The sequence below is a fragment of the Duganella sp. SG902 genome (genome assembly GCF_013376005.1).
Taxonomy (GTDB): Bacteria; Pseudomonadota; Gammaproteobacteria; order Burkholderiales; family Burkholderiaceae_D; genus Rugamonas.
On record NZ_JABMJK010000001.1, the window covers coordinates 1 to 57671 of the forward strand.

Genomic DNA, 57671 nt, shown 5'->3' on the forward strand with positions numbered 1-57671 from the left:
TTGCAGTCCAACGTTTAACTTCCTCTTCCATAACCATGCTCACGTGATGTCCTTTCAGTATTATCACCTGAGCAGGAATTCACTGGGTCATTACAATGAAGCGAGTACTTGGCGGAGGCAATCTCAATAGCAATGCGCTCAACGCGAACGGCATTGGAATTGTCAATCAGCGCATGCCGAGCCTGAAAGCCAAGATCATGAATCGTAAAGACGATCGCATCGAAAAGAGGCTTGAACTTGGCGTCGAACGGGCAATTAAGGAAGACTCGGTCATCGTAGTCAGCCGGTTTATTCACTGAGAGGGCCATCAGATCAGCACCATCGAGGCCAAGAGCGACTTTCGCATTTCGTCGTCGAGCTTCAACTTGGTCTTGGGCGCCGGAAGGTGGTGGACCTCGGGATGTTTGCCCACGACGTTGCTCCGCGACAGTTTCAACTTCACGACCTTTCCTGGCTTCAGAGTGGTATTCGCCTCCAGTACCTTTCCAGGCGCCGATATGACAACCGTATGGCCTCCCCCCTTGGCGCGCGCGAGCGTCACTTTGTAAGTCTTGCCTACTGGAGGCTTGGACGCGGTCGCCTTCTTGGTCCTCTTCTCACCAACGACAGAACTTCCAATCTTTTTAGCCACCGCTTTCCCCTCTTCTGAAACCTTGATCCGAGCGTCGTTCGTAACCATAGGCTGATGATAGCCTCTAACAGGCAGGCTGTCATGCCGGGCGAGATCCCATGAAGGAGCCGCAACGGGCTGGGAGCCGAGGTTCAAGACTGACCAATCCCGACAATAAAAAAGGCCGCAACGTCACCGTTACGGCCTTTTCACGCAACGCGAACGTTTAAGCTGCGGTTGCGGCTTTGCCCAGCACGCTACGGATGGTGCCAGCCAGGTCCTCGGCCGAGAACTTGGCCACGTACGCGTCCGCGCCCACGCCTTTGACGTGGTCTTCGTTGGTCTTGCCCGACAGCGAGGAGTGGATCACGACAGGAATCTTGCCGAAGCGCGGGTCCTGCTTGATCAAGCGGGTCAGCGTGAAGCCATCCATCTCCGGCATCTCCAGGTCGGTCAGCACCATCGCCACGCGGTCGGTGATCGGCAATCCTTCGGCCTTGGCGCCTTCCGCGATCGACTGCAGACGGTCCCAGGCTTCCTTGCCCGACTTGGTCATGATGAAGTGCACGCCCATCGCTTCCAGACCTTTTTCGATCAGGTTGCGCGCCACCACCGAATCGTCGGCGGCCAGCACCACCGAGCCGGGTTTCAGCAACACTTTCGGGCCGATGGTTTCCGGGTCGATGTCCTCGCGCTCCGGAGGCACCAGTTCGCGCAGGATGGTTTCCACGTCCAGCACCTGCGCCAGGCGGGTGTTCTGGGTGTCGCCGTCGATGCGGGCGATGCTGGTGACCTTGCCGCCGGCCGTGCCTTCGGCGGTCAGCACCTGATTCCAGTCCAGACGCACGATTTCATCCACCGACTCGACCGCGAACGCTTGGGTGGTGCGCGCGAATTCGGTGACCAACATGATGTTCAGACCGGTTTTTGGGGTCACACCGACGATGCCTGGCAAATCCAGCACCGTGATGATTTGTCCGCGCAGGTTCACCACGCCCAGCATGTGTGGCGGGGATCCGGCCACAGCAGTCACTTCGGGCATCGCCACGATCTCGCGGATTTTGAAGACGTTAATGCCGAACAGCTCGGAATGTTCGCCCTTGGCGTCGCCGCCCAGACGGAACAGGAGGAGTTCGAATTTGTTGGAGTTGGTTAAGTTACTGCGTTCATCAACTTCCTGCTGAACTGATTTCATGGATTTCGTCTCCTTCGGTGGTCCGCTCCCAGTATAACGGTTGCGCCGGTGAAGATGTTGTGCTGGAGAACGATAAAACAACAAAAAAGGAAGCCCGTGGGCTTCCTTTTTGCTTACTACTTCTTTGCTACTGAATTCTGGAGCGGGAGAAGAGTCTCGAACTCTCGACCTCAACCTTGGCAAGGTTGCGCTCTACCAACTGAGCTACTCCCGCGGAGGCCCGTATTATGACAGAACAATTTCCTTTTCGCCAGAGCTCGCCGGCAACTTTTTACCGAACTTCCAATAGTGTAAGCTTAGCCTCGTTTCACTATCGGGAAGGAAGGGAATGGATTCAATCGAAGTCGTGCTGATCATGCTGCTGGCGGTGGTGGCCAGCGCCTATATCCGGCGTTTGCTGCCGCGCGCGATTCCGCTGCCGCTGGTGCAGATCGTCCTGGGCGCCCTGATCGCCTCCAAGTCCTCGCACGGCGTGGATCTGGAACCGGACCTGTTCTTCCTGGTTTTCCTGCCGCCGCTGCTGTTCCTCGACGGCTGGCGCATTCCCAAGAGCGGCCTGCTGCGCGACAAGGGCACCATCCTGGAACTGGCCTTCGGGCTGGTGGTGTTCACGGTGGTGGGCGCCGGCTTCCTGATCCACTGGATGATCCCCGCCATGCCGCTGCCGGTGGCGTTCGCGCTGGCGGCCATCGTCTCGCCGACCGACCCCATCGCGGTCAGCTCGATCGCTTCCAGCTCGCCGATCCCCAAGCGGCTGATGCACATTCTGGAGGGTGAGTCGCTGCTGAACGACGCCTCCGGCCTGGTGTGCTTCCGTTTTGCGGTGGCGGCGGCCATGACCGGCGCGTTTTCGCTGCAAACCGCCGCCCTCACCTTCGTCTGGCTGGTGGCCGCCGGCATCGCGGCCGGTGTCGGCCTGACGCTGGTGGTGACGTGGGGACAGCGCTGGCTGGTGCGTCACTTCGGCGAGCCGCCGGGCTCCCCGATTCTGGTCAACCTGCTGATTCCGTTCGGCGCCTATCTGGTGGCGGAACGCCTGCATGCCTCTGGCATCCTGGCGGCGGTGGCGGCCGGTGTGACCATGAGCTACGTCGAATTGAGCGGCCATGCGCACGCCAACACCCGCATTCAGCGCTCGGCGGTGTGGGACACGGTGCAATTCGCGCTTAATGGCGTGATGTTCGTGCTGCTGGGCGAACAGCTGCCAGACATCTTCCGGCTGGCGGGCGCCTCGCTGGAGGAAAGCGGCCATGTCAACCGCTGGTGGCTGGTGGCATACGCGTTCGCCATCACCGGCGGCCTGCTGGCGCTGCGCATGGCGTGGGTGTGGGCCTCGCTGCGGCTGACCATCTTCAAGCAGAAGGTGCGTCACCAGCCGCGCCACAAGATCAATCCGCGCCTGCTGCTGGCGACGACGCTGGCAGGCGCGCGCGGCACCATCACGCTGGCCGGCGTGCTGACGCTGCCGCTGGCGCTGCCCGACGGCTCGCCGTTCCCGGCGCGCGCGCTGACCATCTTCCTGGCCTGCTCGGTGATCCTGATTTCGCTGCTGGTGGCCAGCATCGCCCTGCCTCGCCTGCTGGCAGGGATGACCTTCCCGGCCGAGCCGGAGGAACAGCAGGAAGAGGATCTGGCGCGCCGCGCGGCCGCCAACGCCGCCATCACCGCCATCGAGAAAACCCAGGTCGCGTTGATGGAGTCCGACGCCTGCGTCGATCCGGAGGTCTACCCGCAGGCGGCCGCGCGCGTGATCGCCTTTTATGAGCACAAGTTGAAGGAGGTCGATCCGGAAAGCGAGCAAGCCTGGCGCAAGACCGATTCCGCCGAAAAGGAACTGCGTCTGGCCGCGCTGGAGGCCGAGCGGCGCACCGTGTGGGACCTCGCGAAGCACGATCAGATCTCCGACGAAATCTCGCGCAAGCTGGTGCGCGAGATCGATTTGATGGAAGCGCGTTACCGCTAAGCCCATGCAAAGAACCCGCGCCATCGTCGCCTACGCCTGGATTCTGTTCTGGATCCTGATGGTCTCCACCTCGGTGCAGGAGTACCTGCGCGGCCATGATCAGGGCATATGGAAGCCGATCCTGTGGGAGACCTCGTCGGCGCTGACCGGCACCACGCTGCTGATCCTGCAGCGCCGCTTCACCCGCAAGTACGACACGTTGATCGCCAACGCGCCGCTGCGCTGGTTCCTGCACCAGCTGGCATGGCTGCCTGTGTATTGGCTGGTCTTCGTGCCTGCCGCATTCGGCATGCGGCACGCGGTGTACGCCATGATGGGGGAAACCTACACGCATGAAGGCTGGGCCCAGGTGTACCTGTATGAAGACATCAAGATGACGATCTTCTTCAGCATCTTCACCGCCATCACCTTCGGCGTGCTGTCCTTCCACGCCATGCTGGAGGAGAAACTGCGGGTCGAACGCGCCAACGCCTCGCTGCGGGAGGCGCAGCTGCTGCGCCTGAGCCAGCAGATGCAACCGCACTTCCTGTTCAATGCCCTGAACACGATATCGTCGCTGATGTACAGCGACGTGCAGCGCGCGGACGCCATGCTGGTGCAGTTGTCCGACGTGCTGCGCGCCACGCTGGACGTCGGTGAGCGCCATCTGGTGCCGTTGGAGACGGAGCTGCGCATCCTGCGCGGCTATGCGGCGCTGATGAGCGAGCGCTTCGCGGATCGCGTCAGCATCTCATGGGACGTGGATGAATCACTGCACGCCTGCGAGGTGCCGGTGATGAGCATGCAGCCCTTGCTGGAGAACGTCTTCAAGCACACCGTTGAAAAGCGCCGCCAGCCGACCGCGATCAGCATCAGCGCCCGGCGCCAGGGCGACATGCTCCACCTGCGAATCGAAGACGACAGCGGCACGCTGCCACCGGCCGCCATCAACGATGGCGGCCGTAGCGGCATCGGCGTGCGCAATTTGCGCGAGCGCCTGGCGGCGCTGTACGGCGAGCGCGCTGCGTTTGGTCTGAGCGCCCTGTCGCCGGCCGGCGTGCGCGCGGAAGTGAGGCTGCCATGCGCGTCCTGATCGTCGACGACGAGCGCCCCGCGCGCGACAAACTGCGCCGCATGCTGGCCTCGGAGCCAGGCATCAGCGCCATCGAGGAAGCCCGCGACGGCGTGGAAGCGCTGGAAAAGCTCCCCTCCTTCGCGCCCGACCTGCTGCTGCTCGACATCCAGATGCCCGAGATCACCGGCCTCGATGTCGCCGCCTCGCTGCCAGCGCCGGCGCCGCTGGTGGTATTCGTCACCGCCTACGACGAATACGCCATTCGCGCTTTCGACGCCAACGCCATCGACTACCTGCTCAAGCCCTACGACCAGCCACGCCTGCAACGCGCATTGCAGCGCGCACGGGAGCGCCTGGCGGCGCGTCCGACCCCGGCGCCCCTGCCTTCGGTCACGCAACTGCTGGTGCCCGAGCGGCACGGCACGCGCGTCGTCAAGGTCGAACAAATCCAGTGGATCGAAACCGCCGACAACTACGTCATTCTGCACACCGCCGATGGCGATCCGCTGATGCGGCAAACGCTGGCCGGCCTGCTGGAGAAGCTGGGACCACGCTTCATCCGCTGCCACCGCCGCGCCGCCGTGCAGCTGGATTGGGTGGCCAGCATCGTCAATCTCGACAAAGGCGATGGCGAGCTGCTGCTGCGCGGTGGCGCCTCGGTTCCGCTCAGCCGCCAATACCGCGCCGACCTTGAAGCCCGGCTTGTATCGACTTGTAAAAAGTGACAAACCGCGCATATCTAACGCGATTGTTTTACGTACAATCACTGAGTCCTATTTCAATTCAGAGCAGTCAATCGATGAAGCTGAAGTTTATCGCGGCGCTGTGTGCAGCCGCCCTGTTTTCCACCCAAGCCTATGCGGCCGATGATGGCACCGACCGCTCGCTCAGCGTCCTGAAGAACCTGCAGCATTTTGTCGTCCAGCGTGACGGCGGCTATGTCCTGACCGAGGAATATCTGGTGCAGCTGAATGAGCAGCGCGCCGTCGGCAACGCGGCACAGCGCCAGTTTCACTTCAACCGCACGCTGGAGGACATCGACATCGTCGAGGCCTACACCGAAAAGCCCGATGGCCGCCGCATCCCGGTACAGCCGGCGCAAATCAGGCTGCAACAGGAGCCGGCGTACAACGGCGCGCCGATGTTCCAGGACATGCAGATCAAGGCCGTAATCTATCCCGATGTCGCGGTCGGCGACAAGCTGTACTCGAAGACCCGCAAAACGCGCCGCAGCGCCCTCTTCGGCGGGCAGTTCTACGACACCACCTATCCCCGCTACCATCCGACCCAACAACTGACGCTGATCTACGATCTGCCGTCCGACATGCCGCTCAAGTCGGATGAACTGGGGTTCAAGGCCAGCGCGCCGGAGCGGCATGACGGCCGCACCGTCTATCGCTGGGACTATACGCCGTCCGACAATCCGCGCCTTGAGTTCGACGCCGTCGGCTACGCCGACTTCGGTCAGCACCTGGTGGTCTCCACCTTCAAAGACTATCGCGACATCGGCCTGGCGTACGACGTTACGTCCAGGGCGGCGGCCAAGCCCACGCCCGCCATCGAGGCCAAAGCGCTTGAGCTGGTCAAGGGGCTGAGCGAGCCACGCGACAAGGCGCGCGCCATCGGCAACTGGGTGCGCACCAACATCCGCTATGTCGCGGTCTATATCGGCAATGGGGGCCGCGAACCGCACAGCGCCGAGTCGGTGCTGGAGAACCGCTACGGAGACTGCAAGGACCATGTGGTACTGATGGAGGCGATGCTCAGCGCCGTCGGCATCGACAGCACCCCGGCGCTGATCAGCGCCGGCAACGCCTACAAGCTGTCGCCCGTCGCCAGCATGGAACCGTTCAACCACGTCATCAACTACATCCCGTCGCTGGACCTGTACATCGACACCACGGCGGACAACCTCAGTGTCGGCTACCTGCCGTTCTGGGACCTGGACAAGCAGGTGATCCTCACCCGCACCGGCCAGATGGGCCACACTCCAACCACGCAGCCCGGCAAGATCAGGAACCACTACACGGTGCAAATTGGCGCGGACGGCTCGGCCCAGTTCAAATTCACGCGCGACAATCTGGGTGCCTGGGAGGAGGAAGTCCGTACCGAGCAGCGCAACTGGAACAAGAACGACCAGGAGCGCTTCGTCGAGAGCCTGCTGAAATCCTTGGGCATCAAGGGCAGCGGCGAAGTGGAACTGGGTAATCTTGACAGTGCGGCGGAGGGCAAAGGCTATAGCTACAGCCTGCGCGGCAAGGGCGAAAACTGGCTCTACCTGCCCGGCACGATCGGCGTGCCCGCGGTCAGCAGCCTGTATGCGGGTCTGGCGGACCAGGTGTTCAGGATGACCAACGAGGCGACGCGCACCCAGCCTTTCATCTGCCCCGACAACGACTACGAAGAACAGGCCGAGTACCAATTGCCGGCCAACGCCAAACTGCTGGCGGTGCCGCCCGACGTCAACATCAGCAGCCCGTATTTCCAGTATCACGCCAGGTTCCGCCAAACCGGCGGCAAACTGGTAATCGACCGCAGCTTCAGGAGCGGCAAGGCGGGCGGCAAGGTCTGCACCCCGCAAGACCACCGGGCGATGCAGGCCGATATCAAGAAAATGGTGCGCGACCTGCGCAGCCAGTTCATCCTCCAGGTGCCGGATGTGACGGGCACGCCCGAGGTGGCAAACTAGCGCCGCCGGCTTCCGGCTCGCCCCACGCGGCGCCCATTTCGCCCCAAGGCGATGGACGCTCGCGCGGGGCGCCGCTAATCTGGCTCCATCAACAAGGAGCCAACAATGAACAACAACCGTCTCTACTTCCTCGACTGGATACGCATCCTCGCGTTCTTCGTGCTGATTCTCTACCACACCGGTATGTACTACGTGACGTGGGACTGGCACGTGAAAAGCCCCTATGCCAGCGACGCCATCGAACCGCTGATGATCCTGTCCTCGCCATGGCGCCTCGGCCTGCTATTCATGATTTCCGGCGTGGCCACCGCCTTCATGCTGCAAAAAGTCCGGGGCGGCGCGCTGCTCAGGCAGCGCAGCTGGCGGCTGCTGGTGCCACTGATCTTCGGCATGTTCGTGATCGTGCCGCCGCAGGCGTATTTTGAAGTCGTGGAAAAAGTCGCCTACCAAGGCGGCTACGGGGAATTCATGCGACTGTACATGGCCCGCTACCACGGCTTCTGCCGGGGCGACGATTGCCTGATCATGCCGACCTGGAATCACCTGTGGTTCGTTGCCTACCTGTGGGTCTACACCATGATCGGCGGTTTGATCGTGTGGCTGCTGGGTGCGCGCTTCAACGCCGTTTCCGACGCGCTGGGCCGCCTGCTGAGCGGCTGGCGCATCGTCGTGCTGCCGGTGGCGGTGCTGGCCGCCGCGCGCTTCACGCTGGCCGACCACTTCCCCTCGACGCACGCCCTGGTGGACGACTGGTACAACCACGCGCAGTACTTCTTCCTGTTCGCACTGGGCGCGCTGCTGGCGACGCAACGCGGATTGTGGTCCAGGATGGAGGCCCTGCGCTTCACCAGCCTCGGCTTGTGGCTCGCCAGCTGGGCGCTGATCGTCTGCTACTGGTCGATTCCGGAGGCGCTGGCCAACACACCCGAGGTCCAGCAATGGAAGCCGGTATTCCGCACCATCTACTGCCTGTGCCAGTGGGCGCCGATCCTGACCGTGTGCGGCTTCGGCCACCGCCACCTGAACTTCGACAGCGCCAAGCGCCGCTACCTGACCGAAGCCGTGTTCCCGGTCTACATCCTGCACCAGACCCTGATCGTCTGCATGGCGCACTGGATGAAGCCACTCAAACTGGCACCCGGCATCGAGGGCGTATTCCTGATCGTGCTGACCTTCGCCATCAGCTTCGCCGGGTTTGAAGTGGTGCGCCGCATCGCCGTGCTGCGCCCACTGTTTGGACTTACTTCACAAAAGTCAGCGTATGCCGCGCAGGCCCCGGCAGCAGCGGCGTCGCCCGCCCGGTAACCCAGTCCTCGCGGCCATCGAGGAAGTAAGGCGACAGCGGATGGCCGCTCTGCCCCGCCGGCATGTTGAAGATGCCCTGCTCCTCGTGGCCGGGCGACACGGTCAGGCGCTCGGATTGGCCGAAGGTCGGGCCGGAGACACGCGGCATGTGCTGGTCGCCCGGCAGCATGTCCGGCGCCACCTTCAGGTACTTGCCCAGCACCGGAATCGCGGAGGCCATCGGATGCGCGCTGGCGGCCGTGTTGCGCTGGCCCCAGGTGGCGGCCGACAGCGGCTGGCCATCCTTGGTCAGATCCTTGATGACGCGATCCATCGCCGTCACCTGCAAGGCTTGCCAATCGGCGTACCGCGGCGGCAGCCAGGCCGCCGGCCGCTGATCCAGCAGGCGCGCCAGCACCACCGGCCAGCGCGAACTCACCGAGGCCATGCTGGCCTTGGCATCGATCTTCGCCAGTTCCGCGTTCGCGCTTTCGTACAGAATGTCGTAGACCGCGTACATGAAACCGCGCGTGATGCGGTAGCTGACGGAGTCCACATCCGCCCTGCCGCTCCAGCCATCCTTGAGCAGCTTGAGCGCCTCGCCGCGCTGCGCGTTGCCAGCAACCGCTTTGGCATCCAATGCAGCGATGGCACGCTCGCGCCACGCCGTCAGGAACACGGCGCGGTTATCGAGGCCGATGGCGTAGACCTGTTTCACATCGGTTTTCGGGCCAAGCGCGGCCAGATCGTCGCGCACCTGATGGGTGCGGGCACCGAGGTCGAAGCCGCCGTCGCCGATCAACTGCGCGCCGCTGCCCGCCAATTGACGGCTATTGGCCGTGCCGATATGGCCATGCGCCGGGTTCACCACTTTCGGATACTCCTCCGGCGCCAGCCAGCCTTGCCACACACCTGCGGCGGCGTCCGCGCTCATTGGATAAGTCGACGCCACGCCAGCCGGTGCGCGGCGCGGCAGCGGGCCCGCGATGGTCCAGCCGATATTGCCCTTGTCATCGCCGCCGACGAGGTTCTGCGCCGGGATGCCCAGCGTCGGCGCGATCGCCAGCGCCTGATCCAGCGTGTCGGCCAGTTCCAGCTTGCCGGCGTTGAAGTTGACGGCGCCCGGCAGGTGCGCGGTCCAGTGCAACGCGTAGCTGCGGCCCTGTGCTTCGCGGATCGGGCCGAGCGAGGTTTCGCGCACGGCGAACTTCACGGCCGGCGCGCCTTTAATCAGGATGGTTTCCTCATGCGCAACCGGCGTCTCCCAGCCGGCTTGCGTGCGCACCTGGCCCGGCTTGGACGCATCGCTTTCAAGCGCGATGAAGTCCATGTAATCGCCATAGCTGTTGGTGAAGCCCCAAGCCACGTGACCATTACTGCCGACCACCACGAATGGCGTGCCAGGCAGCGTTACGCCGACCATGCGGCGCTGGCCGCCCTTCCCGTCCGGGAACTGCAGCACGGCGCGATACCAGGTGTTCGGCAGTTGAATGCCGAGGTGCATATCGTCCGCGACGATGGCGGCGCCGGTGTCCGTGCGGCTGCCCGCGACCGCCCAGTTGTTGCTGCCCACGGTGTTGAGGAATTCAGCGGCGGCCACCTTGGCCGGCGCCGGCGCGTCGGCGTCCTTCGGTTTGCCCCACCAGGCAGGCGGCGCGGCCGGAATCGCCACATCGGCGGCGGCGATGGTTGGCGCGTCGAGCGGCGCATCCCATGGCGTGGACTCGGGCGCCAGGAATGCGCGCTGCTCATCGTTGGCGTTGTCCTTGAACCAGCCGCGCGCCAGTTCACGCGGTTCCTGGCTGCCCTGCAGGTCGAAGTACATGGCCCAGATCACCAGCATCGTGTCGGACGGCGACCACGCGCGTGGCGGCAGGCCCACCAGCGCGTACTCGAACGGTTTGGCGCTCAGCGCATTGAGGCCATCATTGACACCCGCCACGTAACGCTCCAGCAGCGCGCGATCGGCCGCCGGCATGGCCTTGATCGCCAGTTCGGCGCGCGCGCGGAAACGGTGCAGACGATGCGATTTATCGAGCGGCAGCGCGCGTTCGCCAAACAGCTCGGACAACTCGCCGGCCGCCACGCGGCGCAGCAGATCCATTTGGAAGAAGCGCTCCTGCGCGTGCACAAAGCCGGTGGCATACGCCACATCGCCGCGACTGCCTCCACTGATGACCGGCACGCCATGCTCGTCGCGCGCCACGCTGGCCGTGGTTTCCAGTCCGGCCGCCTGGCGCGAGCCCTCCAGCTGCGGCAAACTGCCGCGCAAATACAGCCACGCCGCGGCGATCGCCAGCACCAGTAAAGCCACCGCAGCGATCAGTATCCGCTTCGACCAGACCATCACCCCGTTTTTTTGCATACCATCCCCGTGATAAAAATCTCCAAGTTGGCCATACTGCCAGAGACGCGGGGCGCGGGCAATCCGGCAGGTACATGCGGGTCAGAGATCCAGCTCCCAGGTTTCGTTGACCATGTCCTTGCCGAAGGCGTGCACCGGCTCCTGGGCCACCAGCACATAGCCTTTGTTCTGATAGATGTGGCGCGCTTCCTTTTGCTGATCCGTGGTCCACAGCCGCATCTTGCGGTAGCCGGCGGCGCGGGCGAAGCGGTGGCATTCGTCCACCAGGCGCGTGCCAAGGCCGTAGCCGCGCGCCTGTTCCTCCACCAACAGCAGGCGCAGCTTGCCCACGCCCTCCTCGCCGCTGCGCGCCAGCGCGATCGAGCCGACCGGCTGGCCGTTCATCTCGGCGATCCAGCAATGCTCCAGCGTGGGATCGAAATCGCGCTCGAAATCGGCGCAAATCTGGCCGACCAGGGTTTCAAAGCTGCGATCCCAGCCCTGCTGCGTCGCGTAGATATCGCCGTGGCGGCGCGTGATCCACGCCATGTCGCCGGGACGATGGGCGCGCAGCACGAAAGGCTGGGCGTATTTCAGGCCGCTCTCCGTGTCGAGCAGTTGGCGGATGGTGCGCATGGCGTCCAGCATGCGCAGTTGGTCCGATTCGTCGAAGCGCGACAGCATGTCGCCGACCTCCTCGCGCGAACGGCGGTCCAGCGGTTCGTAGACGGCGCGGCCGTGCGCCGTCAGATGCAGCAGCTTGGAGCGGCCGTCGGTGGCGGATGGGACTTTGCTGACCAGGCCCGCGCTTTCAAACTTGGCGATGATGCGGCTCAGGTACCCACGGTCCAGCCCAAGGTCGCGGCACAGCGCGGCGGATGGCTGGTCGCCGTGGTGCGCCAGCTCGTACAGCACGCGCATCTCGGTCAGCGTGAACTCGCTGTGCAGCAGGCCCTCGCGCAGCACGCCAATCTGGCGCGTGAAAAAGCGGTTGAACGAGCGGACCGCGGCAATACGGTCATTGAAAACAGGGACAAGCATGGGAACTCCGGCGATCGTATGGAGCGATTTTGCGACAGATTGCTGACTGAGTCAACATTGTGCACCGTAGGGGATAGTGCTACAGTGAGGCCAACACGACTACGCGGCCGTCGCGCCGCCTCCCGCCATGTTAGCTGCGCCGATCCCCGACAACGACAAGGAGCGCCTTGCCGCCCTGCGCGCGTTACTGATCCTGGACACGCCGCCCGAGGAGCGTCTCGACAAGGTGGTGCAATTCGCGGCGCAGGAATTCGACGTGCCGGTGGCGCTGATCTCGCTGATCGACGAAAACCGGCAGTGGTTCAAGGCGCGCGTGGGCCTGGATGCGTGCGAGACCGGGCGCGATATCTCCTTCTGCGCGCACGCCATCCTGCAACCGGACATTTTCGTGATTCCCAACTCCCGCGCCGACGAACGCTTTGCCGACAACCCGCTGGTGACGGGGGCGCCGCACGTGATCTTCTACGCAGGCGCGCCGCTGCTCATGCCGTCCGGTTACGCGATCGGCACCTTGTGCCTGATCGACCACCAGCCGCGCAATCTGGACAAGACCGAACTGGCCATCCTGTCATCGCTGCGCGACCTGCTGGTGGAAGAGCTGAGCAACCCGGCGGAGGCTGCCCATGGCTGAGGCATCGCCGCGTCAACTCGACATGCTGCTGGTGGAAGAACAAAACCTGCTGCGCAAAACCGTCTCGCTGACGGCGCGCTCACTGGGGATGGGGACCGTGCACGAAGCGGCCAACCTGCAAACCGCAGAGCGCCTGCTGCGCGAGCGGGCGTTCCACGGCGCGGTGATCTCGATCGACTGCGGCGGCGTCCATAACTTCGCTCTGGTGGACAAAGTGCGCAACGGCCTGTCGGCCAGCCAGGCCGACATCCCGATCGCGGTGATGGTGGACCAGGCCACCACCGACCTGATGAAAGAACTGAAGGAACGCCGCGTCACCCGCGTCATCCTCAAACCCTTCCGCGCCAAAATCCTGCTGGAAGCGTTTGAATCGTTCAGCGGCGGCTAGTAGATTTCCCGCGCCACTTCGCGCACGGATTTGAGCAGCAGTTCCGCGCCCGGCGACAGGATATGGCCATCCACGGTGATGATGCCGAAAGCGTCCATCCGGCACGGCAGCTCGATCGGCAGGATGTTCAACACTCCCTGCGATTCGTAGTACTTGGCCACCGCGATCGGCATGACGTTCAAGGCGTCCGTCTGCTGCAGCAGCGGTTTAATCAACAGCACCGCCGTGGTGTCGACCACGTTGATCGGCACTTCCAGGCCCGCGCGGCGGAACATCAACTCGCAGCGCGCGCGCAGGATCGAGCCTTGCGGCGGCAGAATCCACGGCTGGTTGGCGATGTCGCGCAATTGCAGGCTCTTGGACTTGAGCAGTGGATGGCCGACGCGCACCACCGCGCACGCCGGCTCGTCGCCCAGTTCCTCGTAGCTCAGGCCCTCGGCGCTTTCGCGCTCCGGAATACGGCCGATCATGAAGTCCAGCCGGCCGCGCTGCAACTGCTCCAGCAGCACGTTGGACTGCTCCATCTCGACACCGATGCGCAGCTTGGGCGCGGCCTGCTTGGTGCGCGTGATCGCCTGCGGCAGCAGCGCGATCCCCGGCGTCATGATGGTGCCGATGTCCACCTGCCCGGTCAGCCCGGCCTTGATGGCGACGATATCCTCGTGCGCCAGCGAGAGGCTGGTCAGCGCCATGCGCGCGTGGCGGATCATGGTCTCGCCGTAGATGGTCGGCTCCATGCCGCGCGGCAGGCGCTCAAACAGCTGCACGCCCAGCATCTCCTCCAGATCCTTGAGCTGCTTGGACGCGGCAGGCTGCGTCATGTGCAGCTCTTCGGAGGCACGGTGGATGTTGCGTTGTTCGTCCAGCGCGATCAGCAGCAGCAGCTGGCGCGTTTTCAGGCGCGCGCGCAGGAACCAATTGGGGTTAGTATCCATAGTCTTATGATATCATGTTCGATATTGATTTATACACAATACCGCGAGTTTAGATATCACTTGCAAGCAGCACTAGGATTGGCCGCCGGGCCTTCCTTGGTCTGCTTGATGAATGGAATGGTGCCGTCGGCGTTGTAGGTGAACTCCTCCACCGCCACCGAACGGCGGAACTCGCCGCCGCCCGGCAGTTTGGCGTTGTGGTAGAAGATGTAGTTCTTTCCATTGAACTCGACGATGGTCTGGTGGATGGTCTTCACCTTGGCGTTTTTCGACATGATCACGCCCTGATACTTCCACGGGCCAGTGGCGGAAGGGCCGGTGTAGTACGCCGTCTCCTCGGGATAGTCGCGCGAGTACGACAGGTAGTAGGTGCCTTTATGCTTGTGCAGGTAAGGCGCCTCGGTGAAGCGGTCCATGCCGACGGTGTGGACCGGGCCATCCAGTTCGGTCATGTTGGCTTTCAGCTTGGCGTACTTCAGCACCGTATTGCCCCAGTAGAGATAAGCCTGGCCGTCATCGTCGATGAACACGCCCGGGTCGATGTCGTCCCACGCGATCGGCGCTTCCAGCGTCATGTTGTTGGTGACAAGCGCGGAGCCGCGCGCGTCCACGAACGGCCCTTCCGGCTTGTCCGACACCGCCACGCCGATGGCGCGGCCGGGGATCGAGGCGTGATCCACGGTGGCGTAGAAGTAGTATTTACCATCGCGCTTGGTGATGTCGCCAGCCCACGCATCGACTTTGCCGATCGCCCATTTGAAGGCGGACGGCTGGATCGGCGAACCACGATCGGTCCAGTTCTTCATGTCGCAGCTGCTGTACAGGCGCCATTCCTTCATGACGTAGTCCTTGTCGGTCGGCGAAGCCTGGTCATGGCCGACGTACAGATAGACGGTGCCGTTTTCCACGAAGGCCGCCGGATCGGCGGTGAACAGCTTGGGCAGGATCGGATTGGCCGCGTGCGAGGCGCACGCCAGCAGGCTCGCCGCGGCGAACATCATGGTTTTTTTCAAAATACTCTCCAGTGTTTTTTTGATTTATTTTTTATTGGTGCGCATGGTCATCACGCGCTGTACTACGCAGAACACGAACAACAGGCCGCCGATGACAATCTTGGTCCACCAGGAGCTCAGCGTGCCATCGAAAGCGATCAGCGTCTGGATGGAACCCAGCACCAGCACGCCGGTCAGCGCGCCGGCCACGTAGCCGTAGCCGCCGCTCAGCAGCGTGCCGCCGATAACCACCGCCGCGATCGCATCCAGCTCGGTGCCCTGCGCGTGCAGGCCGTAACCGGACAGCATGTAGAACGAGAACAGCACACCGGCCAGTGCGGCGCAGAAGCCACTGAACGCGTAGATCAGCACCTTGGTGCGCGCCACGCGCAGGCCCATCATCAGCGCCGACTGCTCGTTGCCGCCAATGGCGTAGATGGCGCGGCCGAACGGCGTGCAGTGCGCGACGTAGATGGCGCCCGCCAGCGTCACCAGCGCGATCAGCGCGCCCGGCGAGATGAAGCAGTCGCCAAGCGGCAGCTGGGTTTGCGACAGCGCGACGAAGAACGGATCCTCGATGGTGATGGAGTTAATGCTGATCAGGTAGCACAGGCCGCGCGCCAGGAACATGCCCGCCAGTGTGACGATGAACGGCTGCAGCTTGAAGTAGTGGATCATCGCGCCCATGCCGGCGCCAAACAGCGTACCGACCGCCAGCGCGACGGCGATCACCAGCAGCGGGTGCCAGTGCCAGTTCTGCAGCATGTAGGCGCAGATCATGGTGGTCAGCGCCAGCACCGAGCCGACCGACAGGTCGATGCCGCCCGAAAGAATGACGAAGCTCATGCCAACCGCGATCACCAGCAGGAAGGCGTTGTCGATCAGGAGGTTGAACAGCACCTGCAGCGACAGGAAGCCCGGATACGCGGCCCCGCCCGCGCCCAGCAGGACGACCAGCAGGAACACGGTGATCAGGGAAGTGAAGTACGGCGACGAGGTGATCGAGCGCGCCGGAAGGCTCATGGTGCTCATTATGCTTTCCCTTTGAAGCTGCGACGCCACATGGTCTTGAATTCCGAGGACTGCGACACGCAGACCAGGAACACCACCACCGATTTGACCACCATGTTCACTTCCGGCGGCAGGCCGAGGGAGTAGATGGTGTAGGTCAGCGTCTGGATAATCAGTGCGCCGATCACGCTGCCGGCCAGGCTGAATTTGCCGCCGGCCAGCGAGGTGCCGCCCAGCGTGACGGCCAGGATGGCGTCCAGCTCCAGCAGCAGGCCGGCGTTGTTGGCGTCCGCGCTCTTGATGTTGGAGGTGATCATCAGGCCGGCCACGCCGGCGCAGGCCGCGCAAAACACGTAGACGAAGAAGATCAGCGATGCCGTCTTCAGGCCTGCCAGGCGCGCCGCGACAGGATTGATACCGACCGACTGAATGAACAGGCCCAACGCGGTTTTACGCAGCAGCAGCGCGGTCACAATGAACACGGCGGCCACGATGAACAGCGAAAACGGCAAGCCAAACAGATAACCGCTGCCGATGAAGAAGAACGGCTGATAGTAGACGGTGATGATCTGGCCGTCGGTGAACAGCTGCGCCAGGCCGCGCCCCGCCACCATCAGGATCAGGGTGGCGACGATGGGCTGCAGGCCAAGGCCGGCCACCAGCGCGCCGTTCCAGGCGCCGCACAGCAACGCGGCGCCCATGGCGGCGGCCAGCGCCATCCACATCGGCGTGTTGGCCACGTATTCCGGCGTGCCGTTGTTCATGACCATGGTGCCGCCGATCAGCATCGCGGCCACGGTGCCGCTGATGGCGACGGTGGCGCCGACCGAAATGTCGATGCCGCGCGTGGCGATCACCAGCGTCATGCCGATGGCCGCCAGGATCAGCGGCGCGGCGCGGTTGGCGATGTCGATCAAGCTGCCGTAAAGGTGGCCATCCTTGATCTCAAGGTGGAAGAAGCCGGGGATCATGATCAAGTCGATCAGCAGCAGGATCGCCAGCGCGGCCGATGGCCGGAAAAGTGGGTGTTGCACGAACATGGGCAAGCCTGGTTTGGTTGATGCTCCGCCAGTGCGGGCGGTGGAGCTATGCATGCTGGTCTCCCGCCGCGATCACGTGCAGCACGGTGGTTTCGTCCAGCGCGCCGCGCGGGTATTCGCCGCCGGCTTTGCGGTCGCGCATGACGACGATGCGGTCGCTCACGCGCAGCACTTCCGGCAGCTCGGAGGAGATGAACAGGATCGACATGCCTTTCTTGCACAAGGCCGAGACGTAGTCCATGATTTCCTGCTTGGCGCGCACGTCGATGCCGCGCGTCGGCTCGTCCAGGATCAGCAGCTTGGGATCGGTGACCAGCCAGCGGGCCAGCAGCACTTTCTGCTGGTTGCCCCCGGAGAGGGAGCCGATCGGCGTTTCGATGCTGGCGGTCTTGATGCCAAGCGCCTTGACGTATTCCTCGGCCAGCTGCTGCTGGCGTTTGAGCGGGATGGCGCGCATGATGCCGCTGCGCGCCTGCATCGCCAGGATCAGGTTTTCGCGCACCGACAGGTCGAGGATGGCGCCTTCCAGCTTGCGGTCCTCGGAGCAGAAGCCGATGCCGGCGGCGACGGCGTCGCGCGGCGTGGCGAAAGTGTGTTCCTTGCCGTCGATGGTGATGGTGCCGCTGTCGGCTTTGTCGGCGCCGAACAGCAGGCGGGCGGCTTCGGTACGGCCGGAGCCCAGCAGCCCGGCAAGGCCCAGCAGCTCGCCCTGGCGGATTTCCAGGTCCATCGGCGTCAGCGCGCCCTTGCGGCCCAGGCCCACGGCGCGCAGGAAGGCCTTGAAGCGGCCCTCGCCGGCCGTGCCACTCGCATCGCCTTGCGCCGGCGATTCGGCGGTCGCCGCACCCGCGGCGGCTGGCGTTGTAACCGGCGCGCCAACCATCTTGTTGACCAGCTCCACGCGCGACAGGTCGGCGGCGAGGTACTCCCCTTCCCGCTCGCCATTGCGCATGACGGTGATGCGATCCGAAATCGCATAGGTCTGGTCGAGGAAGTGGGTCACAAACAGAATCGCCATGCCCTGCTCGCGCAGGCCGCGCAATACGCTGAACAGCAAATCCACTTCCTTCTCATCGAGCGAGGAAGTCGGTTCGTCCAGGATCAGTACCTTGGCCGACACCAGCAGCGAACGCGAAATCGCCACCATCTGCTGGATCGCCAGCGGATAGTGCGCCAGCGGCAGCGTGACGTCGATGCGGATCCGCATGCGCTCCAGCAGCTCGGTCGCCTGCTTGGCCATGCCGGCCCAGTCGATGCGTCCCAGCTTGCGCGGATAGCGGCCGATGAAAATATTCTCCGCCACGGACAGATTCGGGCAGAGGTTCACTTCCTGATAAACAGTGCTGATGCCGTGATTCTGCGCATCCAGCGTGGACTGCGGCTGGATCGACTGCCCGGCCAACACAATCTGGCCCTGATCCGGCGTATACACGCCGGTCAGCACCTTGATCAACGTCGACTTGCCGGCGCCGTTCTGGCCCATCAGCGTATGCACCTCGCCCGGATACAGGTTGAGCGACACGCCGTTCAGTGCCTGCACGCCGGTGAAGGCCTTGCTGATGCCGCGCAGCTCCAGCACAGGCGCCGGAGCGGAAGAAATAATCGTCATCGGTATCAGTATTTACGGTTCGGGAATTCCTTGGCCGCGACTTCGGCCGGGAACACACCCTCTTGCGTCACAACGCGCTTGGGTACGGGTTTGCCGGCGACGACGTCCTTGGCGATCTGCATCAGCTGAGGGCCGAGCAGCGGGTTGCACTCCACCGTCACGTTCAGCTTACCGGCGATCATAGCCTCGAACGCGCCCTTCACGCCGTCGATCGAAATCACCAGGATGTCCTTGCCCGGTTTCAGGCCGGCTTCCTCGATCGCCTGGATCGCGCCGATGGCCATGTCGTCATTGTGCGCATACAGCACATTGATTTTCTTGCCCTCTGCCTTGAGGAAGGCTTCCATCACTTCCTTGCCCTTGGCGCGGGTGAAGTCGCCGGTCTGCGAACGCAGCACCTTCAGCTTGGGATTGCCGGCGATGACTTCCTCGAAGCCCTTCTTGCGATCCAGCGCGGGCGCGGAGCCCACGGTGCCTTGCAGCTCAACGATATTCAAAACGGCATCAGGGGTTTTCTTCTGGCGTTCCACCAGCCAGCGGCCGGCGCGGCGGCCTTCTTCCACGAAGTCCGAACCCAGGAAACTCACGTACAGCGAAGGATCGCTGACATTGACCGCGCGGTCGGTCAGGATCACCGGAATGTTGGCGCGCTTGGCTTCGCGCAGCACCGTGTCCCAGCCCGATTCCACCACCGGCGAGAACGCGATCACGTCCACGCGCTGGGCGATGAAGGAGCGGATGGCCTTGACCTGGTTTTCCTGTTTTTGCTGGGCGTCCGCGAATTTGAGGGTGATGCCTTCCTTCTTGGCGGCGTCCTTGATCGATACGGTGTTCGCGGTGCGCCATTCGCTTTCGGCGCCGACCTGGGAGAAGCCGATCACCAGCGGCTTGGCGGCGAAGGCCGGCACGCTCAGGGTGACGGCGGCGGCCAGTGCGGTCGCCAGTACGGTTCTACGATTAGTCATAGCTAGGTCTCCTGATAAGTTTTTCTTCGTGTTCTTTTGGGTTTAATACTATGAGAAACACAAATATCTATCCAATGATATTTTCACATCCTGCAATATCAAATTTGATATGTCAGCGCATCAGGCGCAGGCCATACAGGCCACCCGCGATCGAACCGTCACGCGCGACAAACTTGACTACCAGCTTGCCAGCCAGCGCCGCGCCAGCGGGAATCGGGTAATCGCGGGTGTAGAACTCCTCCGCCACGCCGGCGTCCAGGCGCACTTCCGCCAGCAGGTTGTCGTTGATTAGGATATCGAAACGGCGGCCGGCGTCATGTTTCGAATATGTCAGCCGCAGCACACGCGCCTCGCCATTCTTGTCGGTCAGGTCGTAGCTGAACCAGCCGCTCGCGTGGCGCCAGTGCTTGCCCTTGTTGACGCCCGCATCCGCGCCCTCGGCCTTGAAGAAGTGGTCGGACTCCGGCTGCTGCTCGCCCGGCGCCACCTGGTCGATGGTGCGGGCATCGAGCGAGAGTCGCTCCTTCTCGTCCTCGGCGGCCTTGGCGCGGCGTTCGGCCAAATCCTCCGGCGTGGAGTACGGCCAGTAGACGACGTAGCGGGAGTCGTGCACCCGGAAGAACGGCACAAAGGTGGTTGGCCCGCTCTGCGCGGCCTGCACCAGTCCCGGCGCGGTGAAAGTCAGCGGCCGGCCAGGCACGGGACGGAAGCGGTCCGCGAACGATGCGTTCTCGCTCACCAGCACCGGCGCCTGCTCCAGCGGGCATACCGAACCGCTGGCGATGTGGCCCATGCGGCTGTCGTCCGCCAGATAGTTGAGCCGCTCGCCGGGGAATGGATTGGTCTTCGCGGCCAGCACCACGGGGCCGTGCAGCACCGCGTAGTAGGCCGATTTATCCGGCATCTGCTCCAGGCGCGTCGTCATCGGCAGGTGTACCTCCACCTTGTCGCCATCGCGCCAGGCGCGGCGCACGTTGACGTAGCGGTCGGCGCCGATGGCGGCCGCCACCTGCTTGCCGTTGACGGTGAGGCGCAAGGCGCCCCGCGCCACCCATTCCGGGTAGCGGATCTTCAGCGTGAACGTCTTGTTGCCCTTGACGGTGATGGTGGCGCGGTCTTCGTCCGGGAAGCGGTTGGCCTGGCGGATTTGCACGCCCTGCTCCCGCCAGTCCAGCGTGGACGGGATGAACAGGTTGACGTACAGGTTGTCGCCGCGATGGGCGTAGATGAATTCACCGTACTTGGCGGGGCTTTCGATGCCGGAGCCCACGCAGCACCACATGGCTTTCTGCGGTTGCGAGTAGACGCGATAATGGTTCGGCCGCATCGGCGTGAAGTAAACGAAGCCGCCGCTGTCGGGATGCTGCGACGACAGGATATGGTTGTACAGCGCACGCTCGTAGTAGTCGGCGTAGCTGCCTTTGGCATCACCGAGGAACAGCAGTTCGGTGAGCTTGAGCATATTGTAGGTGTTGCAGGTCTCCGGCCCCTCCACTTCCTCGATCATGGACGAGTAATCCTTGTCGCTGTGGAAGTGCTCCTTGACGCTGTTGCCGCCAATGGCGACGGTGCGGTGATCGTGGACGGTTTGCCAGAAAAAGGCCGCCGCCCTTTGCCAGTCCTTGCGGCTGGTGATGTCGCCGATGCGCTTGAAACCGATGACTTTCGGGATCTGCGTGTTGGCGTGCAGGCCGGTGAGCTGGTCCTTGCCTTCCTCCAGCGGCCGCAGGATGGCCTGGTGGGAGAAACGCATGGCCAGGTCCATGTACTTCTGCCGCCCCGTCATTTGGGCGACGTCGGCCAGCACTTCATTCATGCCTCCATGCTCGCTGCGCAGCATGGACTGCATTTGCTCTTCGGTGAGGTGCGAGCACAGCTCCGCGGTCCAGTCGCACAGGGCGACCAGCATGGCGCGCGACTGCTCGCTGCCGGCGTGGATATAGGCGTCGCGCAGGCCGGCGTAGGTCTTGTGCAGGTTGTACCAAGGGACCCATTTGCCGTTGACGGAAAAATTGTCGGCATGGAGTTTGCCTTGGGCGATGTCCTTCCATGCCGCCGCGCCACCGGGCACGCCGCCGATGTAGCCATTGCCGTTGGCTTGTTGGCACAGCTTGAGCTCCGCCACGAAGTAGTCCAGCCGTTGGTGGACTTCGCTGTCGCCGGTGGCCGCGTACATCAGGGCCAGCGCGGACAGATAATGGCCGCCCATGTGGCCATCGAGACCGGACGATTCCCAGTTGCCGTAGCTCGGCTGCTTGAGCGGCAGGCCGGCTTCGCGCCGGAATGGCGCCAGCAGACGGTCGGCGTCCAGCGACAGGATGTAGCGCAGGTCTGTCCGCTGGGCTTCCATGAAGGGGCTAGGCCCGAGCCGCACGGCGCTCAGGGGGAACAGCGCCACCGGTCCATCGGCGCGGGAGGCCGTGCTGGCCGCTGCCGCCGTGCCGGTGATGCCATGCGAAGCGACCGTCGCGGCGGCGCCCGCCGCCAGCTTGATCGCGTTGCGGCGGGACAGGCGCGGCGACGGGTTGGACGCGCGGCCGGCCATTATTTCGCCGGCAGCTGATTGCTGCGGTATTTGTTCAGGTCCGCCTGATCGACTGTCGGCCAGCCGGCGGCATCGAATTTCATTTCCATGATCTTCAGCTTCTGCAGGTAGTCGTCGGCAGTCTCGTAGGCATGCAGCACCAGATAATCCTTGCCGTCCATGGTGTAGGCGCTGTTGTGGCCCAGGCCTTTCCAGTCCTTGTCGCCGGCGATCACCAACGTGCCGCCGCCCTTCATCATGTCCACGCCGCTCTTGTCCACATAAGGCCCGGTGATCTCCTTCGAACGCCCGACCATCACGTGGTAGGTGCTGTCGCCCTTGCGGCAGCAAAGTCCGAACGATACAAACAGGTAGTAATAATCGCCTTTTTTGAAGATGAATGGCGCCTCGATCTCGTCCAGGCCCGCCTTGGCGCCGGCGCCGGAAGCACCACCGGTGCGGCTGGCGATCGCATGCCATTCCTGCGGCTCGGCCAGGCCGGTCCAATCCTTGTTCAGCTTGACCAGTTTCAGGCCGCTCCAGAACGAACCGAACGACATCCAGGCATTGCCCTTGCCGTCCTCGATCACATTCGGATCGATGGCGTTCCAGTCGTCGCGGTTAGGCACCGACTGGAGCACCATCCCCTTGTCCTCCCATTTGTAATCGGGCGAACGAGGATTCAGCGTTTTATTGACGGTGACGCCGATGCCGGAGGTGTTCTTGCCGAAGCCCGAAACGGAATAATACAAATAGTATTGCCCGTTATGGAACTGGATGTCCGGCGCCCAGATATGGTCGTCAAACGTCGGCGCGGCCTTCTTCGCCCACACCGGCTGACCTTTGAAAACGCGGCCCTCCGGCGCCCAGTTCTTCATATCCTTCGAGCTGTAGAAAGTAATGCCCGGCCCCGTGCTGAACACGTAGTAGGTATCGCCTTCCTTGGCCATCACCGGATCGTGCACGCTGACTTCCTTGGCGGTACAGCCCAAGACAGCCAGCGACAACGCCACCATCGATAAAACATGCTTCATTAAAAACCTCTTGTCAGTTGCCGGTGCGCGCGCCCCAGATGGACACGCCATCCACCGACTGCGCCGTCCAAGTCACCACGAACGCGCTGGCGTTGGTATTCCACTGGCGCGACAACACGCCAACGAAAGTCCCGGTCGCGCCGAGCGAGATGGTGATCTTGTTGCCGCCATCATGCTTCCACGTACCGGACGCCGAGCCGGACACCGTGCCATCCGCCGCCAGCACCACGTTCTGCGATGCCTTGATGGCGGTCGAGATGTCTTTGCCATGGTTGATCATCTTGTACGAGCCCACCGCATCGGCCGCCGTCACCTCGGCCGACAATGGCGTCGCGTTCTTGCTGAGCGGCGCGTAGCGGAATGGCGCCACCACCGGCCAGCCATCGGCATTGATGAACATCTCGTGCACACGTACCTGGTGCTGCTCGCCCAATCCCGGGAAGCGGGTATGGAAGATCAGGAAGTACTGGCCGGTCGAGGCCTCGTAGTAAGCCGAATTGTGTCCGGGCGATACGTAGCCCAGTGGCGTGCCGGTCTCGCCGGCGGCCAGCGCGAACTGGTAATTGCCCATGATCTTCTGGCCATACGGCGCGATGCTGGCGTCGTCAAACAGCGGCAGCGCGGGATTCGACTTGACGTTGGCCATGTCGTTGCCCTTCGCGTCCAGGTACGGACCGTTCGGATTCAACGAGCGCGATACGCGCATGTTGTATGCGCCGTTCGCATCCAGGCCGCCGAAGGACGTGAACATGTAGTAGTACTTGGACTGCGGGCTGTACATCACATACGCGCCCTCGATGCGGCTGTGGTTACCGCCCATCAGGTGCTTGCCGTAGCCCTGCCCCGGCTTCTGCAAGCCGGTGGTGGTGTCCATCTCCAGAATGAAGATGCCGCCCGAGTACGAACCATAGATCATCCACAGCCTGCCCTGCTGGTCGAAGAAGGTGTTCGGGTCCACCACGTTCGGCATGGTCAGTGCGTCGTAGATGGTGACGCCATCTTCGCCCGGCTGGCCCCACATGCCCGACTTGAGCAGGATCTGCTTGTTGACGTACGGCCCTTCCACCTTGTCCGCCACCGCGAGACCCAGTGCCGAGCGCGGGGAATCGCCCTTGCAGGCGCAGTAGTAGTGATAGAACTTGCCGTCGGCAAGCTTCACCACGTCCGGCGCCCACAGGTCGGTGACCTGTGCCCAGGCAAAGGTATCAGCGAGCGACGTCACCACGTTGTTGAACAACGGGTTGGTGGCGTTGACGCCGTCGGCGATCTTGGTCCAGTTCATCAGGTCCGTCGACTTGGCTGCGGCCAGGTGCGAGCCGAACACGTAGAACGTGCCATCCACCTTGATGACGGATGGATCGTGCACCGAAACGTCCGCGAAAGTGACGCTGGTTGGCGTAGGCGTCGGTGTTGGCGTCGGTGTTGGCGTCGGCGTTGGTGTCGGCGTAGGGGTTGGGGTTGGCGTCGGCGTCGGAGTTGGCGTCGTCCCACCGCCGCCGCCACCGCAACCTGCCAGCATCAGTGCCACACCGCCGGCGGTAATCACCTTGCGGCGCTTCATCTTGATCTCTTCCATGTCCTTACTCCACAGCGACCACGATCACGGCCTTGGCTGGCACTTTCACCGACAGCTTGCCATCGGCGCCGGCCACGGCGCTGAACGGCGCTGGCTTGATCGCTTGCGGCGCGGCGAAGGTGTTATGCGCATCCATCGCGGCGGCGGTCAGCACTTTCCCCTTTACCGCCTTCACGGTCTGGCCTGGAATATTCAGCGCCACGTCGGTCGATTTGTTCGGATTGGTGTTCACCAGCGCCACGTACAACTTGCCATCGGTGCCGCGTGCGGCCGATGCGCTCACCTCCGGCACCTTCACTCCGCCAACGCTGTAATCGGCGTTATCCTTGAGCGTGACCGGCAGCGAGGTCGCGCCTTGGAACGGCACGTACATCTGGTAAGCGTAGTAGGTCGGCGTCAGGATCATCTTGTCCTTGTCGGTGATGATCATCGCCTGCAGCACGTTGACCATCTGCGCGATATTGGTCATGCGCACGCGGTCCGCATGGGCGTGGAAGATATTGAAATTGAGCGCCGCGACCACCGCGTCGCGCAGGGTGTTCTGCTGGAACAGGAAGCCAGGATTGGTGCCCTTCTCAACGTCGTACCAGGTGCCCCATTCATCCACGAACAGGCCCAGTTTCTTCTCAGGGTCATGCTTGTCCATGGCGGCGGTGTTCTTGCGGATGTGGTCTTCCATGCGCAAGGTGTTGGACACCGTGGAAATCCATTCGTTTTCCTGGAAGCCGGTGGAAGCGCCCTTCACTTCCCATTTGCCGGTCGGCAGGGTGTAGTAGTGGAAGCTGATGCCGCTGGTTTGTTTTTTCAGCTCCTTGCTCAGCACATCGGTCCAGCTCACGTCGTTGTCGTTACCGCCGCTGGCGATGATCTTCGGACGATACTGCTGCGGCGCGCGCAGGAAGGTCTCGACCTGCTTGTACAGGTCCGAATAGTACTGCGGGCTCATATTGCCGCCGCAGCCCCATGCCTCGTTACCGACAGCGAAGTAAGCCACCTTGAATGGCTTGTCGCGGCCATTCTTGCGGCGCAGGTTGGCCAGCGTGGACTTGCTGTCGGAGGTCATGTACTCGACCCACTCCGACATCTCTTGCGCGCTGCCGGTGCCCAGGTTGCCGTTGACGTAGGCGTCCGCGCCCAGCAGGTCGACCAGATCGAAGAATTCATGCGTGCCGACGGCGTTGGATTCATCCACGCCGCCCCAGTTGGTGTTGACCTTGACCGGACGCTTCTCGCGCGGGCCAATGCCGTCGCGCCAGTGGTATTCGTCGGCGAAGCAGCCGCCCGGCCAACGCACCAGAGGAACCTTGATGTCCTTCAGCGCACCGACCACGTCGTTGCGCCAGCCCTTGGTGTTAGGGATCTTGGATTTAGGCCCGACCCAGATGCCTTCGTAGATGCCGGTGCCAAGGTGCTCGGCAAACTGGCCGTACACGTCCTTGTTGATGACGGCGCCGGGTTTGGCGGCATCGATGGTCAGTTCGGCCGCGAATACGCCGCCGGAAGCCAGCATGCACAGCGCGAGTACACCACGTTTGATTGGATTCATCTCTCAGGTCTCCTGTTATAGTTGGATGACAAAGCCGCCATGCGGCTTGATGGTTACCGCTACTTTTTTGCTGGCAGCGAGGCTGCGCTGGCTAAAGCTGCGGGGCTGGTCGCCGTCGGTGAAGATGACGCCCTGTTTTTTGCCGACGAAGGACAGATCCAGCGTCAGCGTTTTTTCCTTGTCCGTGCCGTTGATGCCGGCGATGTACCAGGTGTCGCCGGCGCGGCGCGCGATCACCGCGTACTTGCCGGGATAACCGTCCACCAGGCGGCTGTCGTCCCAGCCGCGCGGCAGCTTTTGCAGGAACTGCTTGACGTACGCCGGCGCGGTGGCCATGCCTTCCGGCGTGTCGGCAAAGTGCTGGATGCCCGACAGGTACAGCACCGAGGTGGCCAGTTCAAAGCCATTGGTGCTGGCGCGCTTGATGTTCGGGATGTCGCCAAACACCATCGGCGTGAAGTCCATCGGATCGAACAGGTTGCGCGCGAACGGCAGCATGGCGGCGTGGCTCGGCATCAGGTCCTGGTCCTTCTGTTCGAAGGTGGTGAACTCGAAGCCGCGAATGGCTTCCATGGTCATCAGGTTGGGCCAGGTGCGCGCCCAGCCGCGCGGCAGCGTGGAGCCATGGAAGTTGACCAACAGGCCGGCATCGGCGGCGTCGCGCAGGATGTCGTTGTAGTAGGCGATCATCGACTGGCCATCGCCGGCGAAGAAGTCGATCTTCAGGCCTTTGACACCCAGGTCGCGCACACGCTTGAATTCCTTGACACGCTGTTCGCGGGTCAGCAGTTGGTTCTTGGGCGAATACTCGGTTTTGTTCCAGTCGCCGGACGAGTTGTACCAGAGGATCAGGCCAACGTTTTTGGTGGCGGCGTAGTCGGCCAGTTCCTTGATCTTGTCGTAGCCGATGTTGCGGTCCCAGTTCACGTCGATCAGGGTGTAATCCCAATGCATGTCGGCGGCATAGTCGATGAACTTTTTCTGCACGTCGTAGACGATGGAGTCATCTTTCAGGATGGCCCAGCTCCACGACGCGTGGCCAGGTTTCACCAGCGACGCGTCGAAGGCGACGGCCGGCGCGGCGAGGTCGGTGCCAAGGGTGGAGTTGGTCACGGTTTGCAGCGAACCCAGTGCGATCAGGCGCCATGGCGACGTGAGAGTGCCCTCCACTTCCGCCATCAAGCCGCCGTTGGTGTAGACCTCCGCAGCCATCGGATTGCCGATGCTGTATTTGCCGCCGGTGGAATCGGCCGCCAGACGGGAGGCTTGCCAGCTGCCGTCCATATTGGCTTCCGAGATGGCGAGCCAGTTGGCGCCGGTCTTGAACAGCGCGGGGAACACCCAGCCGGCCTCGGTCGGGGCTTTGGTGCCGGCCGGGATCTCCATCTGGTAGTGCTCTTCGTAGGAAGGATTGGTGTTGCTCCAGCCGGTTTGCGCGACGGCCATCGGCTGCAGCCAGGCTTTGGCGCCGGCTGGCAGCGCGAAGGTGGTGCGCTCCTGCACCAGTTTCTTCAGCGGCAGCGAAGGCTCGGCCACGATGTAGCGGAAGGCGACGCCGTCGTTCGAGACGCGGAACTCGACGTCGATCTTCTGCTGCCTGGCGTTTTGCAGCGACCAGGTTTGCTCGTTGGCGCGGTAGGTGATATCGCGCTTTTTACCGACTGCCATCTGATAGTGATCTTCCACCTCGCGCGGCGCGGAGGTGGCGAGCAGCGTGAGGTCGCTGCTCAGGTCAGCGCCGGCAAGCTGCAGGCCCAGCTCGGAGGCCAGCAGCACCGGCTTGCCATCGCGCGCGATGGCATAGGTTAGTTTGCCGCCGTCCTCGCGCACGGTGACGGCGATGTGTTTGTCCGGACTGCGCAGCGACGCCGGCGCCGCGGCCTGCGCGGCGGGCGCTGTTGCGATGATTGCGGCGGCGCTGGTCAGCGCGGCGGCGATGGTTGTTCTCACCATGTCCCTGCCATTTTCTATGGTTGCTATACCCCGCCGCGTCGATGCGCGGTGTCTCCGGGGGTGAACGGTGCTGCTACCGCGGGCGGTTTATACCCAGCCCGCGTCGACGATGAATTCCTGCGCGGTGCACATGGCGCCGTCATCGGCGGCCAGGAACAGTACCATCGATGCCACGTGCTGCGGCATCAGTTTGTTTTGCAGGCACTGGTTGCGCTTGATGTCCTGCTCGCCGGCGTCGTCCAGCCACAGGTCGATCTGGCGCTGGGTCATCACCCAGCCCGGCGTGACGGTGTTAACGCGGATGCCGTGTGCGCCGAATTCGCGCGCCAGGCCACGGGTCAGGCCATGCACGGCGGCCTTGGTGGTGGCATATGCCGGATAGCCGGCGTTCTTGACGTGCCAGGAGATCGAGCCGACGTTGATGATGGAGCCGGCGCCTTTTTTCTTCATGCCTTCCAGGACGGCCTGGCAGGTGAAGAACATCGGGCGCTGGTTGACGGCGATGCACTTGTCCCAGTATTCGGGCGTGACTTCGGAGGTTTCGTGGCGCTGGTCGTTGGCGGCGTTGTTGACGAGGATGTCGAAGTCGCCCACCAGGCCGGCCAGTTCGTTGATGGTGGCCTGCAGGGCCGGGATGTCTGTGATGTCGCACTGGCGGAACAGCGGCTCGGGATAACCGGCTTCCTTCACGCGCCGGGTCAGCGCCAGGCTGGCGTCGCGGGCGATGTCGACGAAGGCGACTTGGGCGCCTTGCTCGGCGAAGGAGATCACCATCGCCTCGCCGATGCCGGTGCCGCCGCCGGTGATGAATACGCGCTTGCCGCGCAGGCTGCCAAATTTGGCCAGTTGTGTCATACAGTCTCCATTGTTATCCGCGTCGCACCGGCGAAAGCCGGTGTCCATGCTGTGCATGCGTTCTATAGGCTCCGGCTTTCGCCGGAGCGACGACGTTTTAGTTGCGGGTCAATTCACCTTCGCGGCGCAGCCATTTGGCCGAGCCGTTGTCGCGCAGGACTTCAGGCAGCAAGGCCTGCGACAGGTTCTGGTAGCACACCGGACGCAGGAATCGCGTGATCGCGCCCGTGCCCACCGAGGTGGTGCGGCCATCCGAGGTCGATGGGAACGGACCACCGTGCACCATGGCGCTGCACACTTCCACGCCGGTTGGATAGCCATTGGCCAGGATACGGCCAACCTTGCGCTCCAACACCGGCAGCAACGCTTGCGCGGCTTCCAGGTCGCCATCGTCCATTTGCAGCGTGGCGGTCAGTTGGCCTTCCAGCTTGTCCGCGACCTGGCGCAGTTCCGCCACGTCCTTGCACGCCACCACCAGCGATGCCGGGCCAAAGATCTCCTCTTGCAGCGCGTGCTGCGAAAGGAAGGCCGATGCCGAAGACACGAACAGCGCCGGAGCGCCCTTGCCTTCCGCCTGCGGCGCCAGCGCCAGGGTCTTCACGTCCGAGTGCTCGGCCAACTGGCTGACACCGCGCGCGAAGTTGCCGGCGATCCCCGGCGACAGCATGGAGCAAGCCGCGCCGCCCACCAGCGCCTGCGCGGCGGCCGCCGTAAAGCGATCCAGGTCGGGACCGGCGATCGCCAGCACCAGGCCCGGATTGGTGCACATCTGACCCACGCCCAGCGTCAGCGAGGCGGCGAAACCAGCGGCGATATCTTCCGCGCGGTTCTTCAGCGCCTGCGGCAGCAGGAACACAGGGTTGATCGAACTCATTTCGGCATACACGGGAATCGGCACCGGACGTGCGGCCGCCGCGGCCATCAACGCCATGCCGCCACCGCGCGAACCGGTGAAGCCCACCGCCTTGATGGCGGGATGGCGCACCAGCTCAATACCCAGTTCATTGCCCACGCCGGTCAGCAGCGAGAACACGCCGGCCGGCAGGCCGCAGATCTCCACCGCCTTCACCACCGCGCGGCCGACCAGTTCCGAGGTGCCGGGATGCGCGAAGTGCGCCTTCAGCACCACCGGACAACCGGCTGCCAGCGCCGACGCGGTATCGCCGCCTGCCACGGAAAACGCCAGTGGGAAGTTACTGGCGGCGAAAACCGCCACCGGGCCAAGGCCGATCATGCGCATGCGCAGGTCTGGACGCGGAGGCGTCCGATCCGGCAGCGCTTTATCGAAACGCACATCGTGCCACGAACCTTCGCGCAGCAAGTTGGCGAACAGTTTCAGCTGGCCGACGGTGCGGGCACGCTCGCCTTCCACGCGCGGGCGCGGCAGGCTGGTTTCGGCCATCACACGCTCCACCAGCACATCGCCCAGCTCCATGATCTGGTCTGCGATGGTTTCGAGGAACACGGCACGCTTCTCGTCGCTCAGCGAACGGAAGGTGTCGAACGCTTCATCGGCCAAGCGGCAGGCCTGGTCGATCTGCGCCGCGTCCACGGTACGGAATTCGGGTTCGATGGCCTGGCCCAACGCCGGGTTGTACGCGCGGACGCCCGCGCCGGTGCCCTTGACGGATTGGCCGCCGATCAGTGCATCGCCGGTGATGATCATAATGCCTTCACCTTGGCGACTTCGGTTTTGTACACGGCCAGCTTGTTGCGCAGGGCCGGGCCGAATTGCGGCGAATGAATCTCAAACGTTTCGCCCGGCTGCACCGAGATGTTGTCGGCCACGCTCAGGGTCGCGGTGCCGAAGAAGTGCACGTGCACGTCGCCCGGACGCTTGAACAGCGCATACTTGAAGTGGTGGTGCTCCAGGTTGGCGATGGTGTGCGACATATTCTGTTCGCCGCTGAAGAATGGCTTCTCCCAGCGTACCTTGCCTTCCTTGTCGTAGATGCGCGAGGTGCCTTCGATGCTGGCCGGGGCTTCGCCCACCAGCAGCGCCGGACCGAGGCCGCACACGCGCAGCTTGGAGTGCGCGAGGTACAGGTAGTTCTGGCGTTCGGTCACGTGGTCCGAGAATTCGTTGCCGATGGCGAAACCGACGCGGTATGGCTGGCCATCGTCGCCGATGATGTACAGGCCCGCCACTTCCGGTTCCTCGCCGCCGTCCAGCGCGAAGTCCGGCATGTTCAGGTCCTGGCCGCTGGCGGCCACGATCGAGCCGTCGCCCTTGTAGAACCATTCAGGCTGCACGCCCGCTTCGCCGGCGGCTGGCTTGCCGCCTTCCACGCCCATGCGGAACATCTTCATCGAGTCGCTCAGCGATTCGACGTCGCCGCCGATTTTCTTGTGCATGGCGTCGCGGGTGTCGGCGGAACCCAGGTGGGTCAGGCCGGTGCCGGTGACGTAGGTGTGGGCGTCGTCCGAATGATCCAGCGGCGACAGCAGGCGACCGGCGGCGGCGACGGCTTCAAACGAGGTGGTTTGCGCGCCGATGGCTTTTTCAGCCAGCGTGGCCAGCGGGGTGGCCTTGCGGATCGCGTCCTGGGCCAGCGCGTAGGTGGTGCTGTAGCCGTCGATGATGCGGATGGTTTTATCTTCCAGCACGCCGATCTTGCGCGCACCTTGTTCGTTTTTGAATTGTACGAGTAGCATTGAAATCTCCTAAGCGCCGTCGTTCCGGCGGAGGCCGGAACCTATAGAACGCATGCTCAGTATGGGTCCCGGCTTTCGCCGGGACGACGATGGTTAGTGCGAGTGGCGTGGAACGGCCGAGCCGCGTTTGCCGACCAGGAAGTCGAAGTCGCAGCCTTCGTCCGCCTGCAGCACGTGCTCGATGTACAGCTGCTGGTAGCCGGTCTTCGGACCTGGCGCGCTGCCTGCCTCGCGAACGGCCTGGCGTGCCGCGATCTCTTCATCCGACACTTCCAGGTTCAGCTGACCGCCCGCGCAATCCAGCGTGATCCAGTCGCCGTCCTTGACGATGCCCAGCGGGCCGCCGGCCATCGCTTCCGGCGCCACGTGCAGCACCACGGTGCCGTATGCCGTGCCACTCATGCGCGCATCCGAGATACGCACCATGTCTTTCACGCCGGCCGCCAGCAGTTTCGGCGGCAGGCCCATATTGCCCACTTCCGCCATGCCCGGATAACCTTTCGGGCCGCAGTTCTTCATCACCAGCACCGAGTCCTTGTCGACTTCCAGGTCCGGATCCATGATGCGGGCTTTGTAGTGCTCAAAGTCCTCAAACACCACCGCCTTGCCGCGATGCTGCATCAATTCAGGAGTGGCGGCCGATGGCTTCAGCACCGCGCCGCGCGGCGCCAGGTTGCCGCGCAGGATGCAGATGCCGCCGTCCTTGCGGATCGGATTGTCCAGCGTGCGGATCACTTCCTCGTCGTAGATCGGCGCGTCGTTGCAGTTTTCCCAGATGGTCTTGCCGTTGACGGTCAGCGCGTTCGGGTGCGGCAGGATGTTACCGTCGCCCATGCGGCGGATCACGCCCGGCAGGCCGCCGGCGTAATAGAACTCTTCCATCAGGAAGCGGCCCGACGGCAGCAGGTCGACGATGGTCGGGGTGCCGCGGCCCACGCGGGTCCAGTCTTCCAGTTCCAGATCGACACCAATACGGCCGGCGATGGCTTTCAAGTGGATCACGGCGTTGGTCGAGCCGCCGATGGCGGCGTTGACGCGGATGGCGTTCTCGAAATTCTCTTTGGTCAGGATCTTCGACAGCTTCAGGTCTTCCTTCACCATCTCGACGATGCGGATGCCCGACATATGCGCCAGCACATAGCGGCGTGCGTCCACGGCCGGAATGGCGGCGTTGTGCGGCAGCGAGGTGCCCAGCGATTCGGCCATGCAGGCCATGGTCGATGCGGTGCCCATGGTGTTGCAGGTACCGGCGGAACGGGAGTGGCCCGCTTCCGCCGCGATGAAATCGTGCATCGAGATCTCACCGGCCTTGACTTGCTCGTGCAGCTGCCAGACGGCGGTGCCGGAGCCGATATTCTTGCCGTTCAGTTTACCGTTCAGCATCGGGCCGCCGGTAACGACGATGGTCGGGATGTCGACCGAGGCGGCGCCCATCAGCAGCGCCGGGGTGGTTTTGTCGCAGCCGACCAGCAGCACGACGCCGTCCATCGGATTGCCGCGGATCGATTCTTCCACGTCCATGGAAGCCAGGTTACGGGTCAGCATGGCGGTCGGGCGCAGATTGGATTCGCCGTTGGAGAACACCGGGAATTCAACCGGGAAGCCGCCTGCTTCGAGGATGCCGCGCTTGACGTGTTCCGCCAGTTTGCGGAAGTGCGCGTTGCATGGGGTCAGTTCGGACCAGGTGTTGCAGATGCCGATGATCGGTTTGCCCTGGAATTCATGATCAGGAATGCCCTGATTCTTCATCCAGCTGCGATACATGAAACCGTTTTTGTCTTGCGTACCAAACCACTCGGCGGAGCGCAGCTTCACCTTTTTGTCATTCTCAGACATGCATTTCTCCTCAGTATTTTCCTGTGCGGAGGCCTGAAAATCACGCCCCCGCATCGATAAGGCATACTAAGATGTACTGAGATAACTTTCCAATAAATTGTTTATCAATATCGATACCAAAATCGATATAGCTAGACCACCGAGAAGCGGTAAGCCATCACCGTGGCGTATTCCTCGCCCGGGCGCAGGATGGTCGAAGGGAAGTCAGGCCGATTTGGTGAGTCCGGGAAGTGCTGCGGTTCGAGACAGAAGCCGCTGCGATAACTGTAGATGCGCCCTTTTCCACTGATCGAGTCGTTCAGGAAATTGCCGCTGTAGAACTGGATGCCCGGCTCCTGCGACAGCACCTCCAGCACGCGGCCGGACACCGGTTCCACCACGCGCGCCGCCACTTCCAGCGCTTTTTCCGCCGTTTTTTTCAACACGAAGTTGTGGTCATAGCCGGAACCCAGCGCCAACTGATCATCTTTTTGATCGATGCGCGCGCCGATCGGGTGCGGCGTGCGGAAATCGAATGGCGTGCCGGCCACCGGAGCTGGCGGGCCGACCGGAATCAGGCCGGCGCCGACCGGCGTGTAGGCGTCGGCATGGATGGTCAGTTCGTGGCCGAGGATATCGCCCTTGCCGGCCAGGTTGAAATACGCATGGTTGGTCAGGTTCATCGGCGTGGCCTTGTCGGTCACGGCGTGGAAGGCGATGCGCAATTCATTATTCTCGCGCAGCTCGTAGATCACCGTGACTTCGGCGGTGCCGGGATAGCCCTGGTCGCCGTCTATGCTCAGGTAAGTCAGGATCAGGCCCACCGATGCCGGCGTCTCGAAGGTTTCGGCCTCCCACAGCTGGCGATGGAAGCCGTCGGCGCCGCCGTGCAGGTGGTTGACGCCGTCGTTCACGTCCAGTTGGTGGGTGACGCCGTCCAGCGTGAAGCGGCCGTTGGCGATGCGGTTGCCGTAACGGCCGATCAGCGCGCCGAAATAATGCGATTCGCCCAGGTAGGCGTCGACATTGTCGTAACCGTGGCAGACATCGGCCAGCACGCCATCGCGGTCCGGCACCTGCAACGCGACGATCACGCCGCCCAGGTTACTGATCCTGGCGGTCATGCCATTGGCATTGGTCAGGGTGTAGAGGGTGGCTTCGCGGCCGTCCGGCAGTTTGCCAAAGGGTGATTCAGTAATCGTTGCTTGCATGTTGACTCTCTAATGACAAGGCGGCCGAGAGGTTCCCCTGCTCGGCCGCCGGAAGTGGTGCGTTCGCTTGGTTACGCGATCGACGGCTTTCCGAATACGGGCATCCCCTGCTCGTCCCACTTCAACGGTTTTACGTAGGTGTGACGGTCCGGATTCCACAGCGGGTCGCCGATAATCTCGGTGTAGGTGCGTGCATGATAAACCAACATGACAGTTTCACCATCATCCGCTACGGTAAAACTGTTATGGCCGGGGCCATACACCTTGTGCTCGAAGCAGGTTTGCAGCACCGGCTCCTTCGACTTGGTCCACGATTTCGGGTCCAGCACGTCGGCGTTTTCGTCGGCCCACAGCAGGCCCATGGCGTAGTTCTCATCGGTGGCGCTGGCCGAGTAGCTGATGAAGATCTTGCCGTTCTTCTTGAGAACGGACGGGCCTTCGTTGACCCAGAAGCCGCGAATCTCCCAGTCGAACTCCGGTTTGCTCAGCATGACCGGCGCGCCGCCCAGCTGCCACGGCGTCTTCATGGGCGCGATGTAGATGTTGGAATTGCCCTCGATGGCGTTGTCCTTCTGCGCCCATACATAGTACAGCTGTCCCTTGTGGGTGAAGGTGGTGGCGTCCAGGCAGAAGGTGTCGATGCCGGTGTCGATCTGGCCTTTGAACTCCCATTCGCCTTCCAGCGGATTGGCGGCGGCGGTGCTGATCGCGTACATGCGGTGCTGGAACAGCTTGTCCTTGATCTCGCGGCTCGGCGCGGCGGCGAAGTAGACGTACCAGGCGCCTTCATTGAAGTGCAGCTCCGGTGCCCAAACCAGTTCGCTGTACGGGCCGGTGTCCGGCTTGCGCCAGACGGTGACCTTCTCCGCGTCCGCCAGGCCGGCGATCGTTTTCGCACGACGCAGCTCGATGCGGTCGTATTCCGGCACCGAGGCGACGAAGTAGTAATAGCCGTCGGTGTGACGGTAGATATGTGGATCGGCGCGCTGCTCGATCAGCGGAGTGAGTACGTTTTCCATTTCAATTTCCATAAAATTAGACTGCCACATAGCCTTTCGCTCCCAATTCCTGTTTCACCTGCGCGTAGTAGCCGTCATTGATACGGTATTTGAACATCAGCAGACCCATGACGGTATGGAAGAAACCTGGAATCAGCGTCATCATCAGGACGATGCCGTGCAATGCGAAGTCAGTTTGTTCGACGTTGGGCACGTAGGCGAAATACGCCAGCAGCTTGCCGACCACGATGCCGGCGATGCCCATGCCGGCCTTCTGGCACACCGAAATCCCGCCGAAGGCGAAGCCGGACACGCGCTTGCCGGTCTTGACCACGCCGTAGTCGATGGTCTCGGCGATCGCCGACCAGAATACCGGCGCGTGCAGGTCCACCACGAACGACAGCAGGAAGTACAGCACGAAGGCCAGCGCCACGTCGCCCGGCTTGACCAGGAAGTAGATGGCGGCGCTGATCACGCCGACGCCGATCTGGGTCCAGCGGAACAGCTTGATCTTGCAATAGAACTTGGTGATCCAGGTCGACGCCACCATCGACAGGATGGCCGCCGCCACGCCGGTGGACAGGAAAGCCGAGATCACGGCGGCATCGGCGTGCAGGTAGTATTTGGCGTAATAGATGGCCACCGAGCCGCGCAGCACATAGCCGACGGTGCCGGTGATGCACACGCCACACAGGATCAGCCACTGGTCGTTGCGCACCAGGACCTTGATCTGCTCCCACAGCGGCTGGCGCTTGATCTCGTGCTGCACACGCTCCTTGGTGGTGAAGAAGCAGAACAGGAACAGCACTACACCCATCGCCGCCATTACCGCCATCGCCAACTCGTAGCCGGCGGCGGCGTTGCCGTTGCCGAGACGCTCCGACAGCAGCGGCACGATCACCGTCACCATGAAGGCGCCGATCTTGGCGAAGAACAGGCGGTAGCCGTTCGCTGACAAGGTCTCCTGCGGATCCTTGGACAGCACGCTGGGCAGCGAGATGTATGGAATGCCCACGCCCGCCGTCATGATGGTCATGATGATGTAGGTGGAATAGGCCCATACCAGCTTGGCGCTGTAATCCCAGTCCGGCGTGAGGAAGACGAAGAACACGCTGACGCCATAAGGTACGGCCAGCAACAGCAGCCACGGACGATAACGCCCCCAGCGCATGGTGACGCGGTCGGTGATCTGGCCCATCACCAGGTCAGCCATGGCGCCGACGAATTTGACGACGCCGAACATCAACGCAAGGTCCGTGGTCTTCAGGCCGTAGATATCGGTGTAGAAGAAGGTGATGATCAACATCATCGACGAGATCACCACATTCAGCGCCATGTCGCCCGCGCCAAAACCGATTTTCTCCAGCACCGACATTTTTTGATTCGACATCGTGATTACCTCAAAGTGCGAGGCCGCGCCCTCGCTCAGGCGGGGACGCGGCCAGATGACATCAGCTTACTCAGATCTTCCAGTTCAGGAACAGGCCAACCGAACGATCATACTTGCGCGTATCGCGCGGATACAGGTTCTTGTTGGTCCAGTAGTCCGTGTACTTGAAGTTCAGCAGATTGGTGCCGGTCAGGGTGATCGAGGTATTCTCGTTGATCTTGTAGCCCAGCGAACCATCCAGCGAGGACATGGCCGATGCGATCAGATCCAGGCCCGGGCCGCCGTCATTGTAGACCTGCGTGAACTTCGAGCGCCAGTTGTACGCCAGGCGGGCCGACACGCCATACTTCTCATACAGGCCCACCACGTTGTACGACCATTTCGACATGCCGGCGAACGGTTTGCCGTTCAGGTCCGGGTTGCTCGACGAGCTGGTTTCGCCCTGGGTGTAGGTGGCATTCGTCTCCACACCGAAGCCGCCCAGCCAACCTGGCAGCTTGTCGAAGAAGGTACGGTAAGTCACCTCCGCGCCTTGCAGGTAGCCATCGTCCGTGTTGAACGGACGGGTGGTGTCGTAGGCGATGCCGTTGAAGTTCTCCTTCACCACCTTGTTCATGATGTAGCCCTTGAACTCGTGGCGGAACAGCGCCAGGCTGGCGATGCCGGTCGACGAGAAGTACCACTCCAGCGAAGCGTCGTAGTTACGCGCGGTGAACGGCTTCAGGTCCGGGTTGCCGCCCGATGCGGTGGCCTGCACGGTGGTGCCGTTGGCGTTGACGTAGGCGGTGCCAGGGTTCAGCTGGGCGAAGTCCGGACGGGTCAGGGTCTTCGATACCGAGAAGCGGGCCAGCAGGTCGTCGCGCAGCGTGGCCTTGAAGTTTGCGCTTGGCAGATACGAGGTATCGCTCGACTTCTTCGAGGTTGGCACGATGGTGGTCCCGACCAGCGAGTTGCCCAGCAGGTCCGAATCGGTCTTGGTCACACGCATGCCCAGCACGCCGTCGAACGGAATGCCGGCGGTTTCCCAGCCCACGTGGGCCTTGCCATAGAAGGCGTAGTTCTTCTCTTCGTCGGCGAAGTAGGAGCCAGGATCGAGCGCCTTGGCGGCGCTGTTGCCGGTGACGGCCTTGCGCACATCGGCGGTGTTCGAGATCAGGTAGCTCGCGCATGGGGTGTACCACGAGGTGGTGCCCCAGTTGTTCTGCATCTGCGTGGTGCAGGTCATGCCCGGCAGCGTGGTCACGGCGACGCCGGCCGGCGCCGGGGTCGAACCCTCGTACGACTTGATCGACGAGGCGGTACGCTTGGCGGCGCGCACGCCGAAGCCGAAGTCCTTGAAGAAGCCTTCGTCCTGCATGGTGTAGGTGCCGTCGGCGCGCCAGTCGGTCGAGGAACCGTGATCGTGGCCATAGCGGTCGAACAGCTGCGACAGCGTGTATTTCGACGGGTCGTTCAGGTCCATGCCGCCGTAGGCGACGTTGGAGCTGCCGCCGACGTTGGTGTTCACCGTGGCGTTAGGCACGTTGGTGATGGTGTCCAGGATCGGGTTCTGCCAGTCGTAGTCCGACAGGGTGCGGGCGATCTCGGTGGTCAGGCGCAGGCCCGGCGCGGCGTTCCAGCGGCCGCCGATGGCGTGCTGCTGGGTGACGTTGCTGGCGCGGTTGGCCTGGGTCGACATGATGGTGTTGACGTTGTGCGAATTCAGCGTCTGCAGCTGATTCGAGCCAGGGATCTTGGTGGCGCTCATTTGATCGCCAGGGCCCCACCACGGCAGGCCGACGAAGAAGTCGGTCTCGAAGTTGTTCAGGTAGTGCGTGCCCAGGCCTTCGGCGTACAGCTCGACGTCCTTGTTCGGTTTCCACTGCAGCGCGTAGTTGGCGGCGGCGCGGCGGCGGTTGCCCAAAATGTTTTCCAGGCCCACCAGGTCAGGACCGGTCAGGTTGGGCAGCAGCCAGCTCTTGTCGATTGGCTTGGTGTTGAATACGCGCTCTTCCGAGTAGTGGTTGCGCAGGTACGACACGCCGAACAGCGCGCCGAATTCACCGAGGTCGGTCTTCCAGCGGTTGGAGATCATGCCGCTGACGTTAGGGTCGGTGCGGTCGGCCTGCGAGTTGTTGGTGGCGCCGCCATTGACCACGGCGGTGAAGCCTTTGAAGTCGAACGGACGATTGGTGCGCACGTCGATCACGCCGGCGATGCCGCCCTCGTTCAGGTCCGCGCTCTGCGATTTGTACACGTCCACGCGTTGCAGCATGGTCGACGGGATGTCGGCCAGCTGGATGTAACGGCCGGTGGTGGTGAACAGCTCGCGGCCGTTCAGCAGCGTGGCGATGCCGGGCAAGCCGCGGATCAGCACCGTGTTGGCCTCGCCGCCATCGCGACGCACCTGCACGCCGGTGACGCGCGCCAGAGTCTCGGCCACGTTGGTGTCCGGGAACTTGCCGATGTCGTCCGCGACGATGGAATCGATAACGTTATCGGCATCCTTCTTGATTTTCTGGGCGCTTTGCGCCGCGCGGCGCACGCCGGTCACGACCACGGTCGCTTCGGCGCCGGCGGATTCAGTTGCCGGGGCTTCCTGCGCCATGACTGGGAAGGTGCTCAACAAGCCTGCGGCGGCCAGGACGGCGACGCCGGATTTCAGGACGAGGCGATGCTTCGCCTGGGACGCAACGGCCCCGGATACTGTGTGTTTCATACGTCTCCAATGTTTGGTCTGTTGTCGGAGAGCTGATTGATATTCAGCCTTCTGAATTAATCTTATGGGCTGGAAGGAAAACAAACCAATCAATTTTTGGCGGTTTTCGATATCGAAAAAGGTATCAAGGAGCCGTCGGCGCAGCTTGATATGCCGCTGTTACTAGCAAAAGTGAAGTTTAAGAGCGCGTGGCCCCTGTCGTCGGCGCGCAACACCGCCGTATGGTTCAACTGGGCAACTATGGCTTCCTTGAGGGAATCACTTCAAACAATAGCAATTGCGTCACCTCGTCCCGGCTGAAGTTGTCGTCCGAGATGAACACCAGGGTGTCATGACCGTTTGCCAACGGCGGCCCCCAGGCCATGCCTTCGATGTTGTCGAGCTTGGGCAGGCGCAGGCTGTCCAGATCGAGCACCAGGCGTTTGCGCGCCGCCACATAGCCGGCGTTTTGCAAGGCAGGCAGCCGCGCCACGTCGGTGGCCGCCGTCACATCCATTTCGTACAAGCGAATGTGAAAACTGAACTCGCCGCCTGCGTTCTGGGCACCCGAGCGCTCGATGGCATACAGATGCCCTCCATCGATCGCCAGGATTTCCGACAGCCCGTTGTCAGCCAGCCGGCCTGGCGCCGGCGCGTGCGGGATCGGGTTCAGCGGATACGCATACTGTGCCAGCAAGGCGCCGTCGCGGTCGAAGCGGCTGATGCGGGCATGGGCGCCGGCCGTGATGGTGGGCGCCGCGCCGTCCTGGTACAGCGGTCCCTCCATCGCCAGCCAGAGCGAGCGGCCATCCGGGGCGAAGCTGAGTCCCTCGAACGCCAGGTTGTTGCGCACGCCGTATTCGCGCCGCGGCCATACGCGGAACATGTCTGGCGCCGGCAGCGTCCCGAGGTGGCGGCCATCGGCAGACGCGTGCCGCACAAAGGGCTGGAATCCAAGCTTCCGGTCGCCCTCACTGCCGTACCAGATGCTGTCGTCCAGCGGGTCGTAGCGTATGGTTTCGATATCGGGCACCTCACCGCCGGCGGCGGCCACCGTGGCCAGGCCGGGATAGCGGCTGCCATCGGGCTGGCGGAAGAAGTGCACGCCGGTCAGCCGCACGCCGCGAAAGGCGTTTTCGTCGTAATCCAGCGCCGCCGTGTAAAACCGCGCCGGACTCAATTCGGAGCGATCATCGCTCTCCATGATCCACTGGCCGCTGCGCGGGCTGTAATCGATGCCGGACAGGCCGCCAACTACGGTGCCCTGGAATGGCAGGCGCCATGCCAGGCGCTGCTCGCCGATGAAGCGCAGGCTGGCCCCTACGGCATGCGGCCGCGCCGGCAGGTCTGCGCAACCGGCCAGCGCGATCGCGATCGCCGGCGCCAGCAGCCAGCGCCATCCCTTCAAGGCAGGCTCCCGATCGCGCTCCGCACCAGCTCCAGCAAGGCGTCGTTGCGCACGGCCGTCATGGCCAGCGCGTTGGCCGCATGGGCATCGTCGATCTGCTCGCCGAACCAGGCCAGCGTGTGGCCGGCGGTGACGCCCGGCCGCCAGTCAACCTCGAGATGGCAAGGCTCGCCGGTGAACAGGGTCTCGTCCAGCAGATAAGCCACCGGGCAGGCGTCGTGCAGCAACGGGTCGAGTTCCGCATAGGCTTGCAGCATGCCTGCGGCGGCACGGCCGCATACGCTGCCCAGCTGATTGAAGGACTCGATCCACGCCGGGGTCATGATGGCGGAACTGGTGACGTCCAGCGGGAACAGCACGGTGTTTGCGCCGGCCGCCAGCACCATCTCGGCCGCCACCGGATCGGCGTAGAAATTGAATTCCGCCGCCGGGGTGATATTGCCCGGGAAGCGCAGCGCGCCGCCCATGACCAACAACCGGCGGGCGCGCCGCAGGATGCCCGGCGACAGGCTCTCGGCCAGCGCCAGATTGGTCAGCGGCGCCGTCGCCACCAGTTCGATGCTGTGCGGCGGATGGGACAGCAGCAGTTCGATCAGGCGGTTGGCCGCGTGCCCTTCCTGCACCAGCGCGGCGTCGCCGACATCGACCCCGCCCAGGCCATCCTCGCCGTGCACCAGGTTGCAGCGCGCCTCGGCATAGCCCAGCGGCCGCGCCGCGCCGGCGTACACCGGCACCTCGCGCCGCCCGGCCAGGTCCATGATCTTGCGGCCGTTGACGGCGGTGGTGGCCACCGGGCGGTTGCCGGCCACGGTGGTCACCGCCAGTATCCGCAGCGACGGACTACCGGCCGCCAGCAGCAGCGCCAGCGCGTCGTCGATGCCCGGATCGCAGTCGATAATGATTTGCTTCATGCAGACTCCCCTTGCTGTGTTGATTGATGCGTGGCGTGCGCCTGCGACGCCATCAGCTGTTCGATTTGCTGGCGGTCCGGCTGGGCGGCCTGGGCGCCGCGCCGCGTGCACGCCAGCGCCGCCGCCGCGCTGGCGTAGAGCATGGCCCGCTCGCGCGGCTCTCCTTCTGCAATCGCGGCCGCGAACACGCCGGCAAAGGTGTCGCCGGCGCCGGTGGTGTCCACCACCTCCACGGCAAACGCGGGCGCCGTCAGCACCTTGCCGCCGGCGTCCGCCAGCAGCGCGCCTTTGGCGCCTAGCGTGACCAGCACCTCGTTGGCGTATCGCCCGGCCAGCGCGGCGGCCAGCGCCGCCGGTGTGGCGTCGGCCACGCCGGCACCCGAGGCCAGTTGCCGCAATTCGTCCTCGTTGACGATCAGGATATCGACTGCCTGCGGGTCCAGCCGCAGGCCCTGGTCCAGCGGCGACGCATTCATGATCACTTTGCAGCCTTGCGCACGTGCGCGCCGCGCCAGCGCCATGCTGGCGGCGACGTCGGTTTCCAGCTGCAGCAGCAAGGCGCCGCTGTCGCGCAGTTGCTGGTCCGAGAGCTGCGCCGCGCTGGCCGCCAGATTGGCGCCCGGCGCCACCACGATGGTGTTCTCGCCGTGCGCGTCGAGCACAATCAACGCCACGCCGGTGCTTTGCCCGGCTACGCTGGCAACGCCGCCGATATCGACGCCGGCGGCCACCAGTTGTTCCAACGCCGGCGCGGCGAAGGCATCGTCGCCCACCGCGCCCGCCATGCAGACCCCGGCGCCGAAACGGCGCGCGGCGTGGGCCTGGTTGGCGCCCTTGCCGCCGGGCGACAGCAACGACTCGCCGCCCAGCACCGTTTCGCCCGGCGCCGGCAGGCGCGGCGCGGCCACGCTGATATCAACGTTGATGGAGCCAAATACCGTAATCACTCGTCCCTCCCTTGATGGCGCGCCAGCACGCTTTCGACGGTGGCGCGATCCGGCAGCGCGGTGCGCGCGCCCATCGCCGCCACGGTGCAGCTGGCGGCGGCGCAGGCGAAGGCCAGCGCCGCGCGCAATCGCGCTCCCTCCAGCCAGGCCGCTAGGAACGCGGCGTTGAAGCTGTCGCCGGCGCCGGCGGTGTCCAGCACCCGGGCCGGAAAGACCGCTTGCGCCGCCTGCTCGGCATCGGTCACCGCCATCGCGCCGGCCGCCCCCAGGCTGACCACCACCACCTTGGGACCCAACGCCAGCAAGGCGCGCATGGCGTCGAACGACGGCGCGCAGCCGGCGCCGGCCTCAAAGCCGGACTGGTTGAAAAACACGATGTCGGAGCGCGACACTCGCTCGCGCATCGCCTCGCCATCGGGCGCCACCGCCCTTTCGAGGTCAATCGCCACCAGCGTCCCCTGCGCGCGGGCGGTGGCGCTCAGCGTGTCAAACTGTTCCAGGTCATACGGCATGGCATATACCACGCGCGTCTCGGCCAGCGCCGCCTTCAGCTGGAGCGAGTCAAGCGGCGCGCTGTCCATCGGCTGATAGATGATGGATTTCTCGCCGCTGGGCGTCACGATCACGATGGCGGACGCCGACGCCGCGCCCTGTGTGCGCCGCAGATGGCTGGTGTCCACGCCGAACGCGGCGAACGAGTCCTGCAGCAACTGGCCCGGCGCATCGTCGCCGATGCCGCCGAAAACGCCGCTGGACAACCCCAGGCGCGCCACCGCGCACGCGACGTTGGCGGTGGTGCCGCCGGCCAGCATGCCCAGCGGCCGCCCCACGACTTTCTCACCGAGGGCGGGCGGCTCGCTGGCGGCAATGACGATATCGGCCACCGGATCGCCAAACGACAGCAATTGCCAGCGCCGCGCGCGTGCTTGCGAAATCGGTGTGCTCATCCTGCTTCCTCCTCGGTGGTGGCGTGCAGCGTCAACGCGGCCAGCCCGGCCGCCATCGCGTCCAGATCGAATTCCGCCGCGTTGACGCGCTTAAACTCGGACAACATCGGCTGCGGCAACGCCGCCGTGCCGCGCAGGGCGCCAACGATGGCGCCGGCCATGGTGGCGATCGAATCGGTGTCGTTGCCGATCGAGGCGCTCAGGGCGATGGTGCGCAGCGGGTCGCCTTTGGCATACGCTACCACGCCCAGCGCCGCCGGCACCGATTCCGCCGCCAGCACCGAGTTGCCGACCTCCCGCTCCATGCGCCGCAGGAAGGCGTCGTCGCTGTGCGACTCGCGGGCGATGCGCAAGGCCATTTCCAACCGCGCCAGATAACTGGGCCCGGCCACCAGCCGCGCGTGACGGCGCGCCAGTTGCTCGCCCGTCCGCGCACCCTGCAGCGCCGCCGCCAGCACCGGTTCCAGATCGTCCGCCACCAGCGCCTGCGCGGTCGCCGCCGCCACCGAACAGGCGGCCGAGATGGCGACGTCGGTATCGTGCGACGGCAGGCAGGTGACCAGCGCGCAGCGGCAAGCCGCGTCGACCTGGCCGGGGTACAACAGGCCAGCCGGCGCCACCCGCATGGCCGCGCCATTGGTGGTGCCCACCGTGGTCATCTTGCGGCGCGACTGGCCGATCACGCCCACCAGCGCGGTGTCGCTGCCTTCGCGCAGCGCCTTGACGATGCCGGCGGTGCTCGGCCCCATGAAACCGGCCTTGGGGCTGTGGGCGACCCAGTCCAGCAGGCAGCGCACCCACTGCTCCTGGTTCAATGCGCCGCCGGCGGCCAGCATGGCGCGCGCCAGGTAATACATCTGGCTGGCGTCGTCCGTGACTTCGCCGCGCCGGCCCTGGTTGGCGCCGGCGAAGGTGTCGTCCGGCGGATCGTCGAAGGCGGTCACCAGGCCGCCGTACTTGGCCGCGATTTCATCGATCGACCATTGTTCGGTAGGCGCGCCGAGGGCGTCGCCCATGCCGGCCAATGCCAGCGAGGCGTGGATGCGGTCTTGCAGTTGATCGCGATTGAGCGTGTCGAAATTCACTTGTATCCTTTGTTCAGAAAGAGGTGGACTTGCGGCGCCGCCGGCCTGCCAGCATCAGCGCCAGTATCGTCACCAGCGGCGGCAACATGTAGATAATCTGGGTCGGCCAGTTCAACGCGCCGAGCCGGGTGGCCAGCACGCTGGCGGCGCCGAACAGCAGCGCGGCCGCCAGCACGCCGCGCGGCCGGCGCGCGCCAAGGAACACGGCGGCCAGCGCCAGGAAACCGCGGCCGGCGGTCATGTCGGCCTGGAACAGGGACAGGTAGCCCATGCTCAGGTAGATGCCGCCCAGCCCCGCCAGCGCGCCGCTCAGCAGCAGGGCCGCGTACTGCACGCGGCGCACCGGGATGCCGGCCGCCAGCGCGGCGGCGCGGTTCTCGCCCACCGCGCGCAGCCAGGCGCCGTGGCGGGTGCGCGTCAGCCAGAACGACAGCAGCGGCACCAGCGCGAAGGCGGCGATCAGCAGCACATGGTGGCCCTGGCCGCCCTCGCCGTTGATCAGCAACTGGGCCAGCGGCAAGCCGTCCAGGCCCGGCACGTGGAGCGACGGCAGCAGCGGCGTGTTGATGCCGGCGGTCGAGCCCTTGTCGCCGATCAGGGAAACCAGCAGGAACACCGTCAGCCCGCCGGCCAGCAGATTGATGGCGATGCCGCCGACGATCAGGTCCGCGCCCAGTTCGAGATGGAACACCGCCAGCAGCGCCGTCAGCAGCAGCGCCGCCAGCAGGCCGGCCGCGCACCCCAGCCAGGGATAGAGCCACGGCGCCAGCCCGGGGAACCAGCGTTCGCCGTAGAACGCGCCGATCACGCCGAAGAAGGCGGCGATCAGCATGGTGCCCTCCAGCGCCACGTTGATGCAGCCGGCCAGCTCGGACACCAGCCCGCCCAGCGCCGCCAGCAGGATCGGCGTGGCGGCGCGCAGCAGCGCGATCAACAGCAGGGCCGCGCCCATGCCGGCGAAGCCGCCGGCCGCGGTGAGATCGGCGCTCATCGTGCACCTCCGGTCCAACGCGCCAGCCAGCCGGCCAGGCGCTGGGGCAGCAAGCGCTCCGCCACCACGAACAGGATGATCAGGGCCTGGATCACCAGCACCGTCTCCCGTGAGACGTCGGTGCTGCGCTCCATGGTCTGTGCGCCGGTGCGCAGCCAGGCGTAGAACAACGCCGCCCACGGCACCGCGCGCGGCTCGTTACGCGCGAGCAGCGCCACCAGCAGGCCGTCGTAGCCCAGGCCCGGCGTCAGGTCGACCGGCAGCCGCTTGAGCAGGCCATTGCTGATATGGAGCCCGGCCAGCGCGGCAAAGGCACCGCCGGCCGCCATCGACAGCGCCACCGCGCGGCCCACCGGCAGGCCGGCCTGCAACGCGAACGCCGGCGCCGCGCCGGTGACGCGGATCTCGTAACCGAGCGTGGTGCGCATCAACAGCAGCGCGGCGCCGGCCACAGCCAGCGGCACGGCGAACAGCAGCGTGGTCACATTGGTGTGCTCCAGCAGCGTCGAGAACACGGCAGCGGGCGGCAGCAGCGGCGTGACCTGGTAGCCGGCGTGCGGATCGCACAGCCAGTCCGCCACCGCCAGGCGGTAGAACTGCAGCGCGATCAGATTGAGCATCAGGCTGGTGACCATTTCGTTGGCGCCAAAGCGCACCTTCAGCCAGCCCGGCACCAGGCCCCAGCCAAAGCCGGTCAGCATGGCGGCGCAGGCGGCGGCCGGCAGCAGCAGCCAGGCCGCCCCGCCCTGCCGCGGCCAATACAGGCTGACGGCGGCTGCGGCCAGCGCCGCCAGGAACATCTGGCCGTCCGCGCCCAGCGAGAACTGGCGCGCGCGGAACGGCAGCGCCACCGCCAGGCCAAGGAAGGTCAACGTGATGGCGTCTTCGATCACGGTACCGAAACGCACCATGCGGTGCAGCTGCCAGCCCCCGGATGGGCTCCAGCCAATGTCCGGCAAGGCGCCGGTCAACAGCACCAGATAGGCGCGCAGCGGTTCGCGGCTGACCAGCGCGGTGATGGCCAGGCCGGCCAGCAGCGCGGCAAACACGGCCAACGCCAGGCGCCAGCCGCGCGACAATTCAGGCGTCATGCCGCCACCTCGCCGCTGAAGGGTGAGTCGAGCAGCGCGGCGGCGCCGGCCTGGCGCCGTGCGCCGGTCATGTATGCGCCCAGCTCCGCGGCGCTGGCGCCGCCGTTGAAGTGGCCGACGATCTCGCCCTGCGACAGCACGGCGATGCGGTCCGACAGTTCCAGCACCTCGTCCAGATCGGAGGAGATCAGCAGCACCGCCGCGCCGCTGTCGCGCAGCTCGACCAGGTAGCGGCGCAAGGCCTGCGCCGCGCCCAGGTCGACGCCGCGCGTCGGCTGGCTGGCGATCAGGAAGCGCGGCGCGCCGTCCAGCTCCCGGCCCAATACGATCTTTTGCATATTCCCGCCGGACAGCGCGCCAATGGCCTGCTCCGGCCCGCGCGCGGCGACGCCGTAGCGCGCCATCAGGCGCCGCGCCATGTCCTGCGTGGCGCCGGCGTTCAGCCACCCCAAGCGCGACAGGGGCTGGCGATGGTAGGCGCCGGCGATGGCGTTGTCGGCGATGCTCATGTCGGCGGCGACGCCGTTGTGCAGGCGATCCTCGGGGATGGCCGCCAGCCCCGCCGCGCGCGCCGCGCGCACGCCGGCGCCGGTGACGACCTGGCCGTCCAGCAGCGCGCGGCCGTGATCGGGCGCGCGCAGACCGCCCAGCACATCGGCCAGCGCACCCTGGCCGTTTCCCTCGACACCGGCGATGCCGAGGATCTCCCCGGCCGCTATCTCGATCGAAATGTCGTTCAACTGCGCCCTGCCGTCCGGCCGGCGCAGGCCGATGCCCCGCGCGCTGAACAGCGCCGGCAGGCCCAGTCCGCGCTTGCTGGAGTGTTCCACCTGCAGCGGCGCCAGCGCGCGGCCGACGATCATTTCGGTCAGGCGCGCGGCGTCGACCGCGCGCGCCTCGTCATGGCCGGTCACGCGCCCGCCGCGCAACACGGTAAATCGGTCCGACACGTCCAGCACCTCGCTTAATTTGTGGGTGATCAGCAGTACCGTCAGGCCCTGCGCGGTCAGCGCGCGCAAGGCGGTGAACAGCGCCTGCGCCTCGCTCGGGGTCAGCACCGCCGTCGGCTCGTCCAGCAGTATCAGGCTGGCGCCGCGATACAGTGTCTTGAGGATTTCAACCCGCTGTTGCTCGCCCAGCGACAGGCCGGCCACCAGCGCGCGCGGATCGACCTCCAGGCCGAAACGCCGCGACACCGCGCGCACCCGCTCGATCGCGGCGCGCTGATCCAGCAGGCCGAAACGCGACGGTTCGCTGCCCAGCACCACGTTCTGGGCCACCGTGAACGACGGCAGCAACTGCAGGTGCTGCGGCACCAGCCCGATGCCGGCGGCGATCGCCTCGGCGGGCGTGCGCAGCTGGCGCACCTCGCCGTCCAGCAGGATGCTGCCGTCGCTGGGCTGTTCCAGCCCGTAGAGCATTTTCATCACGGTCGATTTGCCGGCGCCGTTCTCGCCCACCAGCGCGTGGATCTCGCCGCGCCGCACCTGCAGGTTGACGCCATCGCTGGCCAGCGTGCCATTCGGGTAGCGTTTGGACACCGCGCGCAATTCAACGCGCAGGGTCTCGTGTTCGGGGTTCATCATCATTTTTTTGGGGTCCTCACATCTGCCGGGCGAATGCGCCGGGTACCTGTACGCGTCCCTGCACGATGGCCTCGGAGAGGGCCTGCAGCTCGCCACGCAAGGCCGGCGGCGCCGCGTCCAGCACCTGCGAATGCGGCGCCAGGCTAATCCCTCCTTCGGCCAGTCCGAGCGACTCGGCGCGGCCGTAGGGCAGCCTACCATCGAGCTGCAGCCCGACCGCGCGCAGCAGGCCGGCGTCCACTTGCTTCAGCACCGAGGTGACGATGCCGGCCGCGCGTTGGGGATTGCTGGCGCGGTAAAGCTGGTATTGGTCCATGTCCACCCCGATGGCGTAACGCCTGGCTTCCGCCGCCGCCTCGGTGACGCCCTGGCCGGTGGCGCCGGCGGCGTGGAAGATCAGGCCCGCGCCCTGGCCGAATTGGGCCTTGGCGATCTCCTTGCCGGCGGCCGGGTCGGAGAAAGCGTTGGCGTACTGGCTCATGATCCTCACGCCCGGCACGGCGGCGCGGGCGCCGGCGCCGAAGCCGATGATGAAGTCTTCGATGACTGGAAACTGCATGCCGCCCACCACGCCCAGTGCGCTGCCGGCCGGCGCCCCCGGCAGCCCCTGCTGCATCAGGCGCGCGGCCAGGTAGCCGGCCAGGTAGGCGCCTTCGTTCTGGCGGAACAGCATGGAGTAGACGTTGTCGCAGCGGCAGGCCTTGTAGTCGACCGCCGCGTCGAAGACGATGAAGCGCACCGCCGGAAACTGCATGGCCAGCTTCTGCACATACGGCACCATGGTGAAGGTGCCCGCGATGACCACGTCATAGTCGCCGCTGTCGGCCAGGTCGCTGAGCGCGGCCTCCCAGCGGGTCGGATCGACGCCGCCCTCGATCACGCGGGTGCGCACCGGCAGCTGCGCTGCCACCAGCGCCATGCCATGCGCGGCCGAATCAAACATCGACTTGTCGCCACGGGTGCCGTTGATGAACAGGGCCACCCGCAGGCGCGCACCGGCGTCGCGCGGTTCGTAGATGTGCCGCCCCGCCCATGCCAGCGCATACAGCGCCAGCACCACGACGCACAGCAGGCCTGTCTGCCGCAGCAAATGAATACCGGTTTGCTTCACTTTTCCTCCGAACGGTGGCTGGGGTCCGCTCTATTATGCGCTGCCTGCATGGTGGCTGGTCATCCGGCTCAGAAGTGGGTACGCAGGGTGAAGAACAGCGTGCGCGGGCTGCCGAGGAAGTAGCGGCCCGACGTCAGCGGATTGGAGGTGGTCAGCTCCGCACCCACGCCGCCCAGATAGCGCTTGTCGAACAGATTGTCGACGTTGAACGACAGCTCCACGTTGCGGAAGTAGCCGAAGAACCGGCCCTGCGGACGATAGCTGAGCGACAGCCCCACCAGCGTGTAGGCCGGCATGTACTCGCGCGGATAGCTCGCTGGACCGCCAGTGACCACCGTATTGGGCACCACGCCATAGGTGCCGGCGGCTTCGCCGACATATTTGGCGTTGAGGGCGGCGCGCCAGGTGTCGGCCGGCTTCCATACCGCCTCCGCGAAGGCTGTGCGGCGCGGCGCGCCCAGCACCGGATCGCCGGCCTTGATGCCCTCGGCGACGGTGTCGGCGACATAGTGCGCGTCGTTGTAGGCGGCGTTGGCATACAGCTCGTAGGTGTCGCCGGTGACGCGGCCGGTCAGCTCCAGGCCGCGCGAGCTGATGCCGCCCTGGTTCTGGAAGGTGGTCTTGGCATCGCGCGAGAAGATGTCGCCGTTCGGATTGCCGTTCTGGATCGAGATGCGGTCGCGGTAGTCGATCGAGTACGCGGTCAGGGCCAGACCGTAGCGGTCGCGCACCCAGCGCAGCCCCATGTCCTTGTTGATCGAGGTCTCGGGCTTGATGCCGTTCTTGGAGTCGACCGCCGCCGTGCCCTCGAACACGCTGTCCGGAATGGCGCTGAAGTTTTTCGAACCGCTGGCGAAGACTTCCCACTCGTCGCTGATGCGGTACAGCGCGGCCAGTTTGGGCAGCAGCTTGGACGACACCTTGAGCGAGCGCGTGCCCGCGAACTCCACCGGTGAACGGTAGGATTCGCTGAACCGCTGGAAGGTGGCGCCGACGTCCAGTTCCACGCGGTCGTTCAGCAGCGTCATTTTGTCCTGGGCGTAGGCCATCGCCGTGTTGGAGGCGTAGTGGCGGTCCTGGGTGACCGAGTACAGCGCATTGTCGGCGTAGGCGCCACTGACCTTCGGATCGGTCACGTCAAACCAGTTGCGCACCTTTTCGCGGGTGATGTGCTCATACCAGCCGCCCAGGCGCACGCGGTGCACCTCGCCGAGGGTCATCGCCACCTCGGCCAGCGTGCCTTTGCGGTCGATCGCGTTGTCGCTGCGGCGGGTGGTGGCCTCGCGCGCGCCCCAGGCGTTGACCGGATTCATCGCGTACTTGGCCGCCGCCGGGCAGCCAGCGGATTTCAGCGATGCCGCGCTGGCGCCGGCCGGGAAGACCACCGCCGCCACCGGCACCAGCGCGCCGCTGGCGGTGCGCTGGTACTGGTTCTTGTAGCACTCCTGCACCACGGCGGTTGGCGCGCCGCCCGGGGCGACCACGCTGTACTGCTGGCCGTTGCTCGGCAGCTGCTCGTAAGGGACGTAGAACCAGCCGTTGCCATTCTGCTTGTGCAGATAGGGCTTGAGCGTGAACTTGCCGGTTTCGCCGAAACGCTGGGTCCAGTCGATATGCGCCAGCGTGTCCTCGCTGTTGATGCCGCGCGTGCCGCGATAGTTTTGGTCGATGTTCGGATCGCCGGTCCAGCGATCGGTCAGCGCGTCGGTGTTCGGGTTGCCTTCAAAGGTCGCCTTGTAGAACGGCGCCGCCACGGCGCGCAGCGCCACCGCATCGTAGTCGTTGTCGGCAAAGTTGTTGTAGCTGATGGTGGCGCGCAGGCTGGAACCGGCGCCCAGGTCCTGCAGCACGCGCAGGTCGGCGTGCTGGCGGTGATTGCGGCCCGACTGGTCACCTGGCCAGGTGCGCACGTATTCATGCGAATAATCGAGATACGCGCTGGTGCCCAGCGCCGACTTGCCGGTGTCCACGCGCACGAACTCGCGTTGATAACCGAATTTGCCGGCCGAGAGTTCGACATCGCCGCCGCGCTCCTTGGCCGGATCGCGCGTGCGGTAGTCGATGTAGCCGCCCAGCGCCTGGTTCGACGGCGTGCCCAGGTCGCCGGCGGTTTGCGAGGCGTCGATCCGCACCAGGTTGGCGGGTTCCAGCAGGCGGTTCGGCATGGTGCCGCCGTTCGACAGCGTCGAGCCGTTCGGAATGCCGTCCACCGAGATGCCGATTTGTTCCTTGTTCAAGCCACGCATGGTCAGGCGCATCGAGAAGCTGCCGGTCAGGGCGTCGCTGGAGCTGACCTGCAGGCCCGGCACCCGCGCCAGCATCTTGAGCGGATCGAGGCCCGCCGGCTGCTGCTGGATGGTTTCCTTGTCGATCACGCTGTTGGCGCGGGCCTCGCCCTTGCCCATGATATGGCCGGTGACTTCCACCACGGTCGGCGCCTTGTCGTCGGCGTTGACCGCGGCTTCCTGGGCGGAGGCCGGAGCGCTCCACTGCAGCATGGCGGCCGATCCGGCAGCCAGCAATCCGATTTTTCGATACACGATACCCCCTGAGCTATGGATAAATGCTGAATAAATTCTGGTTCTGATCCTAATGGAGCCGTCATTCCCGCGAAGGCGGGAATGACGGCGCATCGGTTTGCGGTCAAAAAAGCCTTAACTTAGCGGCATTAGGTTCTGATCCTGTGATGCCGCGCGCCGCAGTCCGCACGAAAGCGCCCGACCGTTGAAGTTTATTGTATAGTGGTACGGACCACTTATCAACGACAATCGCGAAATATTCCATTAAACACACAACAGGTACGAACCAAGCTATAATTTCCATAGCCGCGCGGCACACCGTGATAGGATGTCGCGCAACCAAACACCGTCATATACAGGTGAACAGCATGACCGCCTTTACAAATTCTTCCCCTATTTATCGCCAGCTGGCGGACATGTTGCGCCAGCAGATCGAATCCGGCCACATCGCCCCCAACGACGCCATCCCGGCCGAACGCGACCTGGCCGCCTCGTATGAAGTGAGCCGCGACACCGTCCGCAAGGCCATCAAACTGCTGGAAGAACAAGGGGTGCTGTACAGCGACCATGGTCGCGGCACGTTCGCCGCGCCGGCGGCGGTGCGCAAGATGTCGCGCTTCCTCGACAGCTTCACCGAGGACACCATCAAGCGCGGCGGCGTGCCGGGCCAAAAGATCCTGGTGATGGAACAAGTCATTCCCAGCATGGCCATCGCCAGCCTGCTCAACATCGACAGCGAGACGCCCATCCTGCACCTGAAACGCCTGCGCCTGATGGACGGCGCGCCGATCGGCATCCAGGATTCGCATGTCAGGCTGCCGCCCGGCGAGCAACTGACGCGCAAGGAACTGGAACGTACCGGTTCGCTGTACCGGCTGCTGGTGGAGAAATTCGGCATCGAGCCGTCGGAAAGCCTTGAGAGCATCGGCGCCATACCGGCCGCCAGCGAGGAAGTGGAGCTGCTGAACATCCCGGCCGGGACGCCGATACTGGTGTGCGAACGCATCATGCTGTCGAGCCGTCGCGAACCGGTCGAATACTGCGAGATGAAATACCTGCCGTCCTACCGCTACAAGACGCGCATCAGCAAATGGAGCATCGGCCAGCCGGCGTGACGCCACTTATCTGCACGCCGACTCGATCAGCAGCTCCAGTTGCGCCGTGTCCCCGCAAAACTGACGTATGCCCTCGGACAGCTTGAGCCGCGCCATGGCGTCGCCGTTGAGCATGAGACGGAACGACTCCTCGTCCACCGGCCTGCGGGCGATGCGGTCCGTACCGGCCGCACCGCGATCAAGCTTGCGTGTCAACGGCGCGTCGGAATCGTGCAATTGACGCAGCAGGCCCGGACTCACCGTCAGCAAATCGCATCCCGCCAGCGCGGCGATTTGCTCGGTGCTGCGGAAGCTGGCCGCCATGATTTCGGTACGGAACCCGTGCGTGACGTAGTAATCGAAGATGCGGCGCACCGACAATACGCCGGGATCGTCATCGGCGGCGTAGGTCTGGCCGGTGTGCTGCCGGTACCAGTCGGTGATACGGCCGACGAACGGCGAAATCAGCCTCACCCCGGCCTCGGCGCAGGCGGCCGCCTGCGGCAGGCCAAACACCAGCGTCATATTGCAATGGATGCCCTCGCGCTCCAGTATCTCGGCGGCGCGTATGCCTTCCCAGGTCGCGGCGATCTTGATCAGCACCCGTTCGCGCCCGATGCCGGCCGCCTCGTACAGGGCGATCAGGGCGTGGCCCTTGGCCACCGTGGCGGCGGTGTCGAACGAGAGGCGCGCATCCACCTCGGTGGACACCCGCCCGGATACGATGCCCAGGATCTCGGCGCCGAAAGCCACCAGCAAATGATCCGCCAGCACGGCACTGGCCAGGCCCGGATGCTGGCCCACCACCCGTTCCAGCAAGGGCCGGTAGGCGGTCGCCTGCGCAGCCTTGAGTATCAGCGACGGATTGGTGGTCGCGTCGCGCGGGGCATATTCCCGCATCGACAGGAAGTCGCCGGTATCGGCGACCACCACGCTGTGTTGTTTAAGCTGGTCGAGCTGATTCATGCTGTTTTTCCCTTCAAGTGTGCGCGGCGAAGAAGGCCGCCACTTCGGCGCGATATTGCGCCTTGGCCTGGGGCGGCAGGAAGGCGGCGTCGAAGCTGTTGCACGCCAGTTGATAGGCGTGGCCGGCGTCCAGCGGCAGCGCCTCGAAGGCCGCCGCGAAGTTGTCCTCGACGTAGCCGCCGAAGTAAGCCGGGTCGTCCGAGTTCAGCGTCACCGCGAGATCGGCGTCGAGCAGCTGGCGCAGGTTGTGCGACGCCATATCGGCGAACACCCGCAGCTTGACATTCGACAGCGGACACACCGTCAATGGAATCCGGTGCGCCGCAAGGTAGCGCACCAGTGCCTCATCCTCCACGCAACGCACGCCGTGGTCGATGCGCTCCACGCGCAGCGTGTCCAGCGCGCTCCAGATGTAGGCCGGCGGCCCCTCCTCTCCGGCATGAGCCACCAGCCGCAGTCCGAGCTCGCGGCAACGGGCGAACACGCGGGCGAACTTTTCGGGAGGATGCCCGCGCTCGGACGAATCAAGGCCGACACCGATGATGCGAGAGAGGTGCGGCATGGCCTGCTCCAGCGTGGCGAAGGCGTCGTCCTCGTCCAGGTGGCGCAGGAAGCACATGATCAGCGCGCCGCTCATGCCCCACTCCCTGCCCGCGTCGTCGAGCGCGCGACCGATGCCGCCGACAATGTCGGCGAACGGCACGCCACGCGCGGTGTGGGTCTGCGGATCGAAAAACAGCTCCGCATGACGCACATTGCCGGCCCGCGCACGCAGCAGATAGGCCCAGGTCATGTCGTAGAAATCCTGCTCCACCAACAGCACGCTGGCGCCGGCGTAGTAGATATCGAGGAAGGACTGCAAATCCTCGAAGGCATACGCCTGGCGCAGCGTCTCGACCGAGTCCCAGCCCAAGGCGACGCCATTGCGTTCGGCCAGCGCGAATATCAGCTCGGGCTCGAGCGAGCCCTCGATGTGCATGTGCAGCTCGGCCTTGGGCATGCGCCTGACCAGTTCCGGCAGTGTAATTCGCATTACAGTATCCTTACTCAAAAGCGCCGGCTCAACTGCAGGCCGAAGATGCGTGGATTGCTATCGTTGACAAAACCGGTCAGGTTGTTGAAATCGATGCCGCCGATCAGCTGGACGCGGTTGGTGATATTGCGGCCGAACAGCGCCACCTCGTTGCGATCGTTATCCCAGCGGTAGCCGACACGCAGGCCGCCCGTCAGCAGGGACTTGCCGACAAACTCCTTCGAGCGGTACAGGGTGAAATTGACGTCGCTGCGATAGACCCAATCGGTATAGGCGAACAACTCGCCGTTGCGGTACGGGTGGCTGTAGCGCAGCGTGACGTTGCCGGTCCAGCGCGGGGCCTGCGGCAGCGGATTGCCGTTGATGAGCACCAGCCGGGAGCCGCCCGCCATCACCGTCGGATTGAGGATGGTGCAGGCCGCGCAGGCGCCCACGGTCAGATTCGGATCGTCAATGCGGGTGAAGTTGTAGCTGCCGCCGAAAGTCAGCAGCAGGTCGTCGTTCAGATACGCTTCCAGATCCAGCTCGACGCCGCGCCCCTTGCTCTTCTGCGCATTCAGCAGGATGGCCGAATTCGAGGTGCCGCCCACCGCCGTCAGCTGCAGGCCCTTGACGGTGTAGTCATAGACGTCGATCGCCACCCGCGCCCTGCGCTGCAGCAGGTCCGACTTGAAACCCACCTCGTAGGAGGTGATGGTCTCGGGCTGCGCGGTCGACATCGGATTGAAGGTGGCGGCCGGCTGGATGGTGGCGCCGCGGAAGCCAGTGGCGACGCGCGCGTACAGATTGGCGTCCTCATTCAGCTTGTAGACGCCGCTGGCGTCCCAATTGACCTTGGAAACGGTGGTGCTGGTGGCCAGGCCGGTGGAGGCATCGATATCGCTGCCGCCGTCAGGCTTGTCCGCGCGCTCGGTGTACAGATCCTTCTTGTCGTGCGTGTAGCGCAAGCCGGCGCGCAGGTTGACGCGCTCGTTAACATCGTAGTTCACCGAGCCGAAAGCGGCGTAGGCGTCGTTCTTCTGGTGCGAACGGACGTCGGCCGTCAGCACGCCACGGTTCAGCGAATCGTAGCTATAGCTGTCGATCTGATACTGCTCGTTGAAGTAAAACAGGCCGGCCTGCCATCTCACACCGTCCTTGGCGTTCGACTCCAGGCGCAACTCCTGCGTCATCTGGTGATGGCCCGACGTGCCGTCGGCCGATTCGACCGGGAACGGAATCAGGCCGGGCCCCGACGGCGGCGCGAACGCGGCGCCAAAGCCGCCATCGATGTCGCCCCGGCTGTACACGCGCACCTTTTCATAGCCGGTGATCGAGTGCAGGGTCAGGCCGCCCAGGCGCCATTGCATGCGCAGGTTGCCGCCGTAGTTTTCCAGATGCTGGCCATTGGCGCCATCGGTGGCGGCGCTGGCGACATCAAAACCCGGCACCAACGCGTCGCTGCCCTTCTGGATGATATTGGCGCGGAACACCGAGGCGCTGCCCTCCAGCTCGCGTCCGTGCAGATTGGCCAGGGCACTGAAATCGGCGTTCGGCTTGTATAACAGCTGTACGCGCGCGGCCTTGTCGTTGTAGCCGCCGTAGGCCGTGTCGTCGCCGGTGTGCGGATTGCCGATCCAGTTGTCGCGATGCTCGCCCAGCACCGAAACGCGCGCGGCCAGGCCCTCGCCCAACGGCAGGTTCAGCGCCGCCTCGAGATTGGCCGTGTTGTAGGTGGCGTTGGAGACGCTGACATAGCCGCCCGGCGTCGACGAGGGCTTTACCGATTCGAACTTGACCACGCCGGCCGGCGTGTTACGGCCGAACAGCGAGCCCTGTGGACCGCGCAGCACCTCGATGCGTTCCAGGTCGAAGGCCGGGAAGCCTTTCAATACGGGGCTTTCAAGCACCACGTCATCGTACACCAGCGATACCGGCTGCGACGCATTCTGATGGAAGTCGACATTGCCGTAACCGCGAATATAGAAACGCGGATAGGAGCGGCCGAAGGACGACTC

General features: G+C 64.4%; 45 protein-coding genes and 1 tRNA gene (1 of these 46 running past the window's edge). 9 read left to right on the plus strand and 37 right to left on the minus strand.

The window, feature by feature from the left end; genetic code table 11:
- Positions 1 to 95 precede the first annotated feature (95 nt).
- Positions 96 to 299, plus strand: a complete 204-nt coding sequence (locus FHW83_RS00005) for a hypothetical protein (protein WP_176644335.1) — start codon at positions 96 to 98, stop codon at positions 297 to 299.
- Positions 300 to 307: 8 nt separating this feature from the next.
- Here the strand turns inward: FHW83_RS00005 and FHW83_RS00010 are convergent, their stop codons facing one another.
- From FHW83_RS00010 to FHW83_RS00020, 3 genes are all read right to left on the minus strand, one after another.
- Positions 308 to 766 carry a hypothetical protein gene (locus tag FHW83_RS00010; RefSeq protein WP_176644336.1) on the minus strand — a complete coding sequence of 153 codons (459 nt, stop codon included), beginning with the start codon at positions 764 to 766 and terminating at the stop codon, positions 308 to 310.
- A gap of 70 nt (positions 767 to 836) precedes the next feature.
- Entirely contained in the window at positions 837 to 1805 is a 969-nt protein-coding gene (locus tag FHW83_RS00015; protein WP_176644337.1) for a chemotaxis protein, read from the minus strand.
- A gap of 138 nt (positions 1806 to 1943) precedes the next feature.
- Positions 1944 to 2019: transfer RNA gene (locus FHW83_RS00020), tRNA-Gly, on the minus strand.
- A gap of 114 nt (positions 2020 to 2133) precedes the next feature.
- Between FHW83_RS00020 and FHW83_RS00025 the strand changes: the two genes are divergently transcribed.
- From FHW83_RS00025 to FHW83_RS00045, 5 genes are all read left to right on the plus strand, one after another.
- Positions 2134 to 3768, plus strand: coding sequence for a Na+/H+ antiporter (locus FHW83_RS00025; RefSeq protein ID WP_176644338.1), 1635 nt, complete (start codon positions 2134 to 2136; stop codon positions 3766 to 3768).
- A 4-nt stretch (positions 3769 to 3772) separates the two neighbouring features.
- Positions 3773 to 4840 carry a sensor histidine kinase gene (locus FHW83_RS00030; RefSeq protein ID WP_176644339.1) on the plus strand — a complete coding sequence of 356 codons (1068 nt, stop codon included), beginning with the start codon at positions 3773 to 3775 and terminating at the stop codon, positions 4838 to 4840.
- Positions 4828 to 5547, plus strand: coding sequence for a LytTR family DNA-binding domain-containing protein (locus tag FHW83_RS00035; RefSeq protein ID WP_176644340.1), 720 nt, complete (start codon positions 4828 to 4830; stop codon positions 5545 to 5547). Before FHW83_RS00030 ends, FHW83_RS00035 begins: the two co-directional genes overlap by 13 nt.
- A 74-nt stretch (positions 5548 to 5621) precedes the next feature.
- Positions 5622 to 7511, plus strand: coding sequence for a DUF3857 and transglutaminase domain-containing protein (locus tag FHW83_RS00040; RefSeq protein ID WP_176644341.1), 1890 nt, complete (start codon positions 5622 to 5624; stop codon positions 7509 to 7511).
- Between the two features lie 105 nt (positions 7512 to 7616).
- A complete protein-coding gene (locus FHW83_RS00045) occupies positions 7617 to 8816 on the plus strand; it encodes an acyltransferase family protein (protein ID WP_176644342.1) in 1200 nt (399 codons plus the stop codon).
- Here FHW83_RS00045 and FHW83_RS00050 read toward each other — a convergent pair.
- Both FHW83_RS00050 and FHW83_RS00055 read right to left on the minus strand, forming a co-directional pair.
- Positions 8752 to 11160: a penicillin acylase family protein gene (locus FHW83_RS00050; protein ID WP_176644343.1), complete on the minus strand. Its 2409-nt coding sequence runs from the start codon at positions 11158 to 11160 to the stop codon at positions 8752 to 8754. The genes FHW83_RS00045 and FHW83_RS00050 overlap by 65 nt on opposite strands.
- Positions 11161 to 11241: 81 nt before the next feature.
- Positions 11242 to 12180: a bifunctional helix-turn-helix transcriptional regulator/GNAT family N-acetyltransferase gene (locus FHW83_RS00055; RefSeq protein ID WP_176644344.1), complete on the minus strand. Its 939-nt coding sequence runs from the start codon at positions 12178 to 12180 to the stop codon at positions 11242 to 11244.
- Positions 12181 to 12307: 127 nt separating this feature from the next.
- On the opposite strand from FHW83_RS00055, the gene FHW83_RS00060 reads away from it, so the two are divergent.
- Positions 12308 to 12811: a GAF domain-containing protein gene (locus tag FHW83_RS00060; RefSeq protein WP_176644345.1), complete on the plus strand. Its 504-nt coding sequence runs from the start codon at positions 12308 to 12310 to the stop codon at positions 12809 to 12811.
- Positions 12804 to 13199: a response regulator gene (locus tag FHW83_RS00065; RefSeq protein WP_176644346.1), complete on the plus strand. Its 396-nt coding sequence runs from the start codon at positions 12804 to 12806 to the stop codon at positions 13197 to 13199. The genes FHW83_RS00060 and FHW83_RS00065 overlap by 8 nt, the downstream gene beginning before the upstream one ends.
- On the opposite strand, the gene FHW83_RS00070 is transcribed toward FHW83_RS00065, so the two are convergent.
- From FHW83_RS00070 to FHW83_RS00210, 29 genes are all read right to left on the minus strand, one after another.
- Positions 13196 to 14134: a LysR family transcriptional regulator gene (locus tag FHW83_RS00070; protein ID WP_176644347.1), complete on the minus strand. Its 939-nt coding sequence runs from the start codon at positions 14132 to 14134 to the stop codon at positions 13196 to 13198. The two genes, FHW83_RS00065 and FHW83_RS00070, sit on opposite strands and share 4 nt — an antisense overlap.
- 56 nt (positions 14135 to 14190) lie before the next feature.
- Positions 14191 to 15135 (minus strand): glycoside hydrolase family 43 protein, encoded by a 945-nt coding sequence (locus FHW83_RS00075; RefSeq protein WP_176644928.1) that lies wholly within the window; start codon positions 15133 to 15135, stop codon positions 14191 to 14193.
- A gap of 36 nt (positions 15136 to 15171) precedes the next feature.
- The gene (gene yjfF / locus FHW83_RS00080; protein ID WP_176644348.1) at positions 15172 to 16158 is read right to left on the minus strand and encodes a galactofuranose ABC transporter, permease protein YjfF; all 987 of its coding nucleotides are present in this window, start codon (positions 16156 to 16158) and stop codon (positions 15172 to 15174) included.
- Positions 16158 to 17177, minus strand: a complete 1020-nt coding sequence (locus FHW83_RS00085; RefSeq protein ID WP_218105899.1) for an ABC transporter permease — start codon at positions 17175 to 17177, stop codon at positions 16158 to 16160. The genes yjfF and FHW83_RS00085 overlap by 1 nt, the downstream gene beginning before the upstream one ends.
- Positions 17178 to 17223: 46 nt before the next feature.
- Positions 17224 to 18786 (minus strand): sugar ABC transporter ATP-binding protein, encoded by a 1563-nt coding sequence (locus tag FHW83_RS00090; protein ID WP_176644350.1) that lies wholly within the window; start codon positions 18784 to 18786, stop codon positions 17224 to 17226.
- 5 nt (positions 18787 to 18791) lie between these two features.
- Positions 18792 to 19751 carry an ABC transporter substrate-binding protein gene (locus tag FHW83_RS00095; protein ID WP_176644351.1) on the minus strand — a complete coding sequence of 320 codons (960 nt, stop codon included), beginning with the start codon at positions 19749 to 19751 and terminating at the stop codon, positions 18792 to 18794.
- 112 nt (positions 19752 to 19863) lie between these two features.
- Positions 19864 to 22296, minus strand: a complete 2433-nt coding sequence (locus tag FHW83_RS00100) for a glycoside hydrolase family 127 protein (RefSeq protein WP_176644352.1) — start codon at positions 22294 to 22296, stop codon at positions 19864 to 19866.
- On the minus strand, positions 22296 to 23309 hold the full coding sequence (locus tag FHW83_RS00105; protein WP_176644353.1) for an arabinan endo-1,5-alpha-L-arabinosidase: 1014 nt from the start codon (positions 23307 to 23309) through the stop codon (positions 22296 to 22298). Before FHW83_RS00105 ends, FHW83_RS00100 begins: the two co-directional genes overlap by 1 nt.
- Positions 23310 to 23322: 13 nt before the next feature.
- Positions 23323 to 24885 carry a glycoside hydrolase family 43 protein gene (locus FHW83_RS00110; RefSeq protein WP_229223952.1) on the minus strand — a complete coding sequence of 521 codons (1563 nt, stop codon included), beginning with the start codon at positions 24883 to 24885 and terminating at the stop codon, positions 23323 to 23325.
- 4 nt (positions 24886 to 24889) lie between these two features.
- Entirely contained in the window at positions 24890 to 26431 is a 1542-nt protein-coding gene (locus FHW83_RS00115) for an alpha-N-arabinofuranosidase (protein WP_176644354.1), read from the minus strand.
- Positions 26432 to 26446: 15 nt separating this feature from the next.
- Positions 26447 to 28384, minus strand: coding sequence for a glycoside hydrolase family 97 protein (locus FHW83_RS00120; protein ID WP_176644355.1), 1938 nt, complete (start codon positions 28382 to 28384; stop codon positions 26447 to 26449).
- Positions 28385 to 28471: 87 nt separating this feature from the next.
- Entirely contained in the window at positions 28472 to 29239 is a 768-nt protein-coding gene (locus tag FHW83_RS00125; RefSeq protein WP_176644356.1) for an SDR family NAD(P)-dependent oxidoreductase, read from the minus strand.
- A gap of 97 nt (positions 29240 to 29336) precedes the next feature.
- Complete coding sequence (locus FHW83_RS00130; protein ID WP_176644357.1) at positions 29337 to 30905, minus strand: aldehyde dehydrogenase (NADP(+)); 1569 nt, start codon at positions 30903 to 30905, stop codon at positions 29337 to 29339.
- Positions 30902 to 31894, minus strand: a complete 993-nt coding sequence (gene araD1, locus FHW83_RS00135) for an AraD1 family protein (RefSeq protein WP_176644358.1) — start codon at positions 31892 to 31894, stop codon at positions 30902 to 30904. The genes FHW83_RS00130 and araD1 overlap by 4 nt, the downstream gene beginning before the upstream one ends.
- 93 nt (positions 31895 to 31987) lie before the next feature.
- Entirely contained in the window at positions 31988 to 33730 is a 1743-nt protein-coding gene (locus FHW83_RS00140) for an IlvD/Edd family dehydratase (protein ID WP_176644359.1), read from the minus strand.
- Between the two features lie 131 nt (positions 33731 to 33861).
- Positions 33862 to 34920: an aldose epimerase family protein gene (locus tag FHW83_RS00145; RefSeq protein ID WP_176644360.1), complete on the minus strand. Its 1059-nt coding sequence runs from the start codon at positions 34918 to 34920 to the stop codon at positions 33862 to 33864.
- 71 nt (positions 34921 to 34991) lie between these two features.
- Positions 34992 to 35939 (minus strand): family 43 glycosylhydrolase, encoded by a 948-nt coding sequence (locus tag FHW83_RS00150; protein WP_176644361.1) that lies wholly within the window; start codon positions 35937 to 35939, stop codon positions 34992 to 34994.
- Between the two features lie 16 nt (positions 35940 to 35955).
- Complete coding sequence (locus FHW83_RS00155) at positions 35956 to 37308, minus strand: MFS transporter (protein WP_176644362.1); 1353 nt, start codon at positions 37306 to 37308, stop codon at positions 35956 to 35958.
- A 70-nt stretch (positions 37309 to 37378) separates the two neighbouring features.
- Positions 37379 to 40006, minus strand: coding sequence for a TonB-dependent receptor (locus FHW83_RS00160; RefSeq protein WP_176644363.1), 2628 nt, complete (start codon positions 40004 to 40006; stop codon positions 37379 to 37381).
- Between the two features lie 238 nt (positions 40007 to 40244).
- A complete protein-coding gene (locus FHW83_RS00165; RefSeq protein WP_176644364.1) occupies positions 40245 to 41393 on the minus strand; it encodes an esterase-like activity of phytase family protein in 1149 nt (382 codons plus the stop codon).
- Positions 41390 to 42304 (minus strand): nucleoside hydrolase, encoded by a 915-nt coding sequence (locus FHW83_RS00170; protein ID WP_176644365.1) that lies wholly within the window; start codon positions 42302 to 42304, stop codon positions 41390 to 41392. The genes FHW83_RS00165 and FHW83_RS00170 overlap by 4 nt, the downstream gene beginning before the upstream one ends.
- A complete protein-coding gene (locus FHW83_RS00175; RefSeq protein WP_176644366.1) occupies positions 42301 to 43251 on the minus strand; it encodes a ribokinase in 951 nt (316 codons plus the stop codon). Before FHW83_RS00175 ends, FHW83_RS00170 begins: the two co-directional genes overlap by 4 nt.
- The gene (locus tag FHW83_RS00180; protein ID WP_176644367.1) at positions 43248 to 44198 is read right to left on the minus strand and encodes a carbohydrate kinase family protein; all 951 of its coding nucleotides are present in this window, start codon (positions 44196 to 44198) and stop codon (positions 43248 to 43250) included. The genes FHW83_RS00175 and FHW83_RS00180 overlap by 4 nt, the downstream gene beginning before the upstream one ends.
- Positions 44195 to 45283: an ADP-ribosylglycohydrolase family protein gene (locus FHW83_RS00185; protein WP_373997148.1), complete on the minus strand. Its 1089-nt coding sequence runs from the start codon at positions 45281 to 45283 to the stop codon at positions 44195 to 44197. Before FHW83_RS00185 ends, FHW83_RS00180 begins: the two co-directional genes overlap by 4 nt.
- Before the next feature lie 13 nt (positions 45284 to 45296).
- Positions 45297 to 46274 (minus strand): ABC transporter permease, encoded by a 978-nt coding sequence (locus tag FHW83_RS00190; RefSeq protein WP_229223953.1) that lies wholly within the window; start codon positions 46272 to 46274, stop codon positions 45297 to 45299.
- On the minus strand, positions 46271 to 47365 hold the full coding sequence (locus FHW83_RS00195; RefSeq protein WP_176644368.1) for an ABC transporter permease: 1095 nt from the start codon (positions 47363 to 47365) through the stop codon (positions 46271 to 46273). Before FHW83_RS00195 ends, FHW83_RS00190 begins: the two co-directional genes overlap by 4 nt.
- Positions 47362 to 48954, minus strand: a complete 1593-nt coding sequence (locus FHW83_RS00200) for an ABC transporter ATP-binding protein (RefSeq protein WP_229223954.1) — start codon at positions 48952 to 48954, stop codon at positions 47362 to 47364. Before FHW83_RS00200 ends, FHW83_RS00195 begins: the two co-directional genes overlap by 4 nt.
- A 13-nt stretch (positions 48955 to 48967) precedes the next feature.
- Positions 48968 to 50062 carry a BMP family ABC transporter substrate-binding protein gene (locus tag FHW83_RS00205; protein WP_176644369.1) on the minus strand — a complete coding sequence of 365 codons (1095 nt, stop codon included), beginning with the start codon at positions 50060 to 50062 and terminating at the stop codon, positions 48968 to 48970.
- A gap of 68 nt (positions 50063 to 50130) precedes the next feature.
- The gene (locus tag FHW83_RS00210) at positions 50131 to 52602 is read right to left on the minus strand and encodes a TonB-dependent receptor domain-containing protein (RefSeq protein ID WP_176644370.1); all 2472 of its coding nucleotides are present in this window, start codon (positions 52600 to 52602) and stop codon (positions 50131 to 50133) included.
- 347 nt (positions 52603 to 52949) lie between these two features.
- Here FHW83_RS00210 and FHW83_RS00215 point away from each other — a divergent pair, with 347 nt between their 5' ends.
- Positions 52950 to 53696, plus strand: coding sequence for a GntR family transcriptional regulator (locus FHW83_RS00215; RefSeq protein ID WP_176644371.1), 747 nt, complete (start codon positions 52950 to 52952; stop codon positions 53694 to 53696).
- 6 nt (positions 53697 to 53702) lie between these two features.
- Here the strand turns inward: FHW83_RS00215 and tal are convergent, their stop codons facing one another.
- The 3 genes in view from tal to FHW83_RS00230 are tightly spaced (at most 14 nt apart) and all read right to left on the minus strand, a layout consistent with a single transcriptional unit that may run on beyond the window.
- A complete protein-coding gene (gene tal / locus FHW83_RS00220; protein WP_176644372.1) occupies positions 53703 to 54641 on the minus strand; it encodes a transaldolase in 939 nt (312 codons plus the stop codon).
- Positions 54642 to 54654: 13 nt separating this feature from the next.
- Complete coding sequence (locus FHW83_RS00225) at positions 54655 to 55674, minus strand: adenosine deaminase (protein ID WP_176644373.1); 1020 nt, start codon at positions 55672 to 55674, stop codon at positions 54655 to 54657.
- A gap of 14 nt (positions 55675 to 55688) precedes the next feature.
- Positions 55689 to 57671, minus strand: the 3' portion of a protein-coding gene (locus FHW83_RS00230; protein WP_176644374.1) for a TonB-dependent receptor. Its footprint extends 270 nt past the window's final position; 1983 of the gene's 2253 nt are visible here — the last part of the coding sequence; its start codon lies off the right edge, out of view; it ends in the stop codon at positions 55689 to 55691.

Bases quoted from the DNA above. Each gene is read 5' to 3' on its own strand.
- FHW83_RS00215 (WP_176644371.1), top strand. From the start codon at position 52,950: ATGACCGCCTTTACAAATTCTTCCCCTATTTATCGCCAGCTGGCGGAC.
- FHW83_RS00065 (WP_176644346.1), top strand. From the start codon at position 12,804: ATGGCTGAGGCATCGCCGCGTCAACTCGACATGCTGCTGGTGGAAGAA.
- FHW83_RS00005 (WP_176644335.1), top strand. From the start codon at position 96: ATGAAGCGAGTACTTGGCGGAGGCAATCTCAATAGCAATGCGCTCAAC.
- FHW83_RS00125 (WP_176644356.1), bottom strand. From the start codon at position 29,239: ATGACACAACTGGCCAAATTTGGCAGCCTGCGCGGCAAGCGCGTATTC.
- FHW83_RS00180 (WP_176644367.1), bottom strand. From the start codon at position 44,198: ATGAGCACACCGATTTCGCAAGCACGCGCGCGGCGCTGGCAATTGCTG.
- FHW83_RS00105 (WP_176644353.1), bottom strand. From the start codon at position 23,309: ATGAAGCATGTTTTATCGATGGTGGCGTTGTCGCTGGCTGTCTTGGGC.
- FHW83_RS00055 (WP_176644344.1), bottom strand. From the start codon at position 12,180: ATGCTTGTCCCTGTTTTCAATGACCGTATTGCCGCGGTCCGCTCGTTC.
- FHW83_RS00070 (WP_176644347.1), bottom strand. From the start codon at position 14,134: ATGGATACTAACCCCAATTGGTTCCTGCGCGCGCGCCTGAAAACGCGC.
- FHW83_RS00170 (WP_176644365.1), bottom strand. From the start codon at position 42,304: ATGAAGCAAATCATTATCGACTGCGATCCGGGCATCGACGACGCGCTG.
- FHW83_RS00120 (WP_176644355.1), bottom strand. From the start codon at position 28,384: ATGGTGAGAACAACCATCGCCGCCGCGCTGACCAGCGCCGCCGCAATC.
- tal (WP_176644372.1), bottom strand. From the start codon at position 54,641: ATGAATCAGCTCGACCAGCTTAAACAACACAGCGTGGTGGTCGCCGAT.
- FHW83_RS00195 (WP_176644368.1), bottom strand. From the start codon at position 47,365: ATGACGCCTGAATTGTCGCGCGGCTGGCGCCTGGCGTTGGCCGTGTTT.
- FHW83_RS00040 (WP_176644341.1), top strand. From the start codon at position 5,622: ATGAAGCTGAAGTTTATCGCGGCGCTGTGTGCAGCCGCCCTGTTTTCC.
- FHW83_RS00150 (WP_176644361.1), bottom strand. From the start codon at position 35,939: ATGGAAAACGTACTCACTCCGCTGATCGAGCAGCGCGCCGATCCACAT.
- FHW83_RS00050 (WP_176644343.1), bottom strand. From the start codon at position 11,160: ATGCAAAAAAACGGGGTGATGGTCTGGTCGAAGCGGATACTGATCGCT.
- FHW83_RS00190 (WP_229223953.1), bottom strand. From the start codon at position 46,274: ATGAGCGCCGATCTCACCGCGGCCGGCGGCTTCGCCGGCATGGGCGCG.
- FHW83_RS00160 (WP_176644363.1), bottom strand. From the start codon at position 40,006: ATGAAACACACAGTATCCGGGGCCGTTGCGTCCCAGGCGAAGCATCGC.
- FHW83_RS00225 (WP_176644373.1), bottom strand. From the start codon at position 55,674: ATGCGAATTACACTGCCGGAACTGGTCAGGCGCATGCCCAAGGCCGAG.
- FHW83_RS00155 (WP_176644362.1), bottom strand. From the start codon at position 37,308: ATGTCGAATCAAAAAATGTCGGTGCTGGAGAAAATCGGTTTTGGCGCG.
- FHW83_RS00200 (WP_229223954.1), bottom strand. From the start codon at position 48,954: ATGATGATGAACCCCGAACACGAGACCCTGCGCGTTGAATTGCGCGCG.
- FHW83_RS00085 (WP_218105899.1), bottom strand. From the start codon at position 17,177: ATGTTCGTGCAACACCCACTTTTCCGGCCATCGGCCGCGCTGGCGATC.
- FHW83_RS00075 (WP_176644928.1), bottom strand. From the start codon at position 15,135: ATGATGTTCGCCGCGGCGAGCCTGCTGGCGTGCGCCTCGCACGCGGCC.
- FHW83_RS00025 (WP_176644338.1), top strand. From the start codon at position 2,134: ATGGATTCAATCGAAGTCGTGCTGATCATGCTGCTGGCGGTGGTGGCC.
- FHW83_RS00015 (WP_176644337.1), bottom strand. From the start codon at position 1,805: ATGAAATCAGTTCAGCAGGAAGTTGATGAACGCAGTAACTTAACCAAC.
- yjfF (WP_176644348.1), bottom strand. From the start codon at position 16,158: ATGAGCACCATGAGCCTTCCGGCGCGCTCGATCACCTCGTCGCCGTAC.
- FHW83_RS00115 (WP_176644354.1), bottom strand. From the start codon at position 26,431: ATGAATCCAATCAAACGTGGTGTACTCGCGCTGTGCATGCTGGCTTCC.
- araD1 (WP_176644358.1), bottom strand. From the start codon at position 31,894: ATGCTACTCGTACAATTCAAAAACGAACAAGGTGCGCGCAAGATCGGC.
- FHW83_RS00130 (WP_176644357.1), bottom strand. From the start codon at position 30,905: ATGATCATCACCGGCGATGCACTGATCGGCGGCCAATCCGTCAAGGGC.
- FHW83_RS00030 (WP_176644339.1), top strand. From the start codon at position 3,773: ATGCAAAGAACCCGCGCCATCGTCGCCTACGCCTGGATTCTGTTCTGG.
- FHW83_RS00060 (WP_176644345.1), top strand. From the start codon at position 12,308: ATGTTAGCTGCGCCGATCCCCGACAACGACAAGGAGCGCCTTGCCGCC.
- FHW83_RS00110 (WP_229223952.1), bottom strand. From the start codon at position 24,885: ATGGAAGAGATCAAGATGAAGCGCCGCAAGGTGATTACCGCCGGCGGT.
- FHW83_RS00145 (WP_176644360.1), bottom strand. From the start codon at position 34,920: ATGCAAGCAACGATTACTGAATCACCCTTTGGCAAACTGCCGGACGGC.
- FHW83_RS00090 (WP_176644350.1), bottom strand. From the start codon at position 18,786: ATGACGATTATTTCTTCCGCTCCGGCGCCTGTGCTGGAGCTGCGCGGC.
- FHW83_RS00035 (WP_176644340.1), top strand. From the start codon at position 4,828: ATGCGCGTCCTGATCGTCGACGACGAGCGCCCCGCGCGCGACAAACTG.
- FHW83_RS00140 (WP_176644359.1), bottom strand. From the start codon at position 33,730: ATGTCTGAGAATGACAAAAAGGTGAAGCTGCGCTCCGCCGAGTGGTTT.
- FHW83_RS00095 (WP_176644351.1), bottom strand. From the start codon at position 19,751: ATGACTAATCGTAGAACCGTACTGGCGACCGCACTGGCCGCCGCCGTC.
- FHW83_RS00045 (WP_176644342.1), top strand. From the start codon at position 7,617: ATGAACAACAACCGTCTCTACTTCCTCGACTGGATACGCATCCTCGCG.
- FHW83_RS00100 (WP_176644352.1), bottom strand. From the start codon at position 22,296: ATGGCCGGCCGCGCGTCCAACCCGTCGCCGCGCCTGTCCCGCCGCAAC.